Source organism: Flavobacterium sp. FlaQc-52, from assembly GCF_044007495.1.
Classification (GTDB): domain Bacteria; phylum Bacteroidota; class Bacteroidia; order Flavobacteriales; family Flavobacteriaceae; genus Flavobacterium; species Flavobacterium cupriresistens.
Genome location: NZ_JBIPCV010000011.1, coordinates 1 through 57,671 on the forward strand (window position 1 = coordinate 1; position 57,671 = coordinate 57,671).

Below are 57,671 nucleotides of genomic sequence, written 5' to 3' on the forward strand. Positions count from 1 at the left end.
CCTCGACTTGCATGTGTTAAGCCTGCCGCTAGCGTTCATCCTGAGCCAGGATCAAACTCTTCATCGTATATTTTTTATATTATATTGCGATGCGTTCTCTATCGGTTCTTTTCGAATCTCTCGATTCCATTACTCTTATTCTTTTGTTTTAACATCTCTGTTAAAACGGCTGTCAATTCAATATGTCTACGAACGTGTGTTTCTTTTTATTTTCGCTTGTGTTGCAAAGCGGGTGCAAAACTACATCTTTAATTCACATTTACAATACTTTTAACCCTCTTTTTTTACTCTTTTTTTCAAAGTTTTTCATAACAATCTGATAACATAAAGTTTACACTAAAAAAACCTTTAGGCAATTTTAAGATTATTCTTTCTTTTATGCTGTTTCAGCAAAAACATTGATTCTACGAACTCTATTTTTACATAATTTACAACATCTACCAAGCTTTTATGAAAATTTTCAAAACCTCATACGATATATATAGATACTAATGCGCACTCTGCAAAGTAATGAAGTTGCTTTACTCATACCTCAAATCATGCTGGCATTTTTTCAACCAGAAACGATACCTTTTTTAGCTAGAGAAGAAACAACAGAAGATGGAACAGTAATTATTTATAATTATGCATTTTAATTACATGAAATCAAATAACTTCGCTTTAAATAAATTTAACATGAAGATTATCTGTGTCCTATTATTGCTTCTCATTTTTTTAGGTTGCAAAAAAAATCTGGTAGAAAAAGAAATGAATTTAATGACCAAAATGAATTTTGCTCCAACCAAAAGCATCAAAATAAAAAATTTGCTACCTTTTAAAAAAGACCATGTTTGTATTGGTACCTATACATTAAAGAATGACTCAATTATTTCACAATATGAAATTGAATCAAAGTATTCATTAATGGTAATAAAACTTAAAAATGTTTCTAAGAATTTTACTTTTAATAATCAGCAATCAACTAATTATCCTACACCTGGTTATTTTTCAACTATAAACGAAGGATTATACGAAGTTAATTTGAGTTCAGAAGTATTTAAAGATAACTATCAAATTAATAGAATTGATTTTTTTTCAGATAAAGAGATCAATTACCAGATAAATAATGACACTATAAAAAGCTTTGACTTGAATTTCAATAAATTTGTTATCAAAATTAACAATCAGGACGCAAAGGTAATATATAGTCAAATAGAATATTATGGATTAAAGTATATGAATGCCAATATATTACTTTATCAAATTGAAAATGAAGCATATATTTTCATTATGACGCCTCTCAAAAAAAATGTTCTCATAGATAAAAACAAATTGCACGAACATCTTTTTGGTAATAATCCTACATAAACAAAAGATTTTATATCCAATTAATCTAAAAATAGATTCTTGAACATCTTAGTTCGAATCCTGCTCTCTCCATAAAAAAAGTCCTAATTTTCATTAGGACTTTTTTTTGTTCTTTTCAAAATAATAAAGACAGAATTACGAATCAGATACAAAAGTTACTCTTGTAAAATATCAATATCCCTTGGTATTCACTTGCTATTTTTTTAAGTTATAAAGACAACAAGTTATACACAAATACAACAAAGCCCCTGATTTTTAACTTAACATAAATTCCAATCTTTATCTAAAAATTCATCCTCACCCGGCTCTTCTGTTTTGTAAGCAATCGCTTCCGGAATGGATGTCTTTGGAATGTTCACATGTATAATTGTATTTTCCTTAATCGTATCAAGTTGTTGCAAAACTTCTTCGAGTTCGTCGAGACTGCTAACTTCAAAACCTTTGCCCCCAAATACATCAACAAGCTTGGCATATTTCCAACGGTGCATTTCATTGTAATCATAAACGCTGTTTAAATCGGGGATACTATATTCTACTTTGTCAGCGCCACGGAAAGGATTTGGGTTCACAAGCATTTGTTCAATACCATAAATACCATTATCTAACACAAAAACAATAGTATCATGTTTCAATTTATTCTGTGTTGATATTGCCTGACAGGTTTCCTGAAAAGCACCATCTCCAACAAATACTACTGGTCTTTTATCAGGTCTGGCACATTTTATTCCGGTTGCAGCAGGTACCGAATAACCGATAGAAAGCCATGATGCCTGCGCCACAAATCCATTAGGTTCTGCAATACGAATGCCTTGGGCACCCAATAAAGGAAAACCGGCATCGGCAACTACTATATGACTGCCATTTATAAAGCTATTGATACGTTGGAAAAAAGTATCATAGGTAAGAGCTGGTTTCTCTTTTTCCGTTATCTCATCATCAGCTACAAAAAATGATTCAGGCAGGTAATTTGTGTCATACATTTCGTAGGCACTAAAGGTAACTTTGGTAAGTTCTTCTTTCAGAAATATCATAAAATCCCTTAGCGATACATTCGCTACATAAGAAGCTCCTATCCTGACACCGCTGTGATTAGCAAGTACAGTATCGTCTTTCCAAACATCAAAACCACCCAGATTTTTACCGGTGGTCCATACACCAAGGCCTATTTTTAGCTGGGCTTTTTCGAATTGTTCCTTGACATCTTTTGGAGATGCCTTGCCATTAAAAACACCTTTGAACTTAGGATGGTTTTCGGATACGATTGATTTCCCGAGTATAGAAGTTACAAATTCCGTATTGGTAGTTTCAATCAGATCCAGGAATTCTTTTTGAATACCATAGCGCTGGATTTCAATTCCGCCCCAGAAAATGATTTCTTTTCCACGAGCCATCGCAGCGACTCTTTGTGCTGCCTTACGTGCGCTTGTTTGACATTTTGATATCTCTCTTTCTACCAATGGAGCGACAGGCGGATTACATTCCATTCGCCATGCATCTTCAAAAACCTCAAGGTAAACCGGTCTTCCATATAAAATACAGGCATTCAGCACGGCATCAATTTTATAAGGAGCATCTGAGGAACCTGTGATTTGTTCTGCCGCAACGGTAACGTTTCGGAACACATTGATATTACTGTACATATCACCTGTCATATGCGATGCCAGCATGCCCTGAACGAGGCTTCGCTGTTGGTCTTTGTTGGTCGGAGCCCCATTAATGACAAGCACAGGACAATGTTCTACATAAGAACCTGCAACGGAATTCAACAATGTAAACGCTCCCACTCCATAAGTTACTGCTACTGCCGCAAAACCGTTTTGTCTTGCATAAGCATCGGTACAGTGTCCGGCATTTATTTCATTCGTATCATTAACGATTTTAATTTTCGCGTTTTTGTCCTCAAGGATCGTATTTAAAAACGGAGCGGTATAATTGCCCGCAATACCAAATAAGTGGGTGAGACCTAATTGTTCAAGGCGTATTTGCAGGTATTTTGCTACTGATATTTTTTTCTCTGACATCTTAAATCGGGTTATTGAGATTACCTGTATTTTCGTTAACTTCCAGTGCGGTACGGATTCCGGATTCGATAGCACCTTCTATCCAGGCATGTTTCAAGGAAGTATGCTCTCCAGCGAAATGTGCTTTTCCTTGCCAATCGGTCGAAATGATATGACGCTGTAATAACTGCAGCTGACCCGGGTTAAAGATTGCTGCTTCGCCATAAGCATAAGGATCACGCATCCAACTTTGTGTTGCAGCACCAATTAATTTTCCGGTTTCCCCTTTGCGGTTTTTGATGCTTGAAGTGATTACAGCAAGGTCGATAATGCGTTGCTGTTCTTTCTTATCATCGGAGTGCATAATGGCAAGATTTTTAAGTGCATAGAAATACCTGTCATCATCATCCATAGAATCCCAGCGGCTCGCTTCGTCGGACCAGCAATAAGAAGCCAGTACTAGACCATGCCCTTTACTTCCTAAATCATTACTCGGATAATACGTAAAACGATTTGAAAAATCAGTAATTGTACCACCCCCAACGATATTATATGGTGCTTCCTGCCACCATTTTTCACGAAATTCAAGCAATATTTTAGTAGCAGAATCATAATGCAGTTCCCGAATTGCTTTTCGTTTTTCTTGCTCGAATTGTGGTGTTACATAAACGTGCCTTAGTGCCGAAAAAGGTATAGTCACAATTACTTCATCAAATTCCATATCACTAACAGATGTTTCTAATGCTTTGTACCCTGCATCTTCATAAAACTGGGAGTCGCGCTTCACCTCTATGTTTACTTCTATTTTTACCTTCTCATTGACAAGCATCATTTTTGTCATCCTGCAATCGAAATAGGTATTTTCTTCGAGTTTATGGGCTTTAAAAAAGGCATTGGGCAGCATGTCACATCCTCCTACAATTTCCATAAATTGCGTAGAATCTTTAATAATATTCTGCTCTATAAAACTCTGGATAAAATCGTAAGCCATCCTGGATTCCAGGTTTTGAATGACACCAATCATTTCGATAGCATTTTCTGAGTACATAGAATGTTCTTTCAAGAAACGACGCATCGAATATTCTCCGTAACGCTCGATCAGCAACGGCCAGTTTTTCATCGGATCTTCTGCAATAAAATCTTTAAGCGGATTGATGAGATTCGCCATTAACTGGTCGGCACGCATGTTTTCGCTACTACCCAAATTAAAGTCGAGCAATTCATTTACATCGACAATTTTCTTCTTATCCTTTGGAATATATTCATTTTGGACAACACGTTTTCGGTTAATATAGAAAAGAGAGTTTCTTGTAACATCCGGCTCCGGTTTGGCAGGATCTGCCTGATGTGCAATTGCCTGAGCCTTATCGACAGACAGATAATAAAAAGGCTCTGTTTTGAGTCCGAGTTTTTCGATGTATCTGAGTACCATGTTATGTATAGTCGGGATACGCATTGCACCGGCTTCGCCATAAACGGTATCGTCTTCAAAGTATTTCTTGTCCGTAGAATTTCGGAAAGTCTTAATCCTTCCACCAACACGGGTATTAGATTCGACTATCGTTACATTATGGCCCGCTTCCTTTAACATCGCTGCCGCTACCATTCCGGCCATTCCGGCACCAATGATTAATACGTCTTTTGGCTTATCTGTATGTGGAATTCCTTCGTCTATATATTTTAAATATTGCGTAATAATTGGGTCTTTTTCTTCATCGAGTAAGCCATGTAAGTAGTTTTCCATGATCAGGGAGTTTAGTTGTTTGATTTATACTATGTGAATAAAATCTTTATTAACAACAAATAAACTCACTAAAACTTTGATTATCGTGCGTAGTTCTACCTGTTTTTAAGAGATAGAAAGCCAATTTTTTTATCTCTCTGATTTAAAAAAGTATTTTAGACATTTAGAATAAGTATTCAAAAGTGGAGGTGATACTTTAATGGATACTAAAACAGAAAGCGGTCAACTACTCATAGCTCTAAGAGGTTAAAGAATTATGAATAGTAGTATTTATTCTTTGATTAACAAAAAGCATTATGTCTTAACTTAAATGTTATGAAGCCAATAGAAACTCTTACAGCAAAACTGATCCTACTGCCACGTTCCTGAGAATCAAACAAAAACACATTAAAAACGAGCAATTAAAGCCTGCCTACAACCCCCAGATCTCCACCGAGAACCAATTCATTAAAAGGTAACATCTCATCAAAATTCCTTTACCTGTCCAAAGTTACCAAGTCATTACTAATGAAGATCTGAATGTTACCAAAAAGAAAAAAACACAGTAGATAACCGTACGAAAAAATCAAAAACATCCCTAAAAAGGCCTGAAAAATAAATTAATTTCTGAGCGCCAGACTAATGACAATCCGCTATTCTTCATTTATGTAAAAAAATAACCATAAAATTAACATTGTCTCTTACAAATTTAGCAGAAATTAACTACTTTTACTCTACTATGCCTCACTAGCGAATATTACTCCTAAGGTCTTAATTATAATTTTATTATCCCCATATATAAATTAAATATCATCAACGAATGAAAAATTTAACCATTATAGGAATAACACCTTTTGAAAAGCCTGACGTCAATTTGATGTCTACACTACATCAGGCCGGAGCATTCCCCGTATTAAGTTTAGGAAATGATCTAACAATCGCTCAAGAAGCATTAAATCAACTTGACCGGATCAGTATACCTTCCTACGGTATCTATCTCACAAATGATAAGCTAACATCACTTCAACTGTCCGAGCAGGTAAGTCTAGTTATCCTTCCCTTTGGGATCGCAATAAACACCTATCCTAATGTATCACGGATTTATCAGGTAAGTAATCTTGAGCAAGCAAGAGAAGCCGAACAACTGGGAGCTATTGGAATTATTGTGAAAGGAAATGAAGCTGCAGGATTAGTTGGTTATGAATCTACCTTTGTTTTATTTCAACGTATCATACAAGAAATCAACACCATACCGGTATGGGTACAAGGAGGAATAGGCCTTCATACGGCCGCTGCTGCAACAGCACTTGGAGCAAAAGGTATTGTATTAGACAGTCAATTGGCACTATATCCGGAAAGTACCATTCCTCAAGACCTTAAAAATCTATGTTCAAAATTAAATGGAACAGAAACCAAGATCATTGCACATCATCGCGTTTTGGTTAGACCCAATTCACCTGTTTTATCTGAAAATGTTTCTATCGAAGAGTTAGAACAGTATTTTAATGACCTTGACCTCAACAAGAGTTACATTCCTATGGGACAAGACATAGCTTTAGCAACGGAGCTGCATGAAAATTTCAAAACGCTAAAAAAATTGATTTTTGGATTTAAAGAAGCCATGTATGGCCATCTGAAACAAGCAAAAGCAACTCCAATTATTGACCAGAACAATCCATTAGCAAAACAACTTGGCCTGCGCTACCCTATTGCACAAGGGCCCATGACCCGCGTGAGTGATGTTCCGGCATTTGCCAATGCTGTAGCAGAAACGGGAGCTTTACCTTTTATAGCGCTTTCTTTACTCAAAGGTGAGCAAGCAAGAGCACTAGTTGTAGAAACTCAAAAACTTGCCGGCGATAAAACTTGGGGTGTAGGTATATTAGGTTTTGCACCACAGGAATTGCGAGAAGAACAGACCGCTTATATCCTTGAAGTCAAACCTCCGGTAGTACTGATCGCGGGAGGGCGACCTGCACAAGCTAAAGTATTTGAAAAAGCTGGTATCACAACATTTCTACATGTCCCTTCCCCTGCATTATTGGATATTTTCCTAAAAGAAGGTGCCAAAAATTTCGTCTTTGAAGGCCGAGAATGTGGTGGACATGTTGGCCCACTCTCCAGCACCGTACTTTGGGAAAAACAAATCGAACGCATTCTAAAAGAAGATCATCCGGAAAATATAAGTGTATTTTTTGCCGGTGGAATTCATAATGCTTTCTCCACAGCCTTTGTATCGATCATGGCCGCCCCACTCGCTGCCCGAGGTGTAAAGGTCGGTGTATTGATGGGAACAGCCTATTTGTATACACAGGAAGCTGTGCGTACAGGCGCTATTCAGCAAGAGTTCCAGCAACAAGCGATGCAAGCCAAAGATACCGTTTTGCTAGAAACTGCGCCAGGTCACGAAACACGTTGCTTAAATACGGCATTCGCCTTACATTTTGAGGAGGAAAAGAAAAAACTGTTAGCCCTTGGAATGGATAAAAAGCAAATTTGGGAACAACTTGAAAAACTGAATGTAGGACGTCTCAGGATTGCAGCAAAAGGCATCGACCGTCAAGGTGAAGCACTCGTTACTATACCTCAAAACCAACAGCTCGATTTGGGCATGTATATGATCGGACAAGTAGCCACCATGCACAACCAAGTGACTACATTGGAATCACTGCACCATGATGTTGCTATCGACAATCAAAAATATATTAAACAGGCAGCATTACCACAAGAACCTTCATCAACCGAAAAAGCGTTGGACGTCGCTATTATAGGTATGGAATGCGTGTTCCCGGGTGCCAAAAATTTAGCAGAATACTGGCGCAATATCATTCTTGGAAAAGACTGCGTCACCGAAGTACCGGACGAGCGATGGAACAAAGAGATCTATTATCAGCCTGATTCCAATGGTTCAGATATATCCCATTCAAAATGGGGCGGTTTTATTCCAAAAATAGATTTTGACCCTTTAGAATTTGGTATTCCACCACAATCACTTGCAGCGATAGAGCCCACACAGCTTTTAACCTTACTCGTTGCCAAACGTGCCATGGAAGATGCCGGTTATGGTGAAAAACAAATCAATAGAGAAAATATATCGGTTATAATTGGTGCTGAAGGCGGAAATGATCTTGCCAACAGCTACAGTTTCAGAGGTTATTATAAACAAGTTTTTGGAGAACTTCATGAAGAAGTAGAAAAAGCATTCCCACATACCACTGAAGATTCGTTCCCAGGTATATTGGCCAATGTTATTGCCGGAAGAATCACAAACCGTTTGGATCTGGGTGGAAGAAATTTCACCGTAGATGCTGCATGTGCCTCATCACTGGCTGCCATTGATTTAGCATGCCAGGAACTGATATTGGGCAAATCGGATATGGTACTTTCCGGAGGAGTCGATTTACATAATGGTATCAACGATTATTTGATGTTTTCCAGCACACATGCCCTTTCCCGCAAAGGACGTTGCGCAACATTTGACAGTGCTGCCGACGGTATTGCTCTTGGCGAAGGGGTAGCCATTTTGGTTTTAAAACGATATGAAGATGCTGTACGTGATGGTGACCGTATTTATTCCGTTATTAAAGGTGTAGGAGGATCCAGCGACGGTAAAGCCCTTGGTCTTACAGCACCACGAAAAATTGGTCAGGTACGTGCATTAGAACGTGCCTATGATCAAGCAGGTATCAGTGCAGCGGCAGTTGGTTTAGTCGAAGCTCATGGTACCGGAACAATAGTCGGAGATAAAACGGAACTTACTGCGCTCACCAATTTATTTAGCAGATCGGGAGCTTTACCGGCTCAGACACATCTGGGATCTGTAAAAACCCAAATCGGGCACACCAAATGTGCTGCCGGTTTGGCTGGACTTATCAAAGCCGCTATGGCAGTATTTCATGGCGTAAAACCTCCTACTCTTCATCTGCAACAGCCCAATGCCTACTTCAATCCAGATACAAGCCCTTTTGCTTTTCATGCAGCAACAGGATTGTGGTCTGAAAAAAAACGTTATGCTGGTATTAGCGCCTTCGGCTTTGGTGGCACCAATTTTCATATGGTAATCGAAAATCATCCTCAAAAAGAAGAAGCCGCCATTCTACAATCTTGGCCATCCGAACTATTTGTCTTCCGTGGTGACGATTATGATCAAGCCAAAATTCAATTAGGACAGGTAAAAACTTTATTGGAAATCAATGATAGCCTAACCTTAAAGGACATTGCCTATAGCTTAGTCACCGGTTCCGAAAAACCGATTCAACTAAGCATTGTGGCAGATACAGCCGAAGATCTGGTGATGAAAATAGAACTCTTGTTAACGGGCATTGAAAGTAAAGACATCTTTATTGTCAACAAACGAGCCGGTAAAACCGCATTTCTGTTCCCCGGTCAAGGCAGCCAACACCTTCATATGGCACGAGAGCTATTTGTACTATTTCCGTCCTTGCGCAAAATTATCGCACAATATCCGGATTTAGAAAAAGTGGTCTTTCCTTCCGCTACATTTGATACCGCGATATTAAAAACCCAAAAAGAAACTATTAAAGATACACGTCTGGCACAACCTCTTTTAGGTATTGTAGATCTTGCCTTAGCTCAATTGCTACAGTCATTTGGCATCGTACCTGATATGTTGGCGGGACATAGTTATGGAGAGTTACCCGCATTATGTTTTGCCGGTGTATTTGACGAGCAACAGTTGGTTGAACTCAGCAGCAAACGTGCACAATCTATTTTAGATGCTATTCAAGATGGTGATCCCGGAACTATGGTAGCCCTAAACATCGATGCAGATCGCTTGAAAACGATTCTTGACCAACATCAAGATTGCTATCCTGTCAATTATAATTCCCCAACTCAATGCGTTGTTGCCGGAAGCACTGTAGCCATTGACAAATTCATAGTGTTACTTAAAAACGAACGCATCTCATACAAAAAACTAGAGGTCGCCTGTGCCTTTCACAGTCCTTTGGTAAGTAAATCGAAAGATTTGTATGCCAATGTCTTGAAAGAAGTTCCTTTTCAGGAAATGCAGATTCCGGTTTGGTCCAACACCACAGCAACCTTATACCCAAATTTGGCAGCTGATATCAAAGTACAATTGACCGATCACTTGGTCCAACCTGTACATTTTGCTGACGAAATCCAAGCGATGTATACCGATGGAGCGAGGATATTTATTGAAGTAGGTCCCGGAAAAGTATTGTCAGGATTAACAAAAGCTTGCCTAAACCAAGAGGAGCTGACACTACATGTTGACGATAACAACCGCAACAGTCTCACCCATCTCCTTTGTATGCTTGCGCAATACCTTGGAACGGGTCGCACCTTTAATTTAAATAAACTTTTTGAAGACAGACACGCGACTTTAATCCAGATCGATCAACCTGACCTTTACCAGAAAAGCCCAACGATTTGGCGCGTAAATGGACAAGCCGCTCATCCGACAACAGGTACATTACCTGCTCATGGTGCCTTGCCTATAGTAACTCCCATTCCAATGACAAACGCTACGATCATCCAAACACCTGAGACACAACCTGCCGTAGAACACATTCTACAGGAATATTTAAACAGCATGAAGGTGTTGATCCAAGCACAACGAGATGTCATGCTTTCCTTCTTAGGACAGCAGGGACAAATAAGTCCCGTTCCCGTTTATGCTGCAGCAGTAGAAATTAGACCCGCTGATCCATTAGTATCTACACTAATTACCAACGATAAACCGATCTCTAAAGTAACCGTACAAACACCAGCAACAGATATCAAATCCTTGTTGTTAACGGTAGTGTGCGAAAAAACAGGCTATCCTCAAGAAATGTTAGGAATGGAAATGGATCTGGAAGCAGACCTCAGTATCGATTCTATTAAAAGAATTGAAATCATCGGAACACTTCGCAGTGAACTCGGCATACTCACCGTTGCTCATGAAAATGAAGATACCGTCATGGAACAACTGTCAGCAATAAAGACTTTAAATGGGCTTCTAAGCTGGCTTACTGAATACACCGGCGCTGTAGATTCAACTACAACAAAAATTGAATTATCGCATGCATCGCCTATACCAGCAGATAAAACTACCTGTACACTTGCAGAACTACAAAGTATCATTTTAGATATCGTGAGTGAAAAAACCGGTTATCCAAAAGAAATGTTAGGACTGGATCTGGATCTGGAAGCCGATTTAAGTATCGATTCTATTAAACGAATGGAAATTATCGGCGATCTAAAAGTCAAAATCGGATTTGGAGCTGACCAGGAGCAAGCTGATGATCTTATGGAAAAATTAGCAGCCATAAAAACGCTAAATGGTTTAGCCATCTGGATAAGTGAAATGAGCACAATTGAGCCCTTACAAAGTTTAGTAACTCGCCTGCGATTTGATTTGATACCGACTGCTATTCCCGAAGGACAGAATACTGAAATACTGAAAGGAAAGCTATTTGCAATAGCCCCGGACAATGGAACTCAAACAGCAGCAATTAAAACGATACTGGAACAGCATGGTGCAATTGTGCAATTGGTTCATGTTGAAGAAGATCTGAGCATTTTTGATGGACTGATTATTTCCGATATAGGCTCCGCTACTGTCAAACATAGTATCATCGACCACGTTGGTTTAATTAAAAAGATGGATCTTGAAAAAGCGCAATGGATTTATTTGATCTCAGATATCCCCGCACATGTTGAAGAATTAAAAGACCTCCGTGCACTGCGTCATTATCAGGGTTATCCCGGCTTATTCAAAAGTTTAGCCCGTGAGTTTGAACAAATTAACTTCAGGCTAATCAGTCTCAATACAGCACAAGAAACGGATCAAATAGCAGCAATTGCATTAAGCGAGATTCTGACAACTGACCAATCAGTTGAAGTCATTTACAAAGACAATCAACGACATAAAGTCGACATGATACCTTCGCCTATGTTAACAGCTCTTGACCAGGCACATGTCCAACTAGATCAAAAATCTGTTGTTTTAGTCCTCGGAGGCGGGCAAGGCATTACTTCTGAACTGGTCAAACATATGTCAGCAGCTTATCCTTGTACCTACATTCTTGTGGGCAGATCAATAGACCCGAGAGAAGTTATCGCCGATTCAAAAGAAGTCGAGTTAATGAAATCGAGAGAAGAAATCAGAAGTTACCTCATCAAGGGCGGTACTTTCACTACGCCACCTCAAATTGAAAAAGAGACCTCTCGTATTTTCAAAAACAATCAAATCCTGAGTACCATTCACCACATGGAACAATTGGGAAATAAAGTAGTATATCACTCCTTAGACCTTTGTGATGAAGAAGGATTGACACAACTACTCCATCATATTTATGAACAATACGGACAATTAGATGGTGTCATTCACGGCGCAGGTCTTTTGGAAGACAAACTTTTCAAACAGAAAACAACCAGTTCATTTGAACGTGTTTTTGACACAAAAGTAAAACCCTTACGCGTACTGGCAGAACAATTGCGTTCCGATTGTCAATTCGTAGTCCTGTTTTCAAGCATCGCTTCGGTCTATGGTAACAGAGGACAGACCGATTATGCAGCAGCAAACAGTGTGTTGGATGATTATGCCAATGCCTTAAACAAAAGATTAAAAGGAAAAGTAATCTCGATCAACTGGGGGCCATGGAAAGGTGCCGGAATGGTTACCTCGTCATTGGAAAATGAGTACGAACGTCGTGGAATTTCGTTGATACCATTAGAGGAAGGAAAAGAGCTATTCCTTAACGAAATCAAGTATGGAACCGAAAGTCAAGTATTAATCATGTCAGGTAAAAATTGGTAAAACCGCTGTATTCGTGTACTATGAAAAAAACAGATATTGCAATTATAGGTTTATCTTGCCTGTTTCCCGGAGCAAAAGACGCCGAGGCGTTCTGGCAGAATATCATCAATAAAGTCGACTCCACAGAAGTAGCCCCCGCAGAACGCATCGATCCTATCCACTTTAGCGATAGCAAGGAAGCTATGGACCGCTTTTATTGTAATCGTGGTGGGTTTATTCCTGATTATGAATTCGACCCTACCGCATTTGGTATTTTACCGCTTGCTGTTGAAGGCACTGAACCCGACCATCTGTTAACACTTGATCTTGTTCAAAAAGCACTAGAAGATGCAGGTGTATTCCAAAAAAAAGTTTCATTGGAACGAACGGGAATTATCATCGGAAAAGGAAACTACACAGGACCCGGAGCTACACGTGCCATTGAAATTGTACGTACAGGCGAACAGATCTTCTCCCTTTTACAAGAACTATTGCCGGAGGTATCTCCAGCAGACGTTGAAAAAGTAAAACAAGCCTTTCAGGAACGCAAAGGACGGTTTTCTGCAGATACCGCTATGGGGCTAATCCCCAACCTTGTTGCCTCGTTAGTCTCCAACCGATTCAATCTTGGAGGTGTTGCTTTTACCGTTGATGCGGCATGTGCAAGCGCTCTTATAGCCGTAGACCGTGCTGTACAAGAATTGCAATGTGGCCGCAGTGATATGATGATTGCAGGAGGCGTTCACACCGGTCAAAATGCAGCATTTTGGAGCATCTTTAGTCAATTAGGGGCATTATCGCGTCAGCAACAAATCAAGCCCTTTAGCGAAGATGCAGACGGGCTACTCATTGGAGAAGGTTGTGGTTTCGTTGTCTTGAAGCGCTTGGAAGATGCGGTACGCGATCATGATAAAATTTATGCCGTCATTAAAGGCGTAGGCGTAAGCAGTGATGGCAATGGAGCAAGTGTCATGAGCCCTTCGGTAAAAGGTCAATTAAAAGCATTAGAACAAGCATGGGCACATGCCAATTTAGATAAAGAACAAATCGGTTACCTGGAAGCTCATGGTACGGGAACCCCTTTAGGAGATAAAACAGAACTACAAACTCTGGCTCAATTTTTCGGCGAAGCAGCAACAGCCGCACGTGCCGGTATTGGATCTGTCAAATCCAATATAGGCCATGCCATGCCTGCTGCGGGAATGGCGGGTTTAATAAAAACCTGTCTGGCCCTGCATCACGACACATTGCCTCCTACATTATATTGTGAAAACCCAACTGCTTCCCTGCAGCTCACCCGATTTACACCGGTTCAAGAAGCTAAAAACTGGTCACAAACAGGTCTGCCAAAGATCGCAGCAGTAAATGCATTTGGATTTGGAGGCATCAATGCCCACGTAGTCCTCGAAGGCTATGATATATCCAAAAAAGACGCCGTATTGTTACTTGCCAGATCCACTCGTGAAGCATTGCTTTCTGCTCTTCAAGATAACGATACTTCTTTAGGAGATGGCGATTATCGTATTGCACTCTTTGATCCAACACCCGAACGTATCCAAAAGGCAATCAAAATTGTGTCTAAAAATAATGCTTGGCGCAATAAACAAGATATATGGTATACCTCCACTCCCCTTTTACAGGCTGGTGGCAAACTGGCCTTTGTATTTCCGGGGCTGGATGGTTTAGAAAAAGGCGAAGTCGCAACAATCAGTCGGTATTTTGGATTGACAGCACCCATAGAAACTGGGGGCGAAGGACTGCTAAACGACGCATTAGGCATTTTTAACAATTGTGCTATACTAGACAGTGCTTTAAAAAAACTGGAAATCTATCCGGATATGAATGCTGGACATAGTATGGGAGAATGGTTGGCGGGATATGCTTCAGACTTGGCCGAAGCAAGTTCAGTTAAGGATCTGATCGATGTCCTTGATCCAAAAACATTTGAACTAAAAGACTCGAAATTCATTGCCATTGGAGCGGGTCTTGCGGATATAACGCCATTGATTGAACAAATTCCTAATCTTTATGTTTCAAATGATAATTGTCCGCATCAGGTAATCCTGTGTGGTACTCTTGTTGCACTCCAACAATTGACACCTATATTAAAATCAAAACAGATATTCCACCAGATTTTACCCTTTCAATCCGGCTTTCATTCTCCTTTTGTGGCAGATAAATTGCCTTTGATTTTAGCGGGTATGGAAAAAGTTCAATTTCAAAAAACAAAAATCCCGTTGTGGTCTGCTACTACACTCCTACCTTATCCGGCAGATCAGCAGTCTATCCGTAAACTAAGTGCTGAACATCTTGTACAACCGGTAAGATTCCGAGAACTGACGGAAAAGCTTTATGACGAAGGAGTCCGTTTTTTTATTCAGGTAGGTACAGGAGGATTAATCGGTTTTATTGATGATACGTTAAAAGGAAAAGCATTCAGCACACTTGCCTCAAGTGTAGCCACCCGAACAGCTCTTGCCCAGTTGCAACGGGTAGTAGCCGCATTATTTGTAGAAGGAAAAGTTCTCGCACTCGATTTTTTAGACATTCAAAATCACAGAAAAATAGTACCGAAAAAGGGTATAAAATTACAATTAGGATCTCCGATTATCCGTGATCTTGAAGCCATAAAAAACTTGCGAAAAGCTATCGATACCGTACGACCAAAGGAGGTTTTTACTAATGCAAAAGTAAATCATCCATTAGTTCAGGCCTTTCAAGATAATATCACCGATATGATCCGAATGCAGGAAGAAGTATTGGACGTGTTTCAAAATCGTACACCAACTGTTATTTCCGCACCTGTCTTAACGAAAAAACATGTGATTAACGATCCTTTTTCAAAAATACTACAAGTCAATTTAGCGACACATCCCTATCTGATTGACCACAGTCTTTTGCGACAACCCAAAGGCTGGTCGGATGTGGCAGATATGGAACCTGTGATTCCAATGACCATGATTTTCGAATTACTGGCAGAAGCTGCACAGGCTGAACGACCGGAAACAAAAATTCACAAGATCATGCACGTCAGTGTATTTCAATGGATGAATGTTGCCAAACCTTTTGAAAAAACAATAAAAGGCATTTGGCGCTCCAACAATCACGCTTATTTGGATATCGAGAATTTTGCCAATGCAGAAGTATTTTTAGCAGCGTCACATCCTCAACTGCCTACTTTTGATCTGTCTATAGGCGAACGATTGCCTATAGAGCGAACTCCTTTGGAAATTTATGAGAAACATATGTTTCATGGTGAAGCCTATCAAGGTATTACCGCTATATCAGCTGTTGGAGAGAAAGGTATTATCGGACAAATAAAAGGTAATGGTGGTAAGGGTTCCTTATTGGACAATGCAGGACAATTATTTGGATTATGGTTACAGCTTACCTTAACCAAAGACCGCATTGCTTTCCCTGTAAAAATCAAACAAATTGAATACTTCGAAGATATGCACGATCAGGATGGTGAATTTGAATGTACCTGTGTATTAACCGAATTAAACGATGAATTTGCAATCGCTGACCTTGTACTTCAAAGAAACGGAAAAGTTTGGTGCTCCATAAAAGGATGGCAAAACCGGAGATTAGAAATTGACGAAGCTTTATGGAATGTTTCCATGTCGCCACTCCATAACCGTCTGTCAGAAGAAATTGCCCCACAGGTCTTTTTCTTTCATCAGGCCTATTCCCGCGTATCTTCTTGGGATTTTATACTGAAACGTTATTTCAATCAAAGAGAAAAACAATATTATCAGGAGCTCCTGCCCAACCGCAGAAAGAATTGGATGGTAAGTCGTGTAGCGGTAAAAGATGCCGTACGCCATTTATTGAGTGAGCAGAAAAATCAACCCAATTATCCCATAACCTTTGAAATTTATTCTGATAACGCAGGCAAACCTTATCTCAGAGGTAATGCCACGGAACAGATCCAAATTTCATTGGCCCATAAAGGAAAAGATGCAGTAGCCATTGCACGACAAGATAAACCTGTTGGCATTGATATGGAAATCATTGCCGAACGCAGCCCTGAATTTTATCAATTGGTATTCACCGATGTCGAATCAGCATTATTAAAAGAACGAGATCAAGCCGAATGGACCACCCGATTTTGGGTAGTAAAAGAAGCTTATGGAAAATTATTGGGAACGGGGTTAAAAGGAAACCCAAAAAGATATGAAGTAACACGCATACAAGGAGATCATCTATGGATCGATCAAATAGAAATCAAAACAATCAAACACCTAAATTACATTATCGGATGGACACTTTAAACACGACATTAAAAATGAATCATGAGGAGTTATTCAACCTGTTAAAGGGTTTTATTACAGAAATTATCGGTGAAGAATTTGTAGAAGAGATGGATATCAGTCCGGAAAGTTCGTTCACTAAAGATCTGGAAATGGACAGTATCGAGATTGTTTCCTTTTCAGAAAAAATCAAAGCACACTTTGGCGATCAAATTGATTTCACCGGATGGCTGTCTTCTATGGATCTTGATGAACTGATCAATCTTGATCTGAATCAGATCATCAATTACATCTACGAATGCCAATAATTACAGTTAACAATAAAAAAGTTCACATACAAGAACTCAATAAAGAGGCTGAAGATACCGTGGTACTGATCCACGGTATGTTTAGTAATCTTGCTATTTATTATTTTAACATTGCTCCCATTTTGGCGCAGCACTTTCATGTGGTACTTTATGATCTAAAGAGTCATGGCAGAAGTGAGCGCACATTAGAAGGCTATGATTTAGAAAATATGTCATCCGATTTAATCGCCATGATGGATTATCTCCAAATCAAAAAAGCACACCTAGTTGGCTATAGTTTTGGGGGGCTTATTGCACTCAAAACTGCTTTGATAGCTCCCAAACGTTTAGGTCAATTGGTTATCATCGAAGCACCGGATCCGAAAGATGAAGAAGCGCGAAATATTATCGAAGCCTATAGCAAGGAATTTCTCGAACATTACGTAGCCAATTTTACGGATACCACAAAAATGCAAATGGGAAAAAGACAGTTGGAAAAAAACCATCGGTTATACGAGTTTTTATTTAATCAGACGAGCATCAAAGCAGATATGGTTAAAGAAAAACATTTTCTACATCACGATCCTATTTCCGAATTACACATACCAACTCTGTTACTCTATGGATCGGCTTCCAATTGCAAACCGACAGGAGAATGGTTGCAATCTCAAATCGGTACAGCCGAGCTAAAGTTCATCGATGGAGATCACAATATTCCCATTCAGGAGCCCATTCAGATCGCAGAAACTATTGTTCAATTTTTAACTAACCATTAATTACACAACCATGGCTAAATTTGTATTTGTTGTTCCCCCATTAACAGGTCACGTAAATCCAACATTGAGCATTGGTGCCGAACTCTTGGAAAGAGGACATCAAGTAGCCTGGATCAGTTTGGACCAAAACTTAAACTCCAAACTTCCTGTAGGCGGACAACTATTGCTTATCCAATACGATCAGACTGACGAAGAAAAAAGAGAGAGTGAACACTATCTGGATATCATCTCAAAGAAAGTCGTTTACGGCATTGATAGTATCAAGTTTTTATATGAAGAAGTTTTGATCCCTTTAAACAGACATTGTTATAAAGGAATCGTTAAGCTGTTGGAAGCCTATGAACCGGATTTAGTAATCGGTGATCATCAATTGTTTGCTGCGGCAATAGCGGCAAAAAAAGTGAATCGTCCTTATGCGACCTCCGTAACAGCCCCGGCAGCCATCAAGATTATCAGTGAGCTACCGAAAGTACATGAATGGGAAGTCAAACAGATCATGGCTTTACAAGAAGAACTCGGTGTCCAAGAAAACCAATCGTTGGCTTGTTCTGATTTGCTTACTTTAGTATTAACTTCTCCGTATTTCTTTGGAGAAATGGAGCTCACCTCCAACTATCAATTTACAGGTCCGGTACTAACAGAACGCCGTTTATCTTGTGCTTTTGACTGGGAGCAATTGAAAAGTAATCCAAGGAAAAAAATTTTAGTCAGCATAGGTACCACATTTGACCACGAACATAAGAAAGCCTTTTTTCAAAAAGTAATCGATGCCTTTCAGGACGAAGATTTAACGGTTGTAGTTGTTTCAGATTCCAATCTATTTGATCAATGGCCTGAAAATTTTATGGTCTATTCGCAAGTCCCACAATTGGATTTGCTACCTCATTTAGATGCCGTCGTTTGTCATGGTGGACACAACACGGTCTCTGAAACCCTTTCGCATGGTCTGCCACTCGTTGTTATTCCAATTGCATACGATCAATCACATGTTGCAGGACGTGTCGTACGTACCGGTGCAGGTGAACGTCTCAATTTTAACCGATTTAAAGCAAATCACCTAAGAAACGCTGTTGATACTATCTTGAATCAGCCGCAATATCGTGAAGCCGCCCTCAAAGTACGTCAATCTTTTATAGAGGCAGGCGGAACAAAAACCGCCGCAAATCTACTTGAACGTGCCATAGTACCTGCACAATCCTCTATCGAATCTCTGGCCAAATTTCTCATTGTTGTTCCACCCTTTTTTGGACATATCAGTCCGACATTAAGTTTGGGTGCCAGTTTACTTGCTCGTGGTCATGAAGTCAAATGGTTTGGCATTACACCACTGGCAGACGAACATATTCCAACAGGAGGAACCTATATTTATCCCGAGAAAGACCTTATACCCTTTCAGCAGGAACTTCAGCAGATCTTAAAACGCCAAGATGATGGGCCTTCTTGTTCGGGACCGGAAGTCATGAAATTAGCACTGGAAGAAACCTATGTTCCCTTTGCTAAAATGATGATGCCGGGATTAGAAACACTACACAATCACTGGCAACCTGATGTGATTATCAATGATTGTATCACCTTTGGCGGCGCTTTATTCGCACACAAACATCGCATCCCCTCTGTGACGACAACCCCTGTGCCACCAGATGTGATGGGTGACACAGAGAAAAGTGCTCCTAAAATATTTGAATGGCAACAAAACCTCATCAAAGAGCTGCAAAAAGAGGTTGGTATTCTTGATGAGGGTATATTCATACATTCACATCAATTAAACCTGGTGTTCACCTCACAAGCTTTTGCAGGTTTTGAAACTGTACCGTCACACATCAAATTTGTAGGTCCGGTCAAAGGCCGCCCCAATAATAGTCCTTTTGACTGGGAACGATTAGCAGCCAGCACGACACCAAAAATATTTGTGTCTTTGGGTACTTTATTAGTGGATATCCGGAAAGCTTTTTTTGGTAAACTCATTGAAGCATTTGCAGACCAACCTGTTACTATTATTGCAGCAACACCGCCCGACATATTTGACGAATGGCCCGCTAATTTTATCGTAAATGGTTTTGTCCCACAAGCCACATTGATGCCGCATATGGATATGGTGATTTGTCACGGTGGTTTCAATACCGTAAACGACACCTTTATCAATGGCCTTCCCATGTTGATTACACCAATCGCTTACGATCACTTCCATACCGCCAAGTTAATTGAACAGGCTGGCTGTGGAATCAGTATCCGATACAAACGACTTCGAATAGAAGCTCTGAGGGAGACCGTCTTTGAGCTCTTGGAAAACCCTAAATACAGAAATGCGGCCAGAGAAGTTCAGGCAGCTTTCCTAACGGCAGGCGGTAATGAACAGGCGGTTGCCTTATTGGAAGATTTTGTAAAACAAGAACGTTCGGTATTAACTTCAATATAAAAGATGAAAAGAAGATTATTATTTGGAGAGCGCATGTTATTGGGTGAAGGAAAAGAACCGTTCCATGCCGTTATTCCTTTTCGCCTGCGCGGTGTATTTGAGGAAAAAGATATTCAGTATGCATTAGGCAGACTTCAGAAAAAACATCCTTGGTTACGGGCAAACATTCATATTGATGAGAAGAATGTCCCTTGGTTTGAAGTGCCTGAACAAACGAGTCCAATTCCGATCCGTATTGTGGATCGAAAAAGCGAAGAGGACTGGCAACAAGAATCTATGCAAGAATGGCATACACTCTTTGATTACAAAAACAAACCTTTGATTCGCTTGGTGTGGATCAAAGGAAACGATAGCTCAGATATGTTGCTTGTATTCCATCACTGTCTGTGTGATGGTGGCTCTGCGATCACTTTAATTTATGAATTTTTAAAAGTATTGGATGATCCGACAGCAGATATAGGCATGGAAAATCCGATTTTAGGTATTCAGGATGTTGTTCCTGCGCCTATTTTAAAAAATAACAGGCAAAGGTTTAAGGCAAAAATGATTGGTCGACTAGCAACCTTAACGATCAAATGTATTCCCGTGAGCAAAAAAGCAATTGATCGACAAACAGACTATCTGATTCATTGGAAATTAGACCAAACTACGAGCCAACAGCTTATTTCCCACTGCAAATCACTAGAAATCACAGTCAATACTTTTTTAAGTGCGACCGTACTGGACATCTTTAAAAACGTACGCGGAGACAAAGCTTTTAATAAAGTTTCTTGTCCGGTAGATATCAGGCGCTTTGCTCCTCAGGTAAAAGAAGATCATATTTTCGCCTTCGGTTTGATGATTGTCCTATCCTCCAATCCCAAACTCGATTTCTTAGACAATTTACGTTTAATGCAGAATTATGTAGATCGCAAAACAGCCAAACTTAATCCCTATATCACCATGATGGTTATGGAATCTGCTCATAATGCGTTAAACAGTTTTACAAAACTTCTCAAGCGAGGTAAGTCGTCTAATGATTGTATGTTTTCCAATTTGGGGCGTATTCAGATACCGCATCAATATCAATCCTTTACGTTAGAAACTATTTTCAGTCCATCAGTCCTTGGGCCACTAGGCAATACAACGACGATGGTCACCTCTACTTATCAAGGTGTTATGGACTTCTCGTTTGTGGGAAGTGAAGGTTATTTACCTTATCACGAAGCCTTAGCCATTCGTGATGAACTAATTGATTCCATTAAACGCCGATTAAATTATCAAGCAGCCTCATGATCAAACGAAAACTCTTATTAGTAGAACGAATCATGTTTATTGATGCCAACACCCCTTTAAATTGTGTGTTTACGGCAAAAATCAAAGGTGAGATTCAAAAAGAACACCTCCAAATTGCTTTAGCAAAAATCCAAAACAAACATCCGTTGCTCCGCGCAGCAATTGATTTACAGGATAAGCAACATCCTGTTTTTGTTATCAAGGAAAATATGAAACCAATTCCGCTTCGCATCGTACAACGTCAAACAGACACTGATTGGTTAGCGGAATCCGAGCAAGAATGGTATCGACAGTTTAAAGAGGAAGGTTCCCCTCTGGGTCAATTGGTATGGGTCAAAGGACAGGAATTATCAGAATTGTTATGGGTATTGCCCCATTGCATCTGCGATGGAACCGGTATGGTCACTTTGATGCAGGAATTACTTGCTTTAATAGATGATCCGACACTTGATTTGGAACCTTATCAGCTCTTTCAATCAGTAAACAATTTTTTGTCGCCACAGTTTGATATTCAAAAAAAAACACGCAAAGCAAAGCTTTATTTACTTTTGGCAAAATCCTTCTTTTTGCTGCAACGCAAAAATAAAAAAAGAAATCTCGGGAAAAATTATGCCATTCATTGGAAAGTTGATCCAACCAACTCCGCTTTTATAAAGCAGAAATGTAAAGACAGTGGTATTTCTGTACATGCCCTTCTTTGTACAGCGTTTATGCAAGCTTTTCAAGATGCACAAGGTAAAGCAGCGAAAAGAAAAGTAATTAGTCCAATTGATATCCGCCATTTTATTCCTGAAATTAAAAAAGACCACTTGTTTGCCTTTGCCCCAACAGTAGAATTATCATTAAAAAAGAATACCTCCCAGATACTGGACCAAGCCAAACATATCAAACAGGATCTTACTCAAAAAATAGAAAAAATGGACGCCAGGGAACTGCTATGGATGGGGGAACAAATGCATCCTCTGGTCAATCGAATGATTGGACTGTTAAAATCAAGCCGAGGTGGACACGATCTTACACTTTCCAATATGGGTAGCCTTCAGATCCCGAATGCTTATAAAAATTTCACTCTGGAAGATATCATTAGTCCAACAGTAGCATTTCCTTGGTTGAATTCAAATACTCTAGTTACGTCTACCTATCGGGATCAAATGGACTTTACGTTGATGTCCAATCAAGATTTCTTACCTAAAGAAGAAGCCTTAAAGATTAGAGACAAGGCCATAGCTTTACTGACTTCCTCTTTATAAATTACTTATGACAACAGCAGCCAAGTCCAAAAAAACATCCCTCAAACGTTTTCTAAGAAAGCGCGCGATTTACTATATCATTCCCAACGTATGTTTCAATTTTATTGTTGCTTATGCCAGTTTTCAAGAATTGGGGTATACTCATTTTTTTGCCGGTCCCCAAAGCTTAGCCCGTTTAACATTGCCAATGGCTATATTTTTACCCGTAATCCTCACAATGGATATCATTAACCGCGTTATTGTTGCCGCCGAAAAAGAATCAATCGAAGTGGCAATAGACCATACCCTGAATAAAAACAGATTTATAACAAAGTTATGTCTGTTACACGGCATCGTAACCGGTTTACTGGTATTAGCTCTATTACTCCTTGCACAGCAGAGCCTAACTGTCAACCATAAATTGGATCCTACCCTTATGGCCCTTCTGGATGCGGTTCTTGCAGGTCTACTTTCGATATTGTTTACTTATCTTCCCATATATAGGCTAAAAAAGCATTTACACGAACCTCTGCCAAAGGTGCAAATAGAAGTTGATGATTCTTATCGGGGAGTTTAATATCGGCGTAGATAATACCAGATTAAAAAAAACGCCGGAAATATATGAGTTTCAAACTTAAGGTTCGAATCCTGCTCTCCTCACCAAAAAAGTCCTAATGAAAATTATGGCTTTTTTGCTTTTTTTTAAAAGACTAAAAAATAAGTCAAATCCTAAAGTTGTCGAGAAATAAAAAGATTATTTCCTTCGCTTTTGTGAATTAAAGTTGACAGGTTTCAAAAACCTGTCAGCTTTGGTATTTAGGGTATTTAGCTCTATTTTAAATTTAATGATCCTTTTATAAAATATTTTGGATAACTGAACATCAAATTTTAACAGGATTGCATTAATTCAGTTATGTACTTTAAATTTTCTAAAATCCTATGTGTGATCAAAAAAGACATCACTTTCAGATTTCTTATCACGAGCATTTGCATGGCAGATTCTGGGATCAAGACATATTGTTGTGGAGGAACAAATATCTTGTACTTCTGTAATTTCTAATCAAGTTAAAAAGTTGTGAAATAATTTTTAGAAATTTCTTTTGTTAGAAGTAGCACATCATATACTTTTTGGCCAGAGCTTTTTAAGTACCTAATTTTCTAACTTCTCGCTTTGACAATCTCGCAAAGACGCCAAGCCGCTAAGTTTTTTCCTATTTTTAAGCTCCACCTTTCTGTTTTCTACTTTCTCGCTTTGGATTTCTAAAAATAGTATAGAGTCTCAAACTTTTTTTCTGTTTTTTCATTAAAACTTTGCGATTTTGCGTCTTTGCGAGATTTTTACTTCCCCACAACTTTCGGACTTGATCCAGATTCTGTCAAAACTTTGAAAAGCAGTAGTAGAAATATTGGAATTACTATAAAAAGAAAGAACAAAAAAAAGCCCTAATGAAAATTAGGACTTTTTAGTGGGGAGAGCAGGATTCGAACCTGCGAAGTTCACACAGCAGATTTACAGTCTGCCCTCGTTGGCCGCTTGAGTATCTCCCCGAAGCTTGTTTTGTTGCGCTTAGTTGTGCTAAGCGGTTGCAAATATAGGAATGTTTTTCATGTTTGCAAATAAAAATCCTCTGCTCTTACAGGAATCTTTTGTGTGTTTTTTGAAAATTGATTTTCTAAGATGTCGAACATTCTGAAAATAACTGTTTTAACACTAAGGACTGAACTCTTACTGGTGAGAAAATTTATTCTAAGAAAGTTGCTTTTTTTTATAAAATCAAGCTGTCAAGTCCAAAAGCTCTGTGAAAGCAAGAAGTAAAGATAAATATTGTTAACCTATTTACAATATTACAAGAAGACAGTGCAGGCAAAAGACACACCCGTAACTTCTTGTTTCTGAAAAAAACGCTACTTAAACTATAAAAAACATCTGGTATAAATTATTTTATATACCAGATGTAATTAAAAACCAACCTCAATAATTAAAACCTTTTATTCTACTAAATAAGAAATCGTATCGGATTCACAAAGCCTGAAATATCCTAATGCGAAATTTTTAGCGTCATTACTATTCACAATATTTCCTCTAATGTTACTTGGTGGCGTAGAAGAGGCATTTCCGCCTGACGCTCTCAATATTAGATTCATATAATTGTAAAACTTTTTAGAAATACCACGATGTACAATCGCAACTGTTTTCCCGGGCTTCATATCCGCATCTGCAAAACTGGTATTCATAATATTTCCATTTGTTGATTCATCATCAGTTAAGGTGTATTCCGGATAACGCAGAAAGTCTCCTGTGTAATCTACCAGATAATAATTCTCCTGATCGACCGGATCATTAAAATAATAGGTCAGCACAATTAAATCCGGTCCTGTTATATCCGGCATTAGCGTCTGTTCAACCCTATTAATTGGAGTTACAGAAGTTAACTTTTCAACTGCCGTAAAACTTTGTCCCTCTACTGTTACATACAAAGTATACTCCATATTAATAACGGGAACAAAATTAGTACATACATAGGAACCCGGTGCAGACTCCGTAAAAGTAAAAACATCTCCATTAGTGTTTTCAACCCTTACTTGCGCTCCGGAAACTTTTGGTGTAGTTGTACTGTAATAAGGAGCCATTTTACTGATCTTTATTACCTGATTATTGCCACTTGTTCCTTTCTTCCATTGTATCTCGGCATCTATAACTATTTTAGGTTCTCCAGTATCCAAATCCAGGTGTACGACCTCTTCACAAGATGTAAAGAACAAAACAAAAAGAAGACTAAACAAAGTCAATCCTTTACTTTTTAACATATATTTTTTTAATCTCTGCATGCTATTAAAATTTAAAATTATAAGAAATACCAGGTACAAACCCATAAATGGATAACTTTCTTGTTTCATTATCTCCTGTATCATCGTTTGTTGTAAACGTCATTGAAGCAGCATTTTTTCTACCGTAAACATTATAAATGCTAAATACCCAATAACTTTGCCATCCCTTCTTTTTATCCGGCTTTGGCGTATAAGTTGCCGCTATATCCAAGTGATGATAAACCGGTAGTCTGTTTGCATTTCTCACTCCATAATTTGGTATATTTCTACCTCCAAATTCATAGTAACCATTCGAATACGTCACAGGCTGACCGGACTGCAATGCAAAGTTGGTATTAAAAGACCACTTCGGACTTAATGCATAACTTGTCACAATATTTAAATTATGCAGTTTGTCATATCCTGATAAGTACCAATTCCCGTTTGCGATACCTGGCTCATCGGCAGTTCTACCCGGAGTTTTTTGTTCTGTTTTAGACAATGTATAAGAAATCCATCCCGTAAATCTACCGGTGTTTTTTCTAAATAATAATTCAGCACCATAAGATCTGGCTTTACCATTCAGAATAACTCTTTCGATATTATTATTTCCTAATATACTTGCGTCATCAATATAATCCATACGATTTTGAACATTCTTATAGAATAACTCTCCTTCAAAAGAATAATCATTATCCTTAAAATTTTTAAAATATCCTACCGCATATTGATCTAATAGTTGAGGTTTGGTAAATGGTCCGCTAGGTGTCCAAACATTCATTGGTGATAGGGACTGATAATTGGATAATATATGAACATATTGTGCCATCCTGTTGTAACTTGCTTTTACTGAAGTATTTTCGTTAAAAGCGTAGGATAATGCAAAACGTGGTTCAAAATTATTAAAACTGCTTATGACTTCTCCACTTCCGTATGAAACTGTTCCTGTTGGAGTACCTTGTTCATAAATATCATAAATTGGATTATATACTACGGCCATATCATTTTCATAGGTGCTGATCTCTTCTGCACCTAAACGATAAAACATACTATAACGCAATCCGTAACGAAGGTTAAGTTTCTTAGTAATCTGATGTTCAAAATCAATATATGCAGAAGTTTCCAACGCAAACTTTTTGTCAAGTTGTCTGTAATTAACCTGAGAATCCGAAGTTGTAGGTTCTAAAACACCCGGATTAAAATTATAATACAAACCATCAATTCCATAGTTAAGTTTAAACTTTTCTGATAGAGAATGATTCCAATTGTATTTAAGTCCATAACTCTTAATAGCACTTTTCCATTCAAAATCTTCCATTTCAATTCCTAGACTAAATTTATAGTCACTATAAAAGACGCCTAGCTTTGTATCTAATTTATCAGAAAATTTATGGGTCCAATTTAAGATACCCATTGTATTCCCATATGAATTGGTAAATCGTTTGCTTATTTCAAATGTATCGTTCCCTAAATATCCCGAGAAAGCAAGCGTGTTATTGGCGCTCAATCGATAGTTAAACTTTGCATTAAGATCATAGAACATAGCAGTACTCTTAATATCTGTCACTTTCAAAAATAAGTGAGCGTACGAAGCACGTCCTGCTATAATAAAGGAACCTTTGTCTTTTTTTACAGGGCCTTGCACCAATAACCTACTGGATGCTGTACCAATACCTCCATTTATCTTGTATTCTTCAAAATTTCCAGTTTGTTGGCTCACATCAAGAACAGAAGAAACACGACCCCCAAATTTAGAAGGAATACCTCCTTTGTATAAATCCAATCCACTAACAATATCTGCATTAAAAACAGAGAAAAAACCAAACAAATGAGAATCATTGTATACCGGAGCACCATCCAAAAGAATTAAATTCTGATCGGCAGCACCACCGCGAACATTAAATCCTGATGAAGCTTCTCCTCCGTTAGTAACTCCCGGTAATGTCAAGATCGCCTTTAAAGGATCTGCCTCGCCCATAACAACCGGAATCCTCTTTATCTCTTCCATATTAAGCTTATTGACACTCATTTGAGGATTCTTGATATCAACTGCTTTCGTACCGATTATGATTACCTGTTCCAATTGTTGGCTATCATCTTTCATAACAAAATTCATTGTCATATCATCCGAAATTGTAACCAGTTCTTCTATATTTTTAAAACCCATAGAACGAATCCGAACCGTATAACTCCCCTTTTCCAATTCTATAGAGAACATTCCATTTGCATCGGTCACAACACCTCTTGCTAGCTCTTTTATAAAAACATTGGCACCTATTACAGGTTGATTACTCTCGTCGAGAACCTGTCCACTTAACTTACTTTTTTTAGTTGTATTTAAAGTTTTTTGTTTTACTAAAATAGAATTCCCTGCAATTGAAAATTCAATAGAAGAGCTCTTGTTTAGCGCAACAACAAGCTCATTTATTGGTGTATCTTTATAAATATCTTCTTTTGTAAAATATTTTTGATTTGTATCAATTTGATCTGCAACTGAAAAATTTAAATCTGTCTGATTTTCAATTTGTTTAAATAATTCTTTGAGGGTTATCTTACTATCTACGGCTACAGTTACATTTTGGGAAAACATACGTAAACTGAATAAAGAAAAGCATGCTAAAATGATATGCTTCATGAATTTTATATTTAAAATATTATTAAATTAGATAGTTTTATACTACCCTTGACATAAGTACATTCTTTCTCTTCTATTGAAAAGCAATCTATTTTAATGATCCATTTATTACAAGTTTTAAGTTAGACATTTCTACTATTATTATCGTTTTAACCTTCTTTTTACTTATTCACACCGTACTTTATTTGTTGCAATACGGTATTGAAATAAGTTTTAACCAAATGCAAAATCGAAGTTTTTGTCTATCAAATTCTTTCTTGTTAAAAATGCGACAACTCTTTTCTTCGACATGCTTTTGTTTTAAGTATAACAAACGGAAATAGGAAAGTTCCTAATGAAAAACATTGTTTTTTTTATAATTTTACTTACAAACCAAAATACAAGTCGTAATTTTATTTTAAGAAAAGCCTTAAGAATAAATAACTAACTAACAAGCAACACCTTACAGATTAAGGTGTTTTTAATATGAAACTGATGACCGATTTATAAAAATGTAAAAATCTTATTTTCTTTTCCCAAAGATTCCCATTTATGCCTCTAAAGATGTCATCCGGCCTGGGAAAAATCAACTTGAATGGTTTCTTTTTATTGAAAATAATATTGGGAAATGCCTTTTAAAAAACAAAAACGCATCAAATATTTCCGATTGTATGATGGCATTATACAATTACACCACCGAATCCTTGATCTGAGAATACAGTAAAAAAAAGGTACTGCATCGAAGAACTATAACAATAAAAAGCTGCATTCTGAAATGCATCAGAAGCAGCTTTTTTATTTAGTCAATTTTTAGATTCTTAAACTAAAAACATCGGTATTAATCCCTTAAATAGATTTCAATCTATACTATATCAGAAGACAAGCGAATATCTCTCGTGCTAGTATTTTAATGCTGTAAAATATGATATGCAAGATCTCTACTTTTAATTATACCAGTACATCTGAGTAATTATAAAAAATCTCTTTTTCTCCAAAAAGTCTTTCAGAAATAATGTTTCTTTCTCTACAGTATTCGATAAGGATATTAGACTGTACAATCGGATTGGATTCATCGGTATATTTTATACTACTAATGAATTCCAACCAAGGTTCTTGTCCCATGGCATAAACATATACTTCTTTTGCATTAAAAGCGTTAATAAGTCCTTTACCTTTTTCAAAATTAGAGCCGGCCAATCTGCGCGATATATCTTTATCTCTAGGTAAACTCTCTGTTAACAACGGACCATAAAGCCATGATAAAGGGGCACCATCACACTCCATTCCCAGAAAAAGAACATCAATATCTCCTAAAACTGCTTGAACGTGCTGATATAATCGGGACTCAATATTACAGGAATCTGCAACAAAAAGCATTTTAAAATCTCCAACACTTACATGATGGCAAATTTTTGCCTGTATGTTTAAATCCGAATGTTCTCCAACAAAAGGCACACCGGTTATTACACAATCACTAAATTTGATTGCTTCCATCTCATCAATTTCGATCACATTGTCAAAACCAATAGCATTTAACATCAATTTTATACTTGGATCCTGTAAAGCACCATTAGATGCTCTGGGCACTACAATATTCTTAATCTTGTGACGTAAAGGAATTAAAGTTTCGAATAAAATATGGTCCTGGTGATTGTGTGTAATCAAAACGTAATCAATACTATCCGGCAAATCCATATCGGAGTATCGCTCTACTTCCTGAGGGTATCCATAATAACTGATTACGGGGTCTAACATTATACTGACCTCTTTTGTTTCCACGAGAATACAAGCATGACCGAAATATCTCATTCTAACTTTGTCTCCTTCATAGTTATTGTACTCTTTTGGAGCCTCAGTAGTAAAAAAGGACTCAAAGAGAGGTGCTTGCTCATCACTAATTCCTAATAATTCTTTTATAGAATCAAAATCGCCCGGATTTTTCTTCATTTTGCTCAACGCATCCAGACCTTTGTGGCTAAATGGAATATTCAAATGAATTTTTTCGTTATCTGCTAAACGCGGTGTACTTAAAACAAAAGGACGCTCATCATTTTCTGTTAACCACAATAATATACTTTGTGAAGCTGGGTTGTAAAATTTGCTATGATACAAAAGTGGTTCAAAAAATCGAAAAGAGGCTTGATTGTTCAGATCATAATAAAGTTCTACATATCCTTTAAGTATTTCAGGAATTTCATCGTACAATGGATCTAAAGAATACCCTTTTGCTTTGTTTTTCAAAAGAGTGTCAAGAGTCTTGATCGCTTCACTAAAAGCAATCATATCTTTTTGTTTCTCTAGAGTTTCTTCTTTTAATTTCTGGATTTCGTCAACCCTTTTTCCACCATAATCAATAAAAGGACCTCCTAACATTTTAGGGTTTTTAACTGCCGCAGCATGAGCTGAAGGTGCCTGAATATAGGAGTTCATAATTTTTAAATTTCGACCTGTTATATTCATTGCACTGGTGGCAGGAGAAATCAAGTGACTCCATGCATACCAATTATCAAACAATGGTTCAATTACTACATTTGGCTTTAGAAACAATTTCTGATTATTCATTTTTTTCAAATAGTTTAATATTAAGCTTAAATAGAAAGCTTTTTTTCTTTTTTATTACTTACGATAGCTGTTGACACTAATGCTTTTTAGGAATGAAGTATGGATAACTCGGGAAATCTTTTATAGGGTCAAAAACTTTATTTGACCCTAAAATTCAACTTTTCTACATTTCGTATACACTCTCCTGTATGTGTCAGAGAAAGTTTGTTCATCATCCCTAAAAAAATTAGTATCTCTTTATTTATGTTTTATTTTTTTGTTTTTGCATTTTACTTAATTATTTATTTGTTGTATTTCTGATGTGAGCTCATTTAAACTTATTAAAATATCTGAAATTTCTTTGATATAAGTGTTGTCTAATAACGTGATGTGGGTAGAAGGAATATTATGTACTATTACCTGTTCAGTAGTATACTCTTGCCATCCGTAATCAAATTCTTCTATATCATTTTCAACCGTTATTATTTTATTCTCAATTTCACTTTCTATTTCAGTATACATTGCTCTGAACAGAATAATTGGCACCTTTAATTTTGGCTTGTTTTTGGCTATATAAATGTAATTTTCGTTTCGGAAAATAACTTCTAAATGGCCTCTTACTTCATCCTCATTAATTTTTAGTTTGGAGTCACTTAACACTTTAGTCACAGCCTCGATTTGTTCTTCTGCTGTTTTGTTTTCAAGCACTAAATCAGACCAATTAAATTCATCTCCGAACATGGCTTGAATAAGTATTTTTAATGAACTGCGATACGAATCATCTCGTTCCTTATTTTCACTTCTATCAACGTCAAATCCCATAAAAGAACTATCCAAAATCAATAATTCTTCAACATCAAATCCCTTATCTTGCAATTGCACTGCCATTTCATAAGCCAGTATTCCGCCAAGGGAATATCCACCAAGTCGATATGGTCCATATTGATCTATTTTTTGCATTTCTTCTATAAACTTAGAAGCCATTTCTTCAATAGATTCTGAAACTGGAGATTTTCCATTTAATCCCGGGGATTGAAATGCATATACCGGTTGCTCATCTCCCAGTAATTTGACTAGCTCAATATAACAGTTAACTGTTCCACCTCCCGGTGGAGCCAAATATATCGCTTTATTACTACCTTTCTTTTGTAAAGGTATTAAGATATTTTCCTTAGCAGATTGCATTGAATCTATATTCTCTACAAAATTAGATATCGTTGGATATTCAAATATGGTCATAATATTTGTATTCGAATCCAATACTTCATTAATTTTTGCAACTAGTTTTATTGCTAATAAACTATGTCCACCCAACTCAAAGAAGTTATCATGAATCCCTATTTTTTCTATTCCCAACAACTGCTGCCAGATAACTGCCAACTGTTTTTCCAGGTCTGTACCCGGAGCCACAAACTCTTTACTGGATAACTCAGAACTATCAGGATCCGGTAAAGCTTTCTTGTCCAATTTACCATTAGAGGTTAATGGCAACTGATCCATCTCAACCCAGAACATCGGAACCATATACTCCGGAAGACTTACTCTTAAGCGTTCCTGTAAATCTGTTGTATTTAATTTATCGCCTGAAACTACATAACCGATCAAACGTTTGTTCCCAACTTCATCCTCTCTGGCTAAAACACAACACTGGATAATTTCTGAAAATGAAGACAATACATTTTCAATCTCACCCAACTCGATGCGGTATCCGCGAATCTTTACCTGATTGTCCTTTCTACCGATATATTCTATATTTCCGTCAGCTAACCAACGTACTAAATCACCGGTCTTATACATTCTGTCTCCTTCAACAAAAGGATTCGCTATAAAGTTCTCTTTCGTTAATTCTTCCTGATTCAGATAACCGCTGGCTACACCTGATCCCCCAATGCATAACTCTCCAATAACACCAATTGGCACTAGATCTAATGAAGGATTTAAAACATACAAATTGGTATTGGTCAAAGGCTTACCTATTGGAATCGTTGTTGCTGAACCTGAGATCTCAAAAACAGCATAACAAGTAGCATACACGGTTGTCTCTGTAGGTCCATAGACATGGTGAATTTTTCCAGATCCTAATCCTGATAACATTTTTCGTACTGGAGTTATTGAAACTTTTTCACCTCCAAATAACAACAATCTTAAACTTGACAATAAGGATAAATCATATTCTGCCAAAGAATTAAACAAGGCAGTAGTAATAAATATAACACTTAATTCATTCCTGTTTATAACCTTAGATAAAGCCCCGGCATCTGAAGCCACAGATTTATCTATTAAATAAAGACTCGCTCCATTTAAAAGACTGCCAAAAATCTCATAAGTCGATCCGTCAAAAGCATAATTAGACCATTGAAGTACTCGATCTGAACAATTAATTGCGATCGCACTCGATGGATCATTAATCAAAGTAATTACATTCTCGTCACTGATCGAAATTCCTTTTGGTACTCCTGTTGTGCCCGAAGTATACATAACGTAGGCTACGGAAGCAGGATGTCTTTCATTTACCACTTTTGAAGATTCATAAGCAGAAGATTCTGCTATATCTAAGAAGAAAATAAAATCTGAAACTGATAAACTTGATAATAAAGAGTCTTCTCTGTAAAGAAGAAAATTCACACTCGAATCCTCTACTATATACGATAATCGTTTAGAAGGTAAGGTAGGATCTAAAGGAACATAAGTACATCCTGATTTTAGAATCCCTAATATACTAACGATCATATCAAAACTTCTGTTAAACAAGATTCCTATTCGCGAATCACTAATCACTCCCATCGATTCAAAATAATGAACCAATTGGTTGGATCGCTCGTCCAGTTCTTTATAAGTCATCACCTGATCTTCAAAAACCAAGGCTATTGCTTGTGGTGTTTTAAGAACCTGATCATTAAATAAATCTACTATCGTTTTATCCTGAGGGTATGCAAATGCAGTATCATTAAAAACAGTCAATAACTGCTGCTTATCCTCCTGGTCAAGCATAGAAAGACTCTCTATTGGTTGGTTCACATCATTGACAATACTTACCAGCAATTCTTTATAATGCAACAACATTCGATCAATCGTTGTCTTATCAAATAAGGCGGTACAATACATTACATCCAATGCAGTACCATTACTCTCTTCCGATACATTCAGTGTTAAATCAAACTGAGATGTAACGGTATCAAATTCATAATCTGAAAGAGTAATACCTTCCAGACCATTTCCTTCTTCTGATTCTTCCGACCCTTGTGGAGTATTTTGCAATACGAACGCCACCTGAAACAATGGTGTCATACTTCTGTCTCGGGTAGTAACCACTCGATCTACAACCTTCTCAAATGGAACCGACTGATGGTCATATGCTCCTAATGTAGTTTCTTTTACTCTTTCTAAAAGTTCCTTGAAACTTGGATTACCTCCAAGATCACTGCGAAGTGCCAACACATTTACAAAAAAGCCAATCATGCCTTCCAACTCCGCTTGGGTTCGATTAGCAATAGAAGTACCAACACAGATATCATCTTGCCCGCTATAACGCGACAACAATACCTTAAAGGCAGACAACATTACCATAAATAAGGTAACACCTTCTCTTTGACACAATGCATTTAAAGACTCATTAAGTTCATTATCCAAAACTAAAGAAGCCCTCAAACCTGCTGTACTTTGCACAGAAGGACGAGTATAATCTGTTGGCAATGATAAAGTAGGCAGTCCTTGCAACTTCTCTTCCCAATACGATAACTGTGCTTCTAAAACAGCTCCTTCGAGATACTTTCTTTGCCAGATTGCATAATCTGAATATTGCAGAGTAAGTTCCGGTAAAACAGCAGTTCTTCCAGATTGGAGAGCACTGTAAAACTCCATAAACTCATTTACTAAAATCCCTTCTGACCAAGCATCACTGGCAATATGATGAAACACACAAGCCAATACATACTGCTGGTTTCCTAAATCATACAAACAACTTCTTAACTTATATTCTTTTGCTAAATCAAAAGGTAATATCAGGTAATCCTGCAGACTACTCTCTAACAATGCTGTATCTTCTATTTTTATCTGATCAAGCTTCCAGTTTTCTGCACCTATTATTGCCTGATAGCCTACTCCATCTTCGGATAAAAGAATTGTGCGCAATACCTCATGACGCGAAACTATACTTTGCAAGGTTTGTCCTAAAATCGACACATCCACTGCTCCTTCCAAACGGAAGACAATCGGGATATGGTATTCTGTACTGCCTTGCAATTGGTCCAAAAACCACAAACGTTCCTGACTGAAAGACAATGGAATTCGCGCCGGACGCTCCTCCACAACAATAGTCGGCAATAATATTCCTGTAGATTGAACCGATACATGTGCCCCTAATGCGGCTATGCTAGTGTACTCAAAAACTTCTCTGATAGAAACCTCAATAGACAATTCTTTACGAATCATCGACACCAATCGGGTAGCCAGTAAACTATGACCTCCTAATTCAAAGAAGTTATCATAAATCCCTACTTTTTCTATTCCCAATAAATTCTGCCAGATAACAGCCAATTGTTCTTCTGTCTCTGTGCGTGGTGCAACATATTCCTGTGTAGAGAGATCTGAATTATCCGGATCCGGTAACGCTTTTCTGTCCAATTTACCATTAGGAGTTAACGGCAGCTGATCCAACTCAACCCAGATCATCGGAACCATATACTCGGGTAAACTTGATTTTAGCTGTTCTTGTACATCTGCTTTATCCAGTTTGCCTTCTACCACCACATAACCAACCAAACGTTTGTTACCACTTGCATCCTCTTTGGCCAATACTCCACACTGAATAATTCCAGATAAAGAAGACAAAGCATTCTCGATCTCACCAAGCTCAATACGATACCCTCGAATCTTAACCTGATTGTCTTTCCTGCCGATAAACTCAAGACTTCCGTCAGCAAGCCAACGCACTAAATCGCCTGTCTTATAAATTCTGTCTCCTCCTGCAAAAGGATTCGCTATAAATTTCTCTTGGGTTAATTCTTCTCTGTTTAAATAACCACGTCCTACTCCTACACCACTAACCCATAACTCTCCAACAACTCCAATCGGACATAAATTATCATACGCATCTACAACATACAACTGCATATTGGCTACAGGCTTACCTATAGGAACTACAACTCCAGAAGGAGCCTCGTACATAATATGAAGACTGACATCATCTGATGCTTCTGCAGGACCATAAGCATTCACTACAGCAATAGAAGGAAACGACGCAAACCAGGATTCCAATAATGAAATCGTAGCCGCTTCTCCTGTAACCAGAAAATAACGTAAATCTTCCAAACCTTTTCTTGAACCTGTTTCCAATAAATTCAATATGTAAGAAGGAACTAACTGAAGATGCGTAACTCCATAAGAACATAAAGCATTCTGAAAATCATTGGTGTCCAAGATCATGGACTCACTGTAAATCGCAATACGACCTCCACATAATAAACCACTTAATAATTGCCATACCGAAATATCAAAAGTAAAAGGCGCTGTAAAGGCAACAACGCTGGTACTGTCCATATTCAAATCATCAATCATAATCAAAAGATGGTTCAATAACCCACTATGCTCAATCATAGCTCCTTTGGGAGCTCCCGTACTTCCCGAGGTATAAATAACATAACTCAACGAAGCAGGTGAATACGAAATACCTAATGGTTCTACAGAGCAATTGGCATATACCGAAGAGGAATCATCCAAAACGATAATCTTACTATCACTTAAGATCGCAGACAAAGCCTCTTTGCTTGATTCATCGGTAAGAACCAAAGAACAACCGGTATCCTGAGCAATATAGGAAATACGGGATGCCGGATAATCCGGTTTAACAGGCACATAAGCTCCTCCTGATTTTAAAATACCCAAGATCCCCACAAGCATATTCAAACTACGATCTACACAGATACCTACCAGGCTATCTGCCACCACACCCTGATCATGAAGATAATGGGCCAGCTGATTAGAACGCTTATCTAACTCTTTGTAACTTAACTCTTCCGAGCCAAAAACTACAGCGATAGCATCAGGCGTTTTTTGCACCTGCTGCTCAAACAAATCAACTACCGTCTGATCCAATGGATATTCTACAAACGTATCGTTGAAAACAGCTGCTATCTGATGGGATTCCGCCGCAGTCAACATAGGCAAACTATGTATTGGCTGACTGATATCATTCAACATATTCACCAACAACTCTTTATAATGCAACAACATACGATCAATCGTAGTCTGGTCAAATAAAGCGGTGCAATAATTTATTCCTACCGAAATATCAAAATCATTTTCTGTGATACTCAACATCAAATCAAATAGAGATGTAGCATCAGAATATTCATGTTCGGAAATTATAAGATTTTCCAAACTTGGACTTTCTTCTTTCGAATTTTCAATCTCATTATGAAAATCAAACATAACCTGAAACAAAGGTGTCATACTTCTGTCACGAGTAGTTACTACACGGTCTACCACTTTCTCAAATGGAGCCAGCTGATGATCATAACTACCCAATGTCGTTTCTTTTACTCGGGATAAAAGTTCTTTAAAATCCGGATTACCACCCAAATCACTACGAAGAACCAAAGTATTGACAAAAAAGCCAATCATCCCTTCTAACTCCGATTGGGTACGGTTAGCAATTGGAGTTCCCACACAGATATCGTCCTGACCACTATAACGTGACAACAATACTTTAAAGGCAGCTAACATTACCATAAACATGGTAACCCCTTCTCTTTGGCATAACGCTCTTAAAGACTCACTAATTTCTTTGTCCAAAAACAAGAAAGCACTTGAACCTGCCATACTCTGCACAGCAGGGCGAGGATAATCTGTTGGTAAAGATAAGGTAGCCACTCCTTGAAGCTTCGCTTCCCAATACGCTAACTGTGCATCTAAAACAGCTCCTTCGAGATATTTTCTTTGCCAGATCGCATAATCGGAATATTGTAACGTTAACTCCGGTAAAACAGCTGTTCTGCCAGATTGAAGAGCACTGTAAAGCTCCATAAACTCACTTATCAAAATACCACCTGACCAGCCATCGCTAACAATGTGATGAAGTACACAAGCCAGTACATACTGCTGATTTCCTAAATCGTACAGACAGCTTCTTAACTTATAATCCTTTGCTAAATCAAAAGGACTCATCAGATAATCCTGCAGACTACTCTCTAAGAGTGATTCGTCTGTTATTTTTACCTGATCCAGTGTCCAGTCTTCTGCAGCTATTATTTGCTGATATCCTACACCATCTTCGGATAAAAGAATCGTACGCAATACCTCATGACGTGACACTATATTGTGTAATGTTTGTTCTAAAATCGATACATCTACCACTCCTTCCAAACGAAGCACTGTAGGAATATGATACTCTGTACTACCCTGCAACTGATCCAAAAACCACAAACGTTCCTGACTAAAGGACATTGGAATTCGCTCGGGACGATGCTCTGAAACAATAGTAGGAAGTAATACTCCTTTTGACTGAACCGATACATGAGCTCCTAAGGCTGCTATAGTAGTGTGTTCAAATACGTCCACAATTTCAATTTCTATCGTCAACTCTTTACGAATCATCGATACTAATCGGGTCGCCAATAAACTATGTCCACCCAACTCAAAGAAGTTATCATGAATCCCTATTTTTTCTATTCCCAACAACTGCTGCCAGATAATAGCTAACTGTTTTTCAATATCTGTACCCGGAGCCACAAACTCTTTACCGGATAACTCAGAACTATCCGGATCCGGTAAAGCTTTCTTGTCCAATTTACCATTAGAGGTTAATGGCAATTGATCCAGCTCAACCCAGAACATCGGAACCATATACTCCGGAAGACTTACTCTTAAGCGTTCCTGTAAATCTGTTGTATTTAATTTACCTTCTGAAACTACATAACCGATCAAACGTTTATTGCCTCCTTCATCCTCTCTGGCTAAAACACAACACTGGATAATTCCTGATACCGAAGAAAGCGCAGTCTCGATCTCTCCAAGCTCAATTCGATAACCACGAATCTTTATCTGATCGTCTTTTCTTCCAACATATTCTATATTTCCATCCGGTAGCCAGCGCGCTAAATCGCCTGTCTTATAAATTCGGTCTCCTTCTATAAAAGGATTCGCTATAAACTTCTCTTGGGTTAATTCTTCCTGATTCAAATATCCCTTGGCCAAACCTGATCCACCCACACATAACTCTCCGATAACACCAATTGGCAATAGATTCAATTTGGAATCTAAGATATAAGCCTGACTATTTTTAATAGGTTTACCGATCGGAATGTTTCTATGAGTAACTTCATCAATACTATAGGTTGTAGAAAAAGTAGTATTTTCTGTAGGACCATAACCATTGACAATATGCAGCTGTGGATAAAGTTCTTTTAATTTATTGGTATAATTAAACAAAACTACATCACCTCCAACTACTAAATCAATTAAATTTTCAAAAACAGCTACATCATCTTCTACTACTTGATGAAACCAAGAGGCTGTCATCCACATAGTAGTAACTTTATGTTTTATAATAAGTTCTTTTAAATTTACGACACTCAATAATGTATTTGTATCTGCTAATATTAATTGTCCTCCATTTAATAAAGTACCGAAAAATTCTATGGTCGTAGCATCAAAAGAAATAGATCCTGTTGACAACCATACCGTATCTGAATTCAATGAGATATAATCACAGCTTTTACATAAACTAACAATATTATCATCTGTTATCATCACTCCTTTTGGGTTACCTGTAGTTCCTGACGTATACATAACGTAGGCTACGGAAGCAGGATGTCTTTCATTTACCACTTTTGAAGAATCGTAAGCAGAAGATTCTGCTATATCTAAAAAGAAAATAAAATCTGAAACGGATAAACTTGATAATAAAGAGTCTTCTCTGTAAAGAAGAAAATTCACGCTCGAATCTTCTACTATATGCGATAATCGTTTAGAAGGTAAGGTAGGGTCTAAAGGAATATAAGTACATCCTGATTTTAGGATCCCTAATATACTAACGATCATATCAAAACTTCTGTTAAACAAGATTCCTATTCGCGAATCACTAATCACTCCCATCGATTCAAAATAATGAACCAATTGGTTGGATCGCTCGTCCAGTTCTTTATAAGTCATTACCTGATCTTCAAAAACCAAGGCTATTGCTTGTGGTGTTTTAAGAACCTGATCATTAAATAAATCCACTATTGTTTTGTCCTGAGGGTATGCAAATGCAGTATCATTAAAAACAGTCAATAATTGCTGTTTATCCTCCTGGTCAAGCATAGAAAGACTCTCTATTGGTTGGTTCATATCTTTGACAACACTTACCAACAATTCTTTATAATGCAACAGCATACGATCAATTGTAGCTTTATCAAACAAAGCAGTACAATATTCTATAGTTAACAGAATCATTGAATCCTCTTCAGACGCGTTCAATGTTAAATCTGACTTCGAAGTAACGGCATCAAATTCATAACCTGAAAGGGTAACATTTTCTAAACCTTTTCCTGTTTCTCCCAACTCTTCCGGTGCATTATGCAATACAAATAACACCTGGAATAATGGACTCATACTCCTGTCACGATTAATAATCATTCGATCTACGATCTTCTCAAATGGAACCAACTGATGGTCATATCCTCCTAATGTAGTTTCTTTTACTCTTTCTAAAAGTTCCTTGAAACTTGGATTACCTCCAAGATCACTGCGAAGTGCCAACACATTTACAAAAAAGCCAATCATGCCTTCCAACTCCGCTTGGGTTCGATTAGCAATAGAAGTACCAACACAGATATCATCTTGCCCACTATAACGCGACAACAATACCTTAAAGGCAGACAGCATAACCATAAACAAGGTAACACCTTCTCTTTGACACAATGCATTTAAAGACTCACTTAGTTCTTTATCCAAAACTAAAGAAGCCCTCGAACCTGCTGTACTTTGCACAGAAGGACGAGCATAATCTGTTGGTAATGATAAGGTAGGCAGTCCTTGTAACTTCTCTTCCCAATACGATAACTGTGCTTCTAAAACAGCTCCTTCGAGATACTTTCTTTGCCAGATCGCATAATCTGAATATTGCAGAGTAAGTTCCGGTAAAACAGCAGTTCTTCCAGATTGAAGAGCACTGTAAAACTCCATAAACTCATTTACTAAAATCCCTTCTGACCAATCATCACTGGCAATATGATGAAACACACAAGCCAATACATACTGCTGATTTCCTAAATCGTACAGACAGCTTCTTAACTTATATTCTTTTGCTAAATCAAAAGGTAACATCAGATAATCCTGCAGACTACTCTCTAACAATGCTGGATCTTCTATTTTTTTCTGATCAAGCTTCCAGCTTTCTGCACCTATTATTTCCTGATAGCCTACTCCGTCTTCTGATAAAAGAACTGTGCGCAATACCTCATGACGCGAAACTATACATTGCAAGGTTTGCCCTAAAATAGACGCATCCACTGCTCCTTCCAAACGAAGAACTATAGGAATATGATAGGCAACACTTCCTTCTAACTGATCCAAAAACCACAAACGTTCCTGACTGAAAGACAATGGAATTCGCGCCGGACGCTCCTCCACAACAATAGTCGGCAATAATACTCCTGTAGATTGAACCGATACATGTGCCCCTAATGCGGCTATGCTAGTGTACTCAAAAACTTCTCTGATAGAAACCTCAATAGACAATTCTTTACGAATCATCGACACCAATCGGGTCGCCAGTAAACTATGACCTCCTAATTCAAAGAAGTTATCATAAATCCCTACCTTTTCTATTCCCAATAAATTCTGCCAGATAACAGCCAACTGTTCCTCTGTCTCTGTACGTGGTGCAACATACTCCTGTGTAGAAAGATCTGAATTATCCGGATCCGGTAACGCTTTTCTGTCCAATTTACCATTAGGAGTTAACGGTAACTGATCCAGCTCAACCCAGATCATCGGAACCATATACTCGGGTAAACTTGATTTCAATTGTTCTTGTAGATCTGCTTTATCCAGTTTGCCTTCTACCACCACATAACCAACCAAACGTTTGTTACCACTTGCATCCTCTTTGGCCAATACTCCACACTGGATAATTCCAGATAAAGAAGATAAAGCATTCTCGATCTCACCAAGCTCAATACGATACCCTCGAATCTTAACCTGATTGTCTTTCCTGCCGATAAACTCAAGGCTTCCGTCAGCAAGCCAACGTACTAAATCGCCTGTCTTATAAATTCTGTCTCCTCCTGCAAAAGGATTCGCTATAAACTTCTCTTGAGTTAATTCTTCTCTGTTTAAATAACCACGTCCTACTCCTACACCACTAACCCATAACTCTCCAACAACTCCAATCGGACATAAATTATCATACGCATCTACAACATACAACTGCATATTGGCTACAGGTTTACCTATAGGAACTACAACTCCAGAAGGAGCCTCGTACATAATATGAAGACTGACATCATCTGATGCTTCTGCAGGACCATAAGCATTCACTACAGCAATAGAAGGAAACGACGCAAACCAGGATTCTAATAATGAAATCGTAGCCGCTTCTCCTGTAACCAGAAAATAACGTAAATCTTCCAAACCTTTCCTTGAACCTGTTTCCAATAAATTCAATATGTAAGAAGGAACTAATTGAAGATGCGTAACTCCATAAGAACATAAAGCATTCTGAAAATCATTGGTGTCCAAGATCATGGACTCACTGTAAATCGCAATACGACCTCCACATAATAAACCACTTAATAATTGCCATACCGAAATATCAAAAGTAAAAGGCGCTGTAAAGGCAACAACGCTGGTACTGTCCATATTCAAATCATCAATCATAATCAAAAGATGGTTCAATAACCCACTATGCTCTATCATAGCTCCTTTGGGAGCTCCCGTACTTCCCGAGGTATAAATAACATAACTCAACGAAGCAGGTGAATACGAAATACCTAATGGTTCTACAGAGCAATTGGCATATACCGAAGAGGAATCATCCAAAACAATAATCTTACTATCACTTAAAATCGCAGACAAAGCCTCTTTACTTGATGCATCTGTAAGAACCAAAGAACAACCGGTATCCTGAGCAATATAGGAAATACGGGATGCAGGATAATCTGGTTTAACAGGCACATAAGCTCCTCCTGATTTTAAAATACCCAAGATCCCAACAAGCATATTCAAACTACGATCTACACAGATACCTACCAGGCTATCTGCCACCACACCCTGATCACGAAGATAATGGCCCAGCTGATTAGAACGCTTATCCAACTCTTTGTAACTTAACTCTTCCGAGCCAAAAACTACAGCGATAGCATCAGGCGTTTTTTGCACCTGCTGCTCAAACAAATCAACTACCGTCTGATCCAATGGATATTCTACAAACGTATCGTTGAAAACAGCTGCTATCTGATGGGATTCTGCCGCAGTCAACATAGGCAAACTATGTATTGGCTGACTGATATCATTCAACATATTTACCAACAACTCTTTATAATGCAACAACATACGATCAATCGTTGTCTGGTCAAATAAAGCGGTGCAATAATTTATTCCTACCGAAATATCAAAATCATTTTCTGTGATACTCAACATCAAATCAAATTGAGCTGTAGTATCTGAATATTCATGTCCGGAAATTACAAGATCTTCTATTCTTGAGGTTCCTTCTTTAGCGTTTTCAACACTGTTGTGAAAATCAAACATTACCTGAAACAAAGGTGTCATGCTTCTGTCACGAGTAGTTACTACACGGTCTACCACTTTCTCAAATGGAGCCAGTTGATGGTCATAACTATCCAATGTCGTTTCTTTTACTCGGGATAAAAGTTCTTTAAAATCCGGATTACCACCCAAATCACTGCGTAGTGCCAAGGTATTGACAAAAAAGCCAATCATACCTTCTAATTCCGATTGGGTACGATTCTCTATTGGAGTTCCCACGCAAATATCGTCCTGACCACTATAACGTGACAACAATACTTTAAAGGCAGCTAACATCACCATAAACATGGTAACCCCTTCTCTTTGGCATAACGCTTTTAAAGACTCACTAATTTCTTTGTCCAAAAACAAGAAAGCACTTGAACCTGCCATACTCTGCACAGCAGGGCGAGGATAATCTGTTGGTAAAGATAAAGTAGCCACTCCCTGAAGCTTCGCTTCCCAATACGCTAACTGCGCATCTAAAACAGCTCCTTCGAGATATTTTCTTTGCCAGATCGCATAATCGGAATATTGTAACGATAATTCCGGTAAAACAGCTGTTCTTCCAGATTGAAGAGCACTGTAAAACTCCATAAACTCATTCACCAAAATACCACCCGACCAGCCATCACTGGCAATGTGATGAAACACACAAGCCAATACATACTGCTGATTTCCTAAATCGTACAGACAGCTTCTTAACTTATAGTCCTTTGCTAAATCAAAAGGACTCATCAGATAATCCTGCAGACTACTCTCTAACAGTGATTTACCTTCTATTTTTACCTGATCCAGTGTCCAGTCTTCTGCAGGTATTACTTGCTGATATCCTACACCATCCTCTGATAAAAGAATCGTACGCAATACCTCATGACGTGACACTATACTGTGTAATGTTTGTTCTAAAATTGATACATCTACCACTCCTTCCAAACGAAGCACTGTAGGAATATGATATTCTGTACTACCTTGCAACTGATCCAAAAACCACAAACGTTCTTGACTAAAGGACATTGGAATTCGCTCGGGACGATGCTCTGAAACAATAGTAGGCAGTAATACTCCTTTTGACTGAACTGATACATGAGCTCCTAAGGCTGCTATACTTGTGTACTCAAACACTTCTCTGATAGAAACCTCAATAGACAGCTCTTTACGAATCATCGATACCAATCGGGTCGCCAATAAACTATGTCCACCCAACTCAAAGAAGTTATCATAAATCCCTACTTTTTCTATACCCAACAACTGTTGCCAGATTATAGCCAACTGTTTTTCTGTATCTGTACGTGGTGCAACATACTCTTGCGTAGAAAGATCCGAATTATCCGGATCCGGTAACGCCTTTTTATCCTGTTTACCATTTGAAGTTAACGGCATATAATCCAGTTCGACCCAGATCATTGGAACCATATACTCCGGCAGACTTAATTTTAATTGTTCTTGTAAATCAACTTTATCCAGTTCACCTTCCAGCACTACGTAACCAACCAGACGTTTGGTACCTCCTGCATTTTCTTTAGCCAAAACGCAACATTGGCTTACTGCTTCTAATGATAATAATGCATTTTCAATCTCACCCAACTCGATACGATAACCACGAATCTTTACCTGATCGTCTTTCCTTCCAACATATTCTATATTTCCATCCGGGAGCCAGCGTGCTAAATCACCTGTCTTATAAATTCGATCTCCTTCTATAAAAGGACTTACTATAAACTTCTCTTTCGTTAATTCTTCCTTATTCAAATAACCACGGGCTACACCAGCTCCACCCACACATAACTCTCCAATAACACCGATTGGTAAAAGTCGGTTGCTTTCGTCCACAATGTAAGCAGTAGTATTATCGATAGGCTTACCAATAGAAACAAGGTTCTTTATATCTCCTCTAAAAGTTGTAGAACAGATACTTGCTTCTGTAGGACCATAAGCATTGATGTAATTATAGTGCTTAGAAAATGTCTTCGCTAATTCCAAAGGTATCGACTCCCCTGCAGTAACTAAAGTTCTAATACCTTTCAAGTCTTCAACGGACAACAATTGCAAAAATGCCGGTGGCAAAGTTGTAAAGGTGATCGTATTGTTGTCTAAAAAACTTCTAAAAAATTCAATATTTGACTTTACTTCTTCTTCTATAATACACAAACGAGAACCACTCAAAAGCGAAATACAAATTTCCCAAATAGAAGCATCAAATGAAGGGCTCGCAAATTGCAAACAACTATCACTATTGCCAATAGAAAAAGCCTTAATTTGAGATAAAATGGTATTGGTAATACTCTTATGTTCAATCATTACCCCTTTAGGTTGCCCTGTACTTCCTGAAGTGTAAATAACATAGGCCAAGTCATCTGATTTTATAGCAACCTCAGGCTGAACATCTGAATAATCAGAAATAGTTTCTTTAAACAAACTCAGGAATGAATTGTCTATAATTATACTACAACCACTATCGTTTTTAATATATTCTTTTCTTTCTTCCGGATAATTAACGTCAATAGGAACATAGGCAGCTCCTGCTTTTAATATCGCTAAAAATGATACTATTAACCAATCACTGCGCTCTAAAACAACGCCAATTAAACTCTGCGAATTAATACTATTAGTGGATAATAAATAATTAGCAAGTGCATTAGAACGTTTATTTAATTCTTTATAACTTAACTCTTCTCCCTTATAAATCACCGCAATAGCAGCTGGAGTATTTTTAACCTGCTCTTCAAATAAAGCAACTATTGTTTTGTCCTTTGGATATTCTACTGCCGTAGTATTAAAAACATCTAATAATTGGTAAGATTCCTCTTTTGGCAGAATTAAGTGTTTGTTTACATTAGTCTGCAGCTGGTCCTTAAAACAATTCAAAATACTGTCCAGGTAAATATGAAAACGTTCTAATGATACTCCTGACTTTAAGTTCTTATGCAAGACATACTGAAACTCAATTTCTGTACCTCCAGTTAAATTGACTGTTAAATTTAAACTCGAGCTTGTTCGCTCAAAAGAAGACGTTTTTAACTCTTCCATACTATCTGCATCATCATTATGAGGCAAAACAGCTGTTGAAGAATTTTCTAAAATGACATCATTATATACATGAAAATCAATATAGTTGAACAATACATCAAAAAAAGAATCCTCTCTGTTTAATCCGGTAAGACGTTTGATCTCAAAAAAGGTCAGATGCCCATAGAGATTTATTTCATTCATCTTTTTTTCGACACTTTTAAAATAGGACAACCAACTTCCTCCTGATTCAAAAATATAGCGAACTGGTACGGTATTTAAAAAACATCCTAAAACTTTATCCCCATCTTTAATTGATGGACGATTATTTGCAACCAAACCAACGGTCAACTCTGTTTCATGAGTGAAGAGCTGTAATGCATAAATGTAGGCTCCAAACAATACACTCTTAAGCGTCAAATTATGCTCTTTACATTGTTGCTTTAGATCATTTAAAAAAGAAAGATCATATTGTGCTGTATAATATTCGGTTATTTCTGTTTCCTCTGAGAAAATATCTAAATATTTATATCCTGACAATTCTTCCTTCCAAAAAGAAATAGCATCAACATCTTGCTTAGCCATCAATTCTTTGATTATAAAATCACGCTGACTACAAGCCATTGCTGTAGTAGCAATAGAATTATTTCCTTTTTTTAATTCAAAATAAGTTTTGTACAGTTCCGTAACGAACGAAGCAACACTCCACCCATCCATGATAGCATGGTGAAACTGGTATACAAATAACTTAGTTTGGGAGTCAATAGTAAAAATAGTAAAACGATATAATGATCCTTCTTGAATAGTAAAAGGAACTGTTCTTTCTGAAACCAGAAATTCTTCAATTTTCCTTTCTTGTTCTTGTTTATTAAATAGCGTTAAATCTATTTCTTCTATATCAAATGAAATATCCTTATATACGATTTGAACTGGTTGTTCATAATCTGAAAAATTAAAACTGGTACGAAATATAGAGTGCTTTTCAATTAATAATGCAACTGCTTTATGAAAATTAATAGGATCGAAAGAGCCATCTATAAAAGGGAATACCATCTGATCATGAAAAACCCCTAAACTTGGATCTACTAATGATTCCATAATCATCCCTTGCTGAACATCGCTCATAGGATAGATATCTTCTATCAGATCTGAATTCGCAACAGAACTTCTGACAGACTGACCTAGTGTTATTAACTCAGCATCAATTCTTTGGTAAAGCTGTTCTGTCTTATCATCATAACTATCATCATTTAATACTGAAATTGAAAAACGCTCAATAGTACTATATTTAAAGAGATCACGTAGTTGAATACGTTGCTTAAATGTTTCATTTATTTTTGATATCAATCGGATCGATATAATAGAATCTCCTCCTATTTCAAAGAAATTATCATAAATCCCCACTTTTTCGATACCTAACAAATTCTGCCAGATTTCCACCAACTGTCTTTCTGTATCGGTACGCGGCGCAACATATTCCTTACTGGATAACTCAGAACTATCCGGATCCGGTAAGGCTTTCTTGTCCAGCTTTCCATTAGAAGTTAAAGGCATCTGATCCAATTCAACCCAAATCATCGGAACCATATATTCCGGTAAACTTAACTTTAATTGTTCTTGTAGTACCTCTTTGTTCAATGAACCTTCCAGCACTACATAACCAACCAAACGTTTATTACCTGCTGTATCTTCTTTGGCCAATACACAACATTGGGCAACCGTTTCTAATAAAGACAAAGCATTCTCGATCTCACCCAATTCAATACGATAACCACGGATCTTTACCTGATTATCCTTTCTTCCAATATATTCGATACTACCGTCAGCTAGCCAGCGTCCTAAGTCTCCTGATCTATACAAGCGGTCTTCTGCTACAAAAGGATTTACTATAAATTTCTCTTGCGTTAATTCTTCTCTGTTTAAATATCCTCTTGCAACTCCTGCTCCTCCTACACATAACTCTCCAATAACCCCTACCGGTACTAAATTTAGATTGGCATCTAAAATATAACATCCTAAAGTAGGAATCGCTGAACCAATAGCACTAACCGAACTTAACATATCTGAACTTGTAAGTTCTTTATAGGTAACGTGAACCGTAGTCTCGGTAATACCATACATGTTAATCATTTTACAAGACGGATATAATGCTTTCCAATTTTGTAAATAAACAGGGTTTAATGCCTCTCCTCCAAAAATCACATATCTAATCGCATGATCAAAACTCTCTGATAAGAATGCTTCCTGAAGTGCATAAAAAGATCCCGGAGTCTGGTTTAAAACCGTGACTCCTTCAGTGATCAATAATTCCTTAAAGGAAATAGCGTCTTTGGTTACTGCTTTTGGAACCACTACCAAACGGCCTCCATGAAGCAAGGCTCCGTACATTTCCCATACCGAGAAATCAAAACAAAACGAATGAAACAGCGTCCAGACATCATGAGTTCCGAAATCAAATAGACAGGATTCGTTTTTAAACAAACGAACTACATTACTATGGGTGATTAAAACTCCTTTTGGATTACCTGTACTTCCTGAAGTATAAATCACATAAGCCAGATGATCCGGTGCTACTACAACACTTAAGTTCTCTGTTGAATAGTTTGAAATCTTGTCCCAATCTGTATCTAACAATACAACATTAATAGCTGCGTATTCCTCCAGTACTTTATGACTTGCTGCACTACTCAATACTAAATTAATTCCAGCATCACCCACCATATAAGCAATACGATCCTCTGGATAATCCGGATCGATTGGCACATAAGCCCCTCCTGATTTTAAGATTCCCAAGATTCCAACCAACATCTCCAAACCACGCTCTACACAGATCCCTACAAGAGTATCCGGTACAACACCTTGTTCTCTTAAATAAGATCCTAGTTGATTGGACTTCTCATTTAATTCTTTATAACTTAATTTGGCTCCTTCATAAACCACAGCAATAGCATCAGGAGTATTTTTAACCTGCTCTTCAAATAAAGCAACTATGGTTTTATCCTTCGGATACTCAACTGCCGTATTATTGAAAACATTCAACAATTGATGTTCTTCCTTCGCAGTAAGCATTAAAAGACTATCTATTGGCTGGTTGATATTATTCACAATACCTGCCAATAACTCTTGGTAATGCAGCAACATGCGATCAATCGTAGCTTTATCAAATAAGGCTGTACAATAATTGATATCCAGATCAATATCATTATTGTTTTCAGATACACTCAATGTTAAATCAACTTTTGCATTAATAGTCTCAAGATCATAACCTGAGAATGTTATCCCTTCCAGACCATTTCCATTTCCTTCTTCTGCCGACTCTTCCGCAGTATTCTGCAATATAAACATCACCTGAAACAAAGGAGTCATACTCCTGTCACGGGTCGTAACTACTCGATCCACGACCTTTTCAAATGGAACCAATTGGTGGTCGTAACTATCCAATGTAGTCTCCCTTAATCTTTCTAAGAGGTCTTTAAAACTTGGATTACCTCCCAAATCATTGCGAAGTACCAGAGTATTGACAAAAAAACCAATCATTCCCTCTAACTCTGATTGGGTACGGTTTGCTATTGGCGTTCCTATACAAATATCTTCCTGTCCGCTATAACGCGACAACAATACCTTAAAGACAGACAACATCAACATAAAAAGCGTAACACCTTCTGTTTGGCACAGCAATTTTAAAGACTCACTAAGCTCTTTATTCAATACCAAGGAAACGCTTGATCCTGCTGTACTTTGCACAGAAGGACGTGCATAATCAATTGGTAAGGATAAGGTAGCTGCTCCTTTTAACTTCGCTTCCCAATACGCTAACTGGGACTCCAAAACAGCTCCTGCCAGGTATTTTCTTTGCCAGACCGCATAATCTGAATATTGCAAAGGAAGCTCCGGTAAAACAGCAGTTCTTCCTGACTTCAATGCGCTGTAAAGCTGCGTAAATTCATTTATCAAAATACCTTCTGACCAACCATCACTGGCAATGTGATGAAACACACAAGCCAGTACATATTGCTGGTTTCCTAAATCATACAGACAACTTCTTAACTTATAATCGTTGGATAAATCAAAAGGAAGTTTTATAAAAGAAGCAATAATTTCTTCCAGGTTGTAATTTTCATTTACAACCTTATGTTCCAATTTCCAATTTTCAGGCGACATTACTTCTTGATATCCTATTCCATTTTCAGAACGAATATTCGTGCGTAATACTTCGTGACGATTTATAATTTTATAAAAAGAACTCTCCAAAGAAGAAAAATCCAAATCCCCGTTTAATCTCAAAATTACAGGCATATGATACTCTGCACTGCCTTGTAATTTGTCCAAAAACCACAAACGTTCCTGGCCAAATGATAATGGAATTTGTGTTATAGTGTTTCGATCGTAAGCAACAATTTTTTCTAAAACATTTCTTTGTTTTTTACTTTGACGCTTCTCAATATATTTAATTATTGCTTCCTTATTTTCTTTTATTTTTTGCAATAAATCAGGATCAATCGGATTAACTGATTTTATTGTCAAAGATCCTTTATCAATCCCAATTTTAATTTTCTTATTATGAGCTTCTTTTAGAATACTTAAAATTTCTGCCTGCATGGTTAAAAATTATATTTTAATAGTTTTGTTATAGTGTAATACTTTCATTATAGCTTTCTTCATCCTCTTCATCTTCATCAAAATCCAATTCAAAAAGGTCAACAAGTGATGCTTGTCCTTCTATTGTCGTGTACTCAAACACTTCTCGAATCGATACTTCAATGTATAATTCTTTACGGATCATCGACACCAATCGGGTCGCCAGTAAACTATGACCTCCTAATTCAAAGAAGTTATCATAAATCCCTACCTTTTCTATTCCCAATAAATTCTGCCAGATAACAGCCAACTGTTCCTCTGTCTCTGTACGTGGCGCAACATATTCCTGTGTAGAGAGATCTGAATTATCCGGATCCGGTAACGCTTTTCTGTCCAATTTACCATTAGGAGTTAACGGCAGCTGATCCAGCTCAACCCAGATCATCGGAACCATATACTCGGGTAAACTTGATTTCAATTGTTCTTGTACATCTGCTTTATCCAGTTTGCCTTCTACCACCACATAACCAACCAAACGTTTGTTACCACTTGCATCCTCTTTGGCCAATACTCCACACTGAATAATTCCAGATAAAGAAGATAAAGCATTCTCGATCTCACCAAGCTCAATACGATACCCTCGAATCTTAACCTGATTGTCTTTCCTGCCGATAAACTCAAGGCTTCCGTCAGCAAGCCAACGCACTAAATCGCCTGTCTTATAAATTCTGTCTCCTCCTGCAAAAGGATTTGCTATAAACTTCTCTTGGGTTAATTCTTCTCTGTTTAAATAACCTCGTCCTACTCCTACACCACTAACCCATAACTCTCCAACAACTCCAATCGGACATAAATTATCATACGCATCTACAACATACAACTGCATATTGGCTACAGGCTTACCTATAGGAACTACAACTCCAGAAGGAGCCTCGTACATAATATGAAGACTGACATCATCTGATGCTTCTGCAGGACCATAAGCATTCACTACAGCAATAGAAGGAAACGACGCAAACCAGGATTCTAATAATGAAATCGTAGCCGCTTCTCCTGTAACCAGAAAATAACGTAAATCTTCCAAACCTTTTCTTGAACCTGTTTCCAATAAATTCAATATATACGAAGGAACTAACTGAAGATGCGTAACTCCATAAGAACATAAAGCATTCTGAAAATCATTGGTGTCCAAGATCATGGACTCACTGTAAATCGCAATACGACCTCCACATAATAAACCACTTAATAATTGCCATACCGAAATATCAAAAGTAAAAGGCGCTGTAAAGGCAACAACGCTGGTACTGTCCATATTCAAATCATCAATCATAATCAAAAGATGGTTCAATAGCCCACTATGCTCTATCATAGCTCCTTTGGGAGCTCCCGTACTTCCAGAGGTATAAATAACATAACTCAACGAAGCAGGTGAATACGAAATACCTAATGGTTCTACAGAGCAATTGGCATATACCGAAGAGGAATCATCCAAAACGATAATCTTACTATCACTTAAGATCGCAGACAAAGCCTCTTTACTTGATGCATCGGTAAGAACCAAAGAACAACCGGTATCCTGAGCAATATAGGAAATACGGGATGCAGGATAATCCGGTTTAACAGGCACATAAGCTCCTCCTGATTTTAAAATACCTAAGATCCCCACAAGCATATTCAAACTACGATCTACACAGATACCTACCAGGCTATCTGCCACCACACCCTGATCACGAAGATAATGGCCCAGCTGATTAGAACGCTTATCCAACTCTTTGTAACTTAACTCTTCCGAGCCAAAAACTACAGCGATAGCATCAGGCGTTTTTTGCACCTGCTGCTCAAACAAATCAACTACCGTCTGATCCAATGGATATTCTACAAAGGTATCGTTGAAAACAGCTGCTATCTGATGGGATTCTGCCGCAGTCAACATAGGCAAACTATGTATTGGCTGACTGATATCACTCAACATATTCACCAACAACTCTTTATAATGCAACAACATACGATCAATCGTAGTCTGGTCAAATAAAGCGGTGCAGTAATTTATTCCTACCGAAATATCAAAATCACTTTCTGAGATACTCAACATCAAATCAAATTGAGCTGTCATTTGTGAATACTCGTACCTGGAAATTATAACATCTTCTACTATTGGGCTTTCTTCACTGGTATTTTCAATATCATTATGAAAATCAAACATTACCTGAAACAAAGGTGTCATACTTCTGTCACGAGTAGTTACTACACGGTCTACCACTTTCTCAAATGGAGCCAGCTGATGATTATAACTACCCAATGTCGTCTCTTTTACTCGGGATAAAAGTTCTTTAAAATCCGGATTACCACCCAAATCACTGCGTAGTGCCAGGGTATTGACAAAAAAGCCAATCATCCCTTCTAACTCCGATTGGGTACGGTTAGCAATTGGAGTTCCCACACAAATATCGTCCTGACCACTATAACGTGACAACAATACTTTAAAGGCAGCTAACATTACCATAAACATGGTAACCCCTTCTCTTTGGCATAATGCTTTTAAAGACTCTCTAATTTCTTTGTCCAAGACCAAGAAAATAGTTGAACCAGCCGTACTCTGCACAGCAGGGCGAGGATAATCTGTTGGTAAAGATAAAGTAGCCACTCCTTGAAGCTTCGCTTCCCAATACGCTAACTGTGCATCTAAAACAGCTCCTTCGAGATATTTTCTTTGCCAGATCGCATAATCGGAATATTGTAACGTTAACTCCGGTAAAACAGCTGTTCTGCCAGATTGAAGAGCGCTGTAAAACTCCATAAACTCATTCACCAAAATACCACCCGACCAGCCATCACTAACAATGTGATGAAGTACACAAGCCAATACATACTGCTGATTTCCTAAATCGTACAGACAGCTTCTTAACTTATAATCCTTTGCTAAATCAAAAGGACTCATCAGATAATCTTGCATACTGCTTGCTAATAAGGACTCCTCTGTTATTTTTACCTGATCCAGTGTCCAGTCTTCTGCGGATATTATTTGCTGATACCCTACACCATCTTCGGATAAAAGAATCGTACGCAATACCTCATGACGTGACACTATACTGTGTAATGTTTTCTCTAAAATTGATACATCTACCACTCCTTCCAAACGAAGAACAGTAGGAATATGATACTCTGTACTACCTTGCAACTGATCCAAAAACCACAAACGTTCCTGACTAAAAGACAATGGAATTCGCTCGGGACGATTCTCTGAAACAATAGTAGGCAGTAATACTCCTTTTGACTGAACCGATACATGAGCTCCTAAGGCTGCTATAGTAGTGTGTTCAAATACGTCTACAATTTCAATTTCTATCGTCAACTCTTTACGAATCATCGATACCAATCGCGTGGCCAATAAACTATGTCCACCCAACTCAAAGAAGTTATCATGAATCCCTATTTTTTCTATTCCCAACAACTGCTGCCAGATAACTGCCAACTGTTTTTCTGTATCTGTACCGGGAGCCACAAACTCTTTACTGGATAACTCGGAACTATCCGGATCCGGTAAGGCTTTCTTGTCCAATTTACCATTAGAGGTCAATGGCAACTGATCCAACTCAACCCAGAACATCGGAACCATATACTCCGGAAGGCTTACTCTTAAGCGTTCCTGTAAATCTGTTGTATTTAATTTATCGCCTGAAACTACATAACCGATCAAACGTTTGTTCCCAACTTCATCCTCTCTGGCTAAAACACAACACTGGATAATTTCTGAAAATGAAGACAATACATTTTCAATCTCACCCAACTCGATGCGGTATCCGCGAATCTTTACCTGGTTGTCCTTTCTACCGATATATTCTATATTTCCGTCAGCTAACCAACGTACTAAATCACCGGTCTTATACATTCTGTCTCCTTCAACAAAAGGATTCGCTATAAAGTTCTCTTTCGTTAATTCTTCCTGATTCAGATAACCGCTGGCTACACCTGATCCCCCAATGCATAACTCTCCAATAACACCAATTGGTACTAGATCTAATGAAGGATTTAAAACATACAAATTGGTATTGGTCAAAGGCTTACCTATTGGAATCGTTGTTGCTGAATCTGAGATCTCAAAAACAGCATAACAAGTAGCATACACGGTTGTCTCTGTAGGTCCATAGACATGGTGAATTTTTCCGAATCCTAATCCTGATAACATTTTTCGTACTGGAGTTATTGAAACTTTTTCACCTCCAAATAACAACAATCTTAAACTTGATAATAAGGATAAATCATATTCTGCCAAAGAATTAAACAAGGCAGTAGTAATAAAAATAACACTTAATTCATTCCTGTTTATAACCTTAGATAAAGCCCCGGCATCTGAAGCCACAGATTTATCTATTAAATAAAGACTCGCTCCATTTAAAAGACTGCCAAAAATCTCATAGGTCGATCCGTCAAAAGCATAATTAGACCATTGAAGTACTCGATCTGAACAATTAATTGCGATCGCACTCGATGGATCATTAATCAAAGTAATTACATTCTCGTCACTGATCGAAATTCCTTTTGGTACTCCTGTTGTTCCTGACGTATACATAACGTAGGCTGCGGAAGCAGAATGTCTTTCACTTACCACTTTCGAAGATTCATAAGCAGAAGATTCTGCTATATCTAAGAAGAAAATAAAATCTGAAACTGATAAACTTGATAGTAAAGAGTCTTCTCTGTAAAGAAGAAAATTCACGCTCGAATCCTCTACTATATACGATAATCGTTTTGAAGGTAAGGTAGGATCTAAAGGAACATAAGTACATCCTGATTTTAGGATCCCTAATATACTAACGATCATATCAAAACTTCTGTTAAACAAGATTCCTATTCGCGAATCACTAATCACTCCCATCGATTCAAAATAATGAACCAATTGGTTGGATCGCTCGTCCAGTTCTTTATAAGTCATCATCTGATCTTCAAAAACCAAGGCTATCGCTTGTGGTGTTTTAAGAACCTGATCATTAAATAAATCTACTATCGTTTTATCCTGAGGGTATGCAAATGCAGTATCATTAAAAACAGTCAATAACTGCTGCTTATCCTCTTGGTCAAGCATAGAAAGACTTTCTATTGGTTGGTTCATATCATTGACAACACTTACCAGTAATTCTTTATAATGCAACAGCATTCGATCAATTGTAGCTTTATCAAACAAAGCGGTACAATACCCCATATCTAAAGTAATACCGTTATTACTTTCAGTTATATGTAATGTTAAATCAAATTTCGAATTAGAAGTTTCAAACCCGTAATCTGAGAGGACAATATCTTGTAATTCTAAACTTTCCTCTTTATATAATTCAGGTGTATTTTGCAATATAAACATCACCTGAAATAAAGGGCTCGTACTCATGTCACGATTCGTAATCATTTGATCCACTACTTTTTCAAATGGAACCAACTGATGGTCATAACCGTCTAATGTGGTTTCTTTTACTTTTTCTAAAAGTTCCTTGAAACTTGGATTACCTCCAAGATCACTGCGAAGTGCCAACACATTTATAAAAAAGCCAATCATACCTTCCAACTCTGCTTGGGTACGGTTTGCTATTGGTGTTCCTACACAGATATCATCTTGCCCGCTATAACGCGACAACAATACCTTAAAGGCAGACAGCATTACCATAAACAACGTAACACCTTCTCTTTGACACAATGCATTTAAGGAATTGCTAAATTCTTTATCCAAGACTAAGAAAATACTTGAACCTGCCATACTCTGTACAGAAGGACGAGCGTAATCTGTTGGTAATGATAAGGTAGTCACTCCTTGCAACTTCTCTTGCCAATACGATAACTGTGCTTCTAAAACAGCTCCTTCGAGATACTTTCTTTGCCAGATCGCATAATCTGAATATTGCAGAGTAAGTTCCGGTAAAACAGCAGTTCTGCCGGATTGAAGAGCGCTGTAAAGCTCCATAAACTCATTCACCAAAATACCACCTGACCAACCATCACTGGCAATATGATGAAGTACACAAGCCAGTACGTACTGCTGGTTTCCTAAATCATACAAACAACTTCTTAACTTATATTCTTTTGCTAAATCAAAAGGCAACATCAGATAGTCCTGCAGACTGTTTTCAAATAAGGATACATCTGTTATTTTTACCTGCTCCAGCTTCCAGTTTTCTGCAGGTATTATTGCCTGATACCCTACTCCGTCCTCTGATAAAAGAACTGTGCGCAATACCTCATGACGCGAAACTATACTTTGTAAGGTTTGCGACAGGATCGAAACATCTACTGTGCCTTCCAGACGAAGAACAGTAGGAATATGATATTCTGTACTTC

17 protein-coding genes, 1 tRNA gene and 1 rRNA gene (1 of these 19 running past the window's edge) are annotated in these 57,671 nt (G+C 37.8%); 10 read left to right on the forward strand and 9 right to left on the reverse strand.

Going from position 1 to position 57,671, the window contains the following annotated elements; genetic code table 11:
* Positions 1-67, reverse strand: a 16S ribosomal RNA gene (locus tag ACHRV5_RS17410); the annotation flags it as partial.
* Positions 68-491: 424 nt separating this feature from the next.
* Between ACHRV5_RS17410 and ACHRV5_RS17415 the strand changes: the two genes are divergently transcribed.
* The gene (locus ACHRV5_RS17415) at positions 492-635 is read left to right on the forward strand and encodes a hypothetical protein (protein WP_395427611.1); all 144 of its coding nucleotides are present in this window, start codon (positions 492-494) and stop codon (positions 633-635) included.
* Positions 636-675: 40 nt separating this feature from the next.
* Positions 676-1,347: a hypothetical protein gene (locus ACHRV5_RS17420; RefSeq protein WP_395427612.1), complete on the forward strand. Its 672-nt coding sequence runs from the start codon at positions 676-678 to the stop codon at positions 1,345-1,347.
* Positions 1,348-1,607: 260 nt separating this feature from the next.
* On the opposite strand, the gene ACHRV5_RS17425 is transcribed toward ACHRV5_RS17420, so the two are convergent.
* Positions 1,608-3,368, reverse strand: coding sequence for an alpha-keto acid decarboxylase family protein (locus tag ACHRV5_RS17425; protein WP_395427613.1), 1,761 nt, complete (start codon positions 3,366-3,368; stop codon positions 1,608-1,610).
* A 1-nt stretch (position 3,369) separates the two neighbouring features.
* The gene (locus ACHRV5_RS17430; RefSeq protein ID WP_395427614.1) at positions 3,370-5,091 is read right to left on the reverse strand and encodes a flavin monoamine oxidase family protein; all 1,722 of its coding nucleotides are present in this window, start codon (positions 5,089-5,091) and stop codon (positions 3,370-3,372) included.
* Positions 5,092-5,947: 856 nt separating this feature from the next.
* On the opposite strand from ACHRV5_RS17430, the gene ACHRV5_RS17435 reads away from it, so the two are divergent.
* From ACHRV5_RS17435 to ACHRV5_RS17470, 8 genes are read left to right on the forward strand one after another with little or no spacing between them, the layout of a single operon-like run.
* Complete coding sequence (locus tag ACHRV5_RS17435) at positions 5,948-12,856, forward strand: SDR family NAD(P)-dependent oxidoreductase (RefSeq protein ID WP_395427615.1); 6,909 nt, start codon at positions 5,948-5,950, stop codon at positions 12,854-12,856.
* Between the two features lie 20 nt (positions 12,857-12,876).
* On the forward strand, positions 12,877-17,109 hold the full coding sequence (locus ACHRV5_RS17440) for a beta-ketoacyl synthase N-terminal-like domain-containing protein (RefSeq protein WP_395427616.1): 4,233 nt from the start codon (positions 12,877-12,879) through the stop codon (positions 17,107-17,109).
* On the forward strand, positions 17,097-17,396 hold the full coding sequence (locus ACHRV5_RS17445; protein ID WP_047779296.1) for an acyl carrier protein: 300 nt from the start codon (positions 17,097-17,099) through the stop codon (positions 17,394-17,396). The genes ACHRV5_RS17440 and ACHRV5_RS17445 overlap by 13 nt, the downstream gene beginning before the upstream one ends.
* Positions 17,387-18,151, forward strand: a complete 765-nt coding sequence (locus ACHRV5_RS17450; RefSeq protein WP_395427617.1) for an alpha/beta fold hydrolase — start codon at positions 17,387-17,389, stop codon at positions 18,149-18,151. The genes ACHRV5_RS17445 and ACHRV5_RS17450 overlap by 10 nt, the downstream gene beginning before the upstream one ends.
* Before the next feature lie 10 nt (positions 18,152-18,161).
* Complete coding sequence (locus ACHRV5_RS17455) at positions 18,162-20,567, forward strand: glycosyltransferase (protein ID WP_395427618.1); 2,406 nt, start codon at positions 18,162-18,164, stop codon at positions 20,565-20,567.
* Positions 20,568-20,570: 3 nt separating this feature from the next.
* Entirely contained in the window at positions 20,571-21,842 is a 1,272-nt protein-coding gene (locus tag ACHRV5_RS17460) for a condensation domain-containing protein (protein ID WP_230002370.1), read from the forward strand.
* Positions 21,839-23,092, forward strand: coding sequence for a condensation domain-containing protein (locus tag ACHRV5_RS17465; protein WP_395427619.1), 1,254 nt, complete (start codon positions 21,839-21,841; stop codon positions 23,090-23,092). The genes ACHRV5_RS17460 and ACHRV5_RS17465 overlap by 4 nt, the downstream gene beginning before the upstream one ends.
* Positions 23,093-23,099: 7 nt before the next feature.
* Positions 23,100-23,648 (forward strand): hypothetical protein, encoded by a 549-nt coding sequence (locus tag ACHRV5_RS17470; RefSeq protein ID WP_395427620.1) that lies wholly within the window; start codon positions 23,100-23,102, stop codon positions 23,646-23,648.
* A gap of 890 nt (positions 23,649-24,538) precedes the next feature.
* On the opposite strand, the gene ACHRV5_RS17475 is transcribed toward ACHRV5_RS17470, so the two are convergent.
* The 6 genes from ACHRV5_RS17475 to ACHRV5_RS17500 form a co-directional block, all read right to left on the reverse strand.
* Positions 24,539-24,619 (reverse strand) — tRNA-Tyr (locus ACHRV5_RS17475).
* A 441-nt stretch (positions 24,620-25,060) separates the two neighbouring features.
* Complete coding sequence (locus ACHRV5_RS17480; protein WP_395427621.1) at positions 25,061-25,900, reverse strand: DUF4249 domain-containing protein; 840 nt, start codon at positions 25,898-25,900, stop codon at positions 25,061-25,063.
* Positions 25,901-25,904: 4 nt separating this feature from the next.
* Positions 25,905-28,514: a carboxypeptidase-like regulatory domain-containing protein gene (locus ACHRV5_RS17485; protein WP_395427622.1), complete on the reverse strand. Its 2,610-nt coding sequence runs from the start codon at positions 28,512-28,514 to the stop codon at positions 25,905-25,907.
* A 927-nt stretch (positions 28,515-29,441) separates the two neighbouring features.
* Positions 29,442-31,055: an MBL fold metallo-hydrolase gene (locus ACHRV5_RS17490; RefSeq protein WP_395427623.1), complete on the reverse strand. Its 1,614-nt coding sequence runs from the start codon at positions 31,053-31,055 to the stop codon at positions 29,442-29,444.
* A gap of 273 nt (positions 31,056-31,328) precedes the next feature.
* Positions 31,329-51,371, reverse strand: coding sequence for a non-ribosomal peptide synthase/polyketide synthase (locus ACHRV5_RS17495; protein WP_395427624.1), 20,043 nt, complete (start codon positions 51,369-51,371; stop codon positions 31,329-31,331).
* Positions 51,372-51,399: 28 nt separating this feature from the next.
* Positions 51,400-57,671, reverse strand: the 3' end of a protein-coding gene (locus ACHRV5_RS17500; protein ID WP_395427625.1) for a non-ribosomal peptide synthase/polyketide synthase. Its footprint extends 22,603 nt past the window's final position; the window shows 6,272 of its 28,875 coding nt (coding positions 22,604-28,875); its start codon lies off the right edge, out of view — the gene reads right to left on this strand; its stop codon occupies positions 51,400-51,402.

Excerpts from the sequence above, each read along its gene's own strand:
- ACHRV5_RS17415 (WP_395427611.1), top strand. The coding sequence starts at position 492 with ATGCGCACTCTGCAAAGTAATGAAGTTGCTTTACTCATACCTCAAATC.
- ACHRV5_RS17420 (WP_395427612.1), top strand. The coding sequence starts at position 676 with ATGAAGATTATCTGTGTCCTATTATTGCTTCTCATTTTTTTAGGTTGC.
- ACHRV5_RS17425 (WP_395427613.1), bottom strand. The coding sequence starts at position 3,368 with ATGTCAGAGAAAAAAATATCAGTAGCAAAATACCTGCAAATACGCCTT.
- ACHRV5_RS17430 (WP_395427614.1), bottom strand. The coding sequence starts at position 5,091 with ATGGAAAACTACTTACATGGCTTACTCGATGAAGAAAAAGACCCAATT.
- ACHRV5_RS17435 (WP_395427615.1), top strand. The coding sequence starts at position 5,948 with ATGTCTACACTACATCAGGCCGGAGCATTCCCCGTATTAAGTTTAGGA.
- ACHRV5_RS17440 (WP_395427616.1), top strand. The coding sequence starts at position 12,877 with ATGAAAAAAACAGATATTGCAATTATAGGTTTATCTTGCCTGTTTCCC.
- ACHRV5_RS17445 (WP_047779296.1), top strand. The coding sequence starts at position 17,097 with ATGGACACTTTAAACACGACATTAAAAATGAATCATGAGGAGTTATTC.
- ACHRV5_RS17450 (WP_395427617.1), top strand. The coding sequence starts at position 17,387 with ATGCCAATAATTACAGTTAACAATAAAAAAGTTCACATACAAGAACTC.
- ACHRV5_RS17455 (WP_395427618.1), top strand. The coding sequence starts at position 18,162 with ATGGCTAAATTTGTATTTGTTGTTCCCCCATTAACAGGTCACGTAAAT.
- ACHRV5_RS17460 (WP_230002370.1), top strand. The coding sequence starts at position 20,571 with ATGAAAAGAAGATTATTATTTGGAGAGCGCATGTTATTGGGTGAAGGA.
- ACHRV5_RS17465 (WP_395427619.1), top strand. The coding sequence starts at position 21,839 with ATGATCAAACGAAAACTCTTATTAGTAGAACGAATCATGTTTATTGAT.
- ACHRV5_RS17470 (WP_395427620.1), top strand. The coding sequence starts at position 23,100 with ATGACAACAGCAGCCAAGTCCAAAAAAACATCCCTCAAACGTTTTCTA.
- ACHRV5_RS17480 (WP_395427621.1), bottom strand. The coding sequence starts at position 25,900 with ATGCAGAGATTAAAAAAATATATGTTAAAAAGTAAAGGATTGACTTTG.
- ACHRV5_RS17485 (WP_395427622.1), bottom strand. The coding sequence starts at position 28,514 with ATGAAGCATATCATTTTAGCATGCTTTTCTTTATTCAGTTTACGTATG.
- ACHRV5_RS17490 (WP_395427623.1), bottom strand. The coding sequence starts at position 31,055 with ATGAATAATCAGAAATTGTTTCTAAAGCCAAATGTAGTAATTGAACCA.
- ACHRV5_RS17495 (WP_395427624.1), bottom strand. The coding sequence starts at position 51,371 with ATGCAGGCAGAAATTTTAAGTATTCTAAAAGAAGCTCATAATAAGAAA.